Annotated in this window: 51 protein-coding genes and 1 tRNA gene (1 of these 52 only partly in view); 28 read left to right on the top strand and 24 right to left on the bottom strand. The window is 65.0% G+C overall.

All coding sequences use genetic code 11. The annotated features are described in order from the left end of the window. Positions 1-1,566 carry the 5' portion of a DUF3857 domain-containing protein gene (locus tag GVM20_RS13955; RefSeq protein ID WP_166547799.1) on the bottom strand. Its footprint begins 1,245 nt before the window's first position, so only the first 1,566 of its 2,811 coding nucleotides appear in the window; its start codon is at positions 1,564-1,566; the stop codon falls past the left edge of the window. Positions 1,567-1,684: 118 nt separating this feature from the next. Between GVM20_RS13955 and GVM20_RS13950 the strand changes: the two genes are divergently transcribed. Then, positions 1,685-2,647: a bile acid:sodium symporter family protein gene (locus GVM20_RS13950; protein WP_166547798.1), complete on the top strand. Its 963-nt coding sequence runs from the start codon at positions 1,685-1,687 to the stop codon at positions 2,645-2,647. Between the two features lie 91 nt (positions 2,648-2,738). On the opposite strand, the gene GVM20_RS13945 is transcribed toward GVM20_RS13950, so the two are convergent. Genes GVM20_RS13945 through GVM20_RS13935 form a run of 3 tightly spaced genes read right to left on the bottom strand, consistent with a single transcriptional unit; the run spans position 2,739 to position 6,810 of the window. Continuing rightward, complete coding sequence (locus tag GVM20_RS13945) at positions 2,739-4,025, bottom strand: acyl-CoA dehydrogenase family protein (RefSeq protein ID WP_166547797.1); 1,287 nt, start codon at positions 4,023-4,025, stop codon at positions 2,739-2,741. Positions 4,026-4,035: 10 nt separating this feature from the next. Further along, complete coding sequence (locus GVM20_RS13940) at positions 4,036-5,376, bottom strand: phosphotransferase (RefSeq protein ID WP_166547796.1); 1,341 nt, start codon at positions 5,374-5,376, stop codon at positions 4,036-4,038. A gap of 6 nt (positions 5,377-5,382) precedes the next feature. Further along, complete coding sequence (locus GVM20_RS13935) at positions 5,383-6,810, bottom strand: aldehyde dehydrogenase family protein (RefSeq protein ID WP_166547795.1); 1,428 nt, start codon at positions 6,808-6,810, stop codon at positions 5,383-5,385. Positions 6,811-6,993: 183 nt separating this feature from the next. On the opposite strand from GVM20_RS13935, the gene GVM20_RS13930 reads away from it, so the two are divergent. The 5 genes from GVM20_RS13930 (at position 6,994) to hisN (ending at position 10,999) form a co-directional block, all read left to right on the top strand. Further along, positions 6,994-7,698: a glutathione S-transferase family protein gene (locus GVM20_RS13930; RefSeq protein WP_166547794.1), complete on the top strand. Its 705-nt coding sequence runs from the start codon at positions 6,994-6,996 to the stop codon at positions 7,696-7,698. Positions 7,699-7,737: 39 nt separating this feature from the next. Next, positions 7,738-8,604, top strand: coding sequence for an S-methyl-5'-thioadenosine phosphorylase (gene mtnP / locus GVM20_RS13925; RefSeq protein ID WP_166547793.1), 867 nt, complete (start codon positions 7,738-7,740; stop codon positions 8,602-8,604). A 133-nt stretch (positions 8,605-8,737) separates the two neighbouring features. Further along, positions 8,738-9,673, top strand: coding sequence for a ribose-phosphate pyrophosphokinase (locus tag GVM20_RS13920; protein WP_160760035.1), 936 nt, complete (start codon positions 8,738-8,740; stop codon positions 9,671-9,673). A 117-nt stretch (positions 9,674-9,790) separates the two neighbouring features. Next, complete coding sequence (locus tag GVM20_RS13915) at positions 9,791-10,138, top strand: ribose-phosphate pyrophosphokinase (RefSeq protein WP_166547792.1); 348 nt, start codon at positions 9,791-9,793, stop codon at positions 10,136-10,138. A gap of 87 nt (positions 10,139-10,225) precedes the next feature. Continuing rightward, positions 10,226-10,999 carry a histidinol-phosphatase gene (gene hisN, locus GVM20_RS13910; RefSeq protein WP_166547791.1) on the top strand — a complete coding sequence of 258 codons (774 nt, stop codon included), beginning with the start codon at positions 10,226-10,228 and terminating at the stop codon, positions 10,997-10,999. 45 nt (positions 11,000-11,044) lie between these two features. Here hisN and GVM20_RS13905 read toward each other — a convergent pair whose 3' ends face one another. Further along, complete coding sequence (locus GVM20_RS13905) at positions 11,045-11,656, bottom strand: LON peptidase substrate-binding domain-containing protein (protein ID WP_166547790.1); 612 nt, start codon at positions 11,654-11,656, stop codon at positions 11,045-11,047. 11 nt (positions 11,657-11,667) lie between these two features. Next, positions 11,668-12,603, bottom strand: coding sequence for a tetratricopeptide repeat protein (locus GVM20_RS13900; protein WP_166547806.1), 936 nt, complete (start codon positions 12,601-12,603; stop codon positions 11,668-11,670). Positions 12,604-12,857: 254 nt separating this feature from the next. On the opposite strand from GVM20_RS13900, the gene GVM20_RS13895 reads away from it, so the two are divergent. Beyond that, positions 12,858-12,932: transfer RNA gene (locus GVM20_RS13895), tRNA-Gly, on the top strand. 158 nt (positions 12,933-13,090) lie between these two features. On the opposite strand, the gene GVM20_RS13890 is transcribed toward GVM20_RS13895, so the two are convergent. Further along, the gene (locus GVM20_RS13890; protein ID WP_166547789.1) at positions 13,091-14,122 is read right to left on the bottom strand and encodes a CDP-alcohol phosphatidyltransferase family protein; all 1,032 of its coding nucleotides are present in this window, start codon (positions 14,120-14,122) and stop codon (positions 13,091-13,093) included. A gap of 104 nt (positions 14,123-14,226) precedes the next feature. Here GVM20_RS13890 and GVM20_RS13885 point away from each other — a divergent pair, with 104 nt between their 5' ends. Further along, complete coding sequence (locus tag GVM20_RS13885) at positions 14,227-15,108, top strand: CDP-alcohol phosphatidyltransferase family protein (RefSeq protein ID WP_166547788.1); 882 nt, start codon at positions 14,227-14,229, stop codon at positions 15,106-15,108. Here GVM20_RS13885 and GVM20_RS13880 read toward each other — a convergent pair. After that, positions 15,078-15,914 carry a glycosyltransferase family 4 protein gene (locus tag GVM20_RS13880; protein ID WP_166547787.1) on the bottom strand — a complete coding sequence of 279 codons (837 nt, stop codon included), beginning with the start codon at positions 15,912-15,914 and terminating at the stop codon, positions 15,078-15,080. The two genes, GVM20_RS13885 and GVM20_RS13880, sit on opposite strands and share 31 nt — an antisense overlap. 33 nt (positions 15,915-15,947) lie before the next feature. Here GVM20_RS13880 and GVM20_RS13875 point away from each other — a divergent pair, with 33 nt between their 5' ends. The 19 genes from GVM20_RS13875 to GVM20_RS13785 all read left to right on the top strand — a co-directional run bounded on the left by GVM20_RS13875 (position 15,948) and on the right by GVM20_RS13785 (position 40,012). Further along, positions 15,948-16,226, top strand: a complete 279-nt coding sequence (locus GVM20_RS13875) for a hypothetical protein (protein WP_166547786.1) — start codon at positions 15,948-15,950, stop codon at positions 16,224-16,226. A 317-nt stretch (positions 16,227-16,543) separates the two neighbouring features. Then, positions 16,544-17,644: an inositol-3-phosphate synthase gene (locus GVM20_RS13870; RefSeq protein ID WP_166547785.1), complete on the top strand. Its 1,101-nt coding sequence runs from the start codon at positions 16,544-16,546 to the stop codon at positions 17,642-17,644. A gap of 91 nt (positions 17,645-17,735) precedes the next feature. Next, the gene (locus GVM20_RS13865; protein WP_166547784.1) at positions 17,736-18,497 is read left to right on the top strand and encodes a phosphocholine cytidylyltransferase family protein; all 762 of its coding nucleotides are present in this window, start codon (positions 17,736-17,738) and stop codon (positions 18,495-18,497) included. After that, a complete protein-coding gene (locus GVM20_RS13860) occupies positions 18,494-19,747 on the top strand; it encodes a glycosyltransferase (protein WP_166547783.1) in 1,254 nt (417 codons plus the stop codon). Before GVM20_RS13865 ends, GVM20_RS13860 begins: the two co-directional genes overlap by 4 nt. Beyond that, positions 19,744-20,937 carry a KpsE/RkpR family capsule polysaccharide export protein gene (locus GVM20_RS13855; protein WP_234032025.1) on the top strand — a complete coding sequence of 398 codons (1,194 nt, stop codon included), beginning with the start codon at positions 19,744-19,746 and terminating at the stop codon, positions 20,935-20,937. The genes GVM20_RS13860 and GVM20_RS13855 overlap by 4 nt, the downstream gene beginning before the upstream one ends. 2 nt (positions 20,938-20,939) lie before the next feature. Continuing rightward, positions 20,940-21,737, top strand: coding sequence for an ABC transporter permease (locus GVM20_RS13850; RefSeq protein WP_166547782.1), 798 nt, complete (start codon positions 20,940-20,942; stop codon positions 21,735-21,737). Beyond that, complete coding sequence (locus GVM20_RS16555) at positions 21,734-23,149, top strand: ABC transporter ATP-binding protein (protein WP_166547781.1); 1,416 nt, start codon at positions 21,734-21,736, stop codon at positions 23,147-23,149. The genes GVM20_RS13850 and GVM20_RS16555 overlap by 4 nt, the downstream gene beginning before the upstream one ends. Then, on the top strand, positions 23,146-24,027 hold the full coding sequence (locus GVM20_RS13840; protein ID WP_166547780.1) for an FkbM family methyltransferase: 882 nt from the start codon (positions 23,146-23,148) through the stop codon (positions 24,025-24,027). The genes GVM20_RS16555 and GVM20_RS13840 overlap by 4 nt, the downstream gene beginning before the upstream one ends. Then, positions 24,024-24,680: a hypothetical protein gene (locus tag GVM20_RS13835; protein ID WP_166547779.1), complete on the top strand. Its 657-nt coding sequence runs from the start codon at positions 24,024-24,026 to the stop codon at positions 24,678-24,680. Before GVM20_RS13840 ends, GVM20_RS13835 begins: the two co-directional genes overlap by 4 nt. Beyond that, complete coding sequence (locus GVM20_RS13830) at positions 24,647-26,926, top strand: glycosyltransferase (protein ID WP_234032024.1); 2,280 nt, start codon at positions 24,647-24,649, stop codon at positions 26,924-26,926. Before GVM20_RS13835 ends, GVM20_RS13830 begins: the two co-directional genes overlap by 34 nt. After that, positions 26,919-27,305 (top strand): hypothetical protein, encoded by a 387-nt coding sequence (locus GVM20_RS13825; RefSeq protein ID WP_166547777.1) that lies wholly within the window; start codon positions 26,919-26,921, stop codon positions 27,303-27,305. The genes GVM20_RS13830 and GVM20_RS13825 overlap by 8 nt, the downstream gene beginning before the upstream one ends. Before the next feature lie 2 nt (positions 27,306-27,307). Next, complete coding sequence (locus tag GVM20_RS13820; RefSeq protein WP_166547776.1) at positions 27,308-28,183, top strand: FkbM family methyltransferase; 876 nt, start codon at positions 27,308-27,310, stop codon at positions 28,181-28,183. Positions 28,184-28,197: 14 nt separating this feature from the next. Further along, positions 28,198-29,562: a glycosyltransferase family 4 protein gene (locus tag GVM20_RS13815; RefSeq protein ID WP_166547775.1), complete on the top strand. Its 1,365-nt coding sequence runs from the start codon at positions 28,198-28,200 to the stop codon at positions 29,560-29,562. Further along, positions 29,559-30,752 (top strand): polysaccharide biosynthesis/export family protein, encoded by a 1,194-nt coding sequence (locus GVM20_RS13810; RefSeq protein WP_234032023.1) that lies wholly within the window; start codon positions 29,559-29,561, stop codon positions 30,750-30,752. Before GVM20_RS13815 ends, GVM20_RS13810 begins: the two co-directional genes overlap by 4 nt. 438 nt (positions 30,753-31,190) lie before the next feature. Further along, entirely contained in the window at positions 31,191-34,034 is a 2,844-nt protein-coding gene (locus GVM20_RS13805) for a TonB-dependent receptor plug domain-containing protein (RefSeq protein ID WP_166547774.1), read from the top strand. A 79-nt stretch (positions 34,035-34,113) separates the two neighbouring features. Beyond that, positions 34,114-35,565: a putative basic amino acid antiporter YfcC gene (gene yfcC / locus GVM20_RS13800; RefSeq protein WP_166547773.1), complete on the top strand. Its 1,452-nt coding sequence runs from the start codon at positions 34,114-34,116 to the stop codon at positions 35,563-35,565. Beyond that, positions 35,565-36,791, top strand: coding sequence for a cyanophycinase (locus GVM20_RS13795; protein WP_166547772.1), 1,227 nt, complete (start codon positions 35,565-35,567; stop codon positions 36,789-36,791). Before yfcC ends, GVM20_RS13795 begins: the two co-directional genes overlap by 1 nt. After that, entirely contained in the window at positions 36,791-37,675 is an 885-nt protein-coding gene (locus GVM20_RS13790) for an isoaspartyl peptidase/L-asparaginase family protein (protein WP_166547771.1), read from the top strand. Before GVM20_RS13795 ends, GVM20_RS13790 begins: the two co-directional genes overlap by 1 nt. Before the next feature lie 144 nt (positions 37,676-37,819). Further along, positions 37,820-40,012: a TonB-dependent receptor gene (locus tag GVM20_RS13785; protein ID WP_166547770.1), complete on the top strand. Its 2,193-nt coding sequence runs from the start codon at positions 37,820-37,822 to the stop codon at positions 40,010-40,012. A gap of 97 nt (positions 40,013-40,109) precedes the next feature. Here GVM20_RS13785 and GVM20_RS13780 read toward each other — a convergent pair whose 3' ends face one another. From GVM20_RS13780 to putA, 5 genes are all read right to left on the bottom strand, one after another. Next, a complete protein-coding gene (locus GVM20_RS13780; RefSeq protein WP_166547769.1) occupies positions 40,110-41,285 on the bottom strand; it encodes a saccharopine dehydrogenase family protein in 1,176 nt (391 codons plus the stop codon). A 286-nt stretch (positions 41,286-41,571) separates the two neighbouring features. After that, positions 41,572-42,126: a dCTP deaminase gene (dcd, locus tag GVM20_RS13775; RefSeq protein WP_067407156.1), complete on the bottom strand. Its 555-nt coding sequence runs from the start codon at positions 42,124-42,126 to the stop codon at positions 41,572-41,574. Positions 42,127-42,380: 254 nt separating this feature from the next. Next, complete coding sequence (locus tag GVM20_RS13770) at positions 42,381-42,767, bottom strand: hypothetical protein (RefSeq protein ID WP_166547768.1); 387 nt, start codon at positions 42,765-42,767, stop codon at positions 42,381-42,383. 48 nt (positions 42,768-42,815) lie between these two features. Beyond that, positions 42,816-43,520: an endonuclease/exonuclease/phosphatase family protein gene (locus GVM20_RS13765; RefSeq protein WP_166547767.1), complete on the bottom strand. Its 705-nt coding sequence runs from the start codon at positions 43,518-43,520 to the stop codon at positions 42,816-42,818. Next, a complete protein-coding gene (gene putA, locus GVM20_RS13760; RefSeq protein ID WP_166547766.1) occupies positions 43,520-46,648 on the bottom strand; it encodes a bifunctional proline dehydrogenase/L-glutamate gamma-semialdehyde dehydrogenase PutA in 3,129 nt (1,042 codons plus the stop codon). Before putA ends, GVM20_RS13765 begins: the two co-directional genes overlap by 1 nt. A 152-nt stretch (positions 46,649-46,800) precedes the next feature. Between putA and GVM20_RS13755 the strand changes: the two genes are divergently transcribed. Continuing rightward, entirely contained in the window at positions 46,801-47,088 is a 288-nt protein-coding gene (locus GVM20_RS13755) for a YciI family protein (protein ID WP_234032022.1), read from the top strand. Between the two features lie 150 nt (positions 47,089-47,238). Here the strand turns inward: GVM20_RS13755 and GVM20_RS13750 are convergent, their stop codons facing one another. The 11 genes from GVM20_RS13750 to GVM20_RS13700 all read right to left on the bottom strand — a co-directional run. Next, a complete protein-coding gene (locus GVM20_RS13750) occupies positions 47,239-47,715 on the bottom strand; it encodes a hypothetical protein (RefSeq protein WP_166547765.1) in 477 nt (158 codons plus the stop codon). Between the two features lie 79 nt (positions 47,716-47,794). Continuing rightward, positions 47,795-48,754 carry a toxic anion resistance protein gene (locus GVM20_RS13745; protein ID WP_166547764.1) on the bottom strand — a complete coding sequence of 320 codons (960 nt, stop codon included), beginning with the start codon at positions 48,752-48,754 and terminating at the stop codon, positions 47,795-47,797. A 7-nt stretch (positions 48,755-48,761) separates the two neighbouring features. Further along, positions 48,762-49,676 (bottom strand): HpcH/HpaI aldolase/citrate lyase family protein, encoded by a 915-nt coding sequence (locus tag GVM20_RS13740; RefSeq protein WP_166547763.1) that lies wholly within the window; start codon positions 49,674-49,676, stop codon positions 48,762-48,764. After that, positions 49,676-50,776 (bottom strand): cysteine protease StiP family protein, encoded by a 1,101-nt coding sequence (locus GVM20_RS13735; protein ID WP_166547762.1) that lies wholly within the window; start codon positions 50,774-50,776, stop codon positions 49,676-49,678. The genes GVM20_RS13740 and GVM20_RS13735 overlap by 1 nt, the downstream gene beginning before the upstream one ends. Continuing rightward, positions 50,760-51,509 (bottom strand): HAD family hydrolase, encoded by a 750-nt coding sequence (locus GVM20_RS13730; RefSeq protein ID WP_166547761.1) that lies wholly within the window; start codon positions 51,507-51,509, stop codon positions 50,760-50,762. The genes GVM20_RS13735 and GVM20_RS13730 overlap by 17 nt, the downstream gene beginning before the upstream one ends. Then, on the bottom strand, positions 51,506-52,648 hold the full coding sequence (locus tag GVM20_RS13725) for a phosphoribosyltransferase domain-containing protein (RefSeq protein ID WP_166547760.1): 1,143 nt from the start codon (positions 52,646-52,648) through the stop codon (positions 51,506-51,508). Before GVM20_RS13725 ends, GVM20_RS13730 begins: the two co-directional genes overlap by 4 nt. Next, a complete protein-coding gene (locus tag GVM20_RS13720; RefSeq protein WP_166547759.1) occupies positions 52,641-53,792 on the bottom strand; it encodes a S1C family serine protease in 1,152 nt (383 codons plus the stop codon). The genes GVM20_RS13725 and GVM20_RS13720 overlap by 8 nt, the downstream gene beginning before the upstream one ends. Positions 53,793-53,811: 19 nt before the next feature. Further along, the gene (locus tag GVM20_RS13715; RefSeq protein ID WP_166547758.1) at positions 53,812-54,393 is read right to left on the bottom strand and encodes a TerD family protein; all 582 of its coding nucleotides are present in this window, start codon (positions 54,391-54,393) and stop codon (positions 53,812-53,814) included. 67 nt (positions 54,394-54,460) lie between these two features. Continuing rightward, positions 54,461-55,039 carry a TerD family protein gene (locus tag GVM20_RS13710; RefSeq protein WP_166547757.1) on the bottom strand — a complete coding sequence of 193 codons (579 nt, stop codon included), beginning with the start codon at positions 55,037-55,039 and terminating at the stop codon, positions 54,461-54,463. Positions 55,040-55,117: 78 nt separating this feature from the next. After that, positions 55,118-56,170, bottom strand: coding sequence for a DUF475 domain-containing protein (locus GVM20_RS13705; protein ID WP_166547756.1), 1,053 nt, complete (start codon positions 56,168-56,170; stop codon positions 55,118-55,120). Positions 56,171-56,214: 44 nt separating this feature from the next. After that, a partial coding sequence (locus tag GVM20_RS13700) for a TerD family protein (protein ID WP_502706198.1) occupies positions 56,215-56,856 on the bottom strand: 642 nt, incomplete at its 5' end.

Raw genomic sequence — 56,856 nt, 5'->3', positions numbered from 1 at the left:
GCGCCCGGTCAGCACGGCGAGCCCCGCCTCGGCATCATAACGCACCGAATGTTCGACCACCTGCCCATCACCGATCACTTCGGTGATGGCAGAGGCCACCGCGTCCTCGCGCATTTCCTCGCTGCCTTGTGAGGCCATGCTGCGCCAGCCAGCGCCGATGGTGCCGCGATATTCGATCGTCACGTCGAAGGTGGCAGGGACACGCAGGCCCGCGCGCTGATCGACGGTCAGGCGCACCACCCGGTCAGGCGTGGACTGCGCCCGCGTGTCGAGCGCCATCAGTTCCGCGCCCGCATCGCGCAGCGGCAGGCCGTGGAAGAAGCGCGGCACTTCATCCATCGTATCGGCGCGCACCCCGGACGTGGTGCCATCCAGCCAGTAATTCGTGCCGCCGATCACCGCGCGCACGATCACATGGTCGAAATTGCCCGGCATCGGCGATAGGCTCGGCAAGACATCGCCGCCCTGACTGCGGACCAGCACCGGCTCGGCCTCGATCCCCAGTTCGCGCAGCATGGTGAGCAATAGCAGCGTCTTGGCCTTGCAATCGCCGAACCGCTTTTCCCACGTTTCTTCGGGCGCCTGCGGGATGTAATTGCCGCCCGACATGCCGTTCATCAGGTAGCTGATGTCGTCCTGCACCAGCCGCAGCGCCATTGCCGCACGGGTCAGCGGATCATCACTCGCCGCGGCGATCCCGGCGATGCGGCCCGCCAGGTCGCCGCCGGGCGTTACCTTGCCTGCGGTGCCATAATGTTGGGCGTGATTGCGCGAGACGGCGGGCCAATCGGCATAGGTCGACACCTGCATCAGCTCGCCGATGCGGAAGCGCGAGGGCGCGTCTTCGGGCATCTCGTCACCTTCGGGCACCGGCAGGTTCGCCGACCAGACCATGTATCCGCCCTTTGCGACCGGCTCCGCTACCTCGGCTTTGCCCAGCCGCAGGCGGGTGACCGGCAGCGCTTCGGGCCATGACACCGTGACGCGCCCCTGTTCGAGCGGGAAGGGCTTGGCGATGAGCCCGCCCTGCCACTGCACATTGTCGCCCATCGCCTGATCGCTCAGCGTGGTGGAATAGGCGAGCCGCAGCACATCGCCGAGCTTGGCGCCCTGCACCGCCAGCGTCGCGGTGAGCTCGCCATCGACGAGCCGGTTTTCGAGACCGCGTTCGCGCCGCAGCACTTCAAACTGCGCGCCGCCCTTCAACACGTCGATCACTTCGCCGCCGCGGATCAGCTCGACCCGGTGGACGATGAGATCGCCCTTGTCGGGCATCCAGCTAGCCGTCAGCGTGCCGAAGCGGGTCAGCGCTTCGGGGGAATCGAGCGCGACGGCGGTATCGAAATAGGTCGACAGCTTGCCCGTCTCGATCCGGGCCTGCTGATCGAGCAGCATGATGATGGCGTTGGAATTGGCCGGTTTGGGCTCAACCTTGGCGACATCGACCCAGCTTGGCGCAGCGTCATAAAGGACGGTCTCACCGGCCCACACCGGCACGGCCGCGGTCCCGGCCAGCAGCAGACCTGCCAACGGGCGGGCAATTCGATTGGCGAGACGGCGCGACATGAAGGACCCCCATTTAACGAATGAATTGAGAGCCTAGCGCCGGTTTCGGATATTGCTAGAGCAGGAATGGGTGCACCGATCCCCGTCCTGCGCTAACGCAGCGCGCAAAGGGGGGGCCATGCTGCGCACAATCACCAACAATTTCGCCGCGCTGACCGTGCTGGGCGTGGGACTGGCCTGGTTCTTCCCCGCCGGCTTCACCTGGATGACCGACGGGCGGATCACCCTGGCCGGGCAACCGCTGCTCAGCCTTGCGCTCGGCGTGATCATGCTGGCGATGGGCCTGACCCTGACCTTCGATGACTACCGCAAGCTCGCCTCGGCGCCGCGCGCGCTGGTTGCTGGCGTGGTGTTGCAGTTTGCGGTGATGCCGCTGACGGGCTTCGCGGTAGCCCGCGCCCTCGCGCTGGAGCCGGGGCTGGCGGTGGGGCTGATCCTCGTCGCCTGCTGCCCGGGCGGCACGGCGTCCAATGTCGTCACCTATATCGCCCGCGGCCATGTGGCGCTGTCGGTGGCGATGACGATGGCATCGACCCTTGCCGCCGTGGTGCTGACCCCGCTGCTGACTGGCTTGCTCGCGGGGGCCTATGTCGAGATTGACCGCTGGAACCTGCTGATCAGCATGATCACCGTGGTGCTGGTGCCGGTGGTGCTGGGCACCCTGCTCAACCGCCTGTTCCCCCGCGCTGCCGAGCGGGTCAGTGCCGTGCTGCCGCTGGTGGCGATTGTGCTGGTGATCCTGATCGTGGGCGGGATTGTCGGCGGCGCGAAGACACAGATCGCCGAGCATGCAGGCGTGCTGCTGCTGGCGACTTTCCTGCTGCACGCGGTGGGCTTTGCCTTGGGATATGTGCTGGCGCGAATGCTGGGGCTGGACGAGATCGAGGCCCGGACGATCAGCATCGAGGTCGGGATGCAGAATTCCGGGCTTGGCTCAGGGTTGGCGAAAACCCCCGCCTTCGCCGCGCAATTCGCCAGCATCCAGCAGGCCGCCCTCGCGCCCGTGCCAGCGGCGATTTCGGCCGTGTGGCATGTGCTGATCGGGAGCCTGCTCGCCGGGTGGTGGAGAAGAAAAAGCTAGCCGTCGCCCCTGCGCAGGCAGGGGCCCATCCTGCCCGGGCTGTGCAGACCGCTACCCGTGATGGATCCCCGCCTGCGCGGGGATGACGAGGTTAGGCGAATTGGCCCCGCTTTGGCCCCAAATACCCAAACAAATAGGCCCCCACCTTGCGCATCTGGATCTCCTCCGAGCCCTCGGTGATCCGGTAGCGGCGGTGGTGGCGGTAGATGTGCTCGAAGGGCTTGTGTCGCGAATAGCCGATGCCGCCGTGGACCTGCATCGCGCGGTCGGCAGCTTCGCACACCAGCCGGTTCGCCCAGTAATTGCACATCGAGACCTTGTCGCTGATGGTGCGCTCGATCGCCTCGTGGGGCATGTTGTCCATCTCCCACGCGGTCTTGAAGATCAGCAGACGCAGCATTTCCGCCTGCGTTGCCAGTTCGACGAGCGGGAACTGGATGCCCTGATTGCGCGCCAATTCTTCGCCGAAGGGCTTGCGCTCGCGGGCGTACTTCACGCTTTCATCGATGCAATAGAGCGCCGCGCCGCAGCTGCTCGCCGCCTGCCGGATGCGGTTCTGGTGGACGAAGCTCTGCGCCAGCGCGAGGCCGCGGCCTTCGACGCCGAGGATCGCGCTGTCCGGCACCCAGACATTGGTGACGCTGAGGCGCGGGTGATCGGTGGGCATGTTGAAGGTCCACATCCACTCCTCGATCTTGAGGCCCTCGGTGGGGTTGGGGACGAGGAAACAGGTGATCCCGCTCGCATCCCCCGCCTTGCCGGAAGTTCGCGCGAACATCGCGCAGTGGGTGGCGACGTGCATCCCGGTGATCCACATCTTCTCGCCATCGATCCGCCAGCCATCGACCCCGTCACGGGTCTCGCGGACGGCGACTGTCTCCATGTGCGTGGCGTCGGAGCCGTGGTCGGGTTCGGTCAGACCGAAGGCGACCCGCCGCGTGCGCTCGAACCCGCCGAGGATGAATTCCTGCTTCTGTTCCTCGGTCCCCCACTGGTCGAACATGGCGACGAAGGGGAAGTTGCCGACAATGCTATGCTCGTTCTGCAAGTCATTGTGCAGGCCGAGGCCTTGGCGCGCGAAGTGCTCGCGGATCACCGCCATCCACAGGTTGCTGCCGTCCTTGCCGCCATAGCGCTTGGGCGCGGAGAAGCGCCAATGCCCGGCCTTGTCGGCGCGGCGGGTGGCTTCTTTCAGGAGTTCCTCCCACTCGTGCCGGGGCAGCCCGCCCGCCTCGAAGTCCGTGCGCGCATATTCGCGGCGGTGGTCGAAGAAGCGGATGTTGTCATTCTGTTGCTCCAGCGGCTTGATCTCGGCGGCGATGAAGGCGTCGAGCTCGTCGAGATAGGCTTGCAGGTCGGCGGGGATGGCGAAGTCCATGGTGTTCCTCTCAGGTCCATCTTTTGATTGCGGTAGCCAAGCTCGGGTATTTGGGGGAATCCGCCTGAACCTTTTCCAGAACGCGGCTCTTGAGCTGTTGCAGCAGATCAGGCCTTCGCAAACTCGCGATACCCGTCAGGACGTCCTGCGCCAGCGACGTGGCGGTGTAGGGGTAGGGATAAAGCCGCCAGTCGCGCGCCAGAATGCCGAGAGCATTTCGGGCGACGGCGTTCTGAAAGCGATCATGCCCTTCCAGCTTGTCCTTGATCGACACAAGCCACTCGGAGATCGCTTCTGCCAGTTCTGCGCTGTCCGCTTCACCCAGGCGTGACCACTTGCCCGTGCTCGAGTAAACCTTCTTGTCCCGCTCTTCCTCAGGCGCTTCCTCCTCAAGCAGCAGCAACAGGTCGAGTTCCTGCTCGCTTGTTCGCCTTGAGATGACCGCGCGCTCCAGCATCCGGTCCGCGCCCGAACGCCATTGCGCCGCCATCTTGAGGCAGCCGAGTGCCCACCAGACGGTGCGGTAGACAGTCCAAAAGTGGAAGCGGTCGATATCGATCTTGGTGCCGCTCTCCGCCTCATAGGCATCGAAATAGTCGTAAATCCGACCAAGCCCCAGCGCCGGGCGGTCGTAGCGGGCAAAGCGCCACACGGCCATGCAGCCGAACGCCAAGTCTTCGTGAGGGTCGCCGAAATGGGCGATCTCCCAGTCCAGCACGCCGGTGAGGTCCGAGCCTTCGACCAGCAGATTACCCATCCGGTAGTCGCCGTGATTGAGGACAGGTTCGACCTCGGCGGGGCAATTGTCCTCCAGCCACCTGAGGCCAAGCGCGATGATCGGGCGGTTGCCGCCAGCGTCCATGAACTGCTGCTTGAGGTCAGCAATCGCGGCGCGGTAATCCATCACCGGCACGCCATCTGGCACATCGCTTTGCCGCAAGCGGTGGATGCGCGCCAGATCCCGCGCCGCCTGCCGCAGCAGCCTGTCAGGATCGTCGCACGCCAGAATGACCTTGGGATCAGCCGTCCCCGGCAGCGCGCGCATCACGAAGCCCGAGCCTAGCCCGTCCGCTTCCTCCAGAACCGCCACCACTTCCGGAGCCGTCACGTCCTTGGCGCGGGCAGCTTCGATCAAAGCCGCTTCGACCGCGTGCCCGTAAGGCCGCCCCTCCATGAAGGCGAGGCTGGGCGCGCGACGCAGGACGAAGCTCTCATCCCCGCAGGGAAACCGCCAACTCTCCATCACCGCCCCGCCCGTCAGACGCTGCGGCGCCGAAGACAAAGCGCCGAGGCCGACGCGGGCGCATACCCGCGCCAGCCCGGCGCTCAACTCGTCAGCCGAAATGCCCACGCGTCGTTACGCGAGGACAGAGTCCTTCTTCACGGTGATCACCTGCGCATAGGTGAACTCCTTGAGGCCTTCCTTGCCGTACTCGGCGCCGAAGCCCGACTGCTTGTGCCCGCCAAACGGCGCGAAGGGCGAGAGGTGGAGGTATTCGTTGACCCACACCGTGCCGGTTTCGAGCTGCTCGGCGATCTCCACGCCCTTTTCCGGATTGCCGGTCCACACCGCGCCGGCGAGGCCGTATTCCGAGTTGTTGGCGCGCGCGATGACTTCCTCTTCGGTCGAGAACTTCATCAGCGGCATGACCGGGCCGAACTGTTCCTCGGCCACGATCCGCGCGTCTTCGGGCGGGTTGTCGAGGATAGTCAGCGGCACGAAGTAGCCGGTGCCCGACGGGTCGGCATTGCCGCCCAGCAGGAACTTGTAGCCGTTTTCCTTGGCATCCTCGATCAGCTCGAGCACGCGCTCGTACTGCTTCTTGTTCTGGATCGGGCCGACGCCAGTCCCCTGCTCGCTACCGTCACCGACGCGGACGGTCTTGGCATATTCCACGATCGCGGCGGAAAGCTCGTCATAGATATCCTCGTGGATATAGACGCGCTTGGCCGCGACGCAGATCTGGCCGGCGTTGGAGAAGCTCGACCAGAACAGCTGTTCGGCGACCTTCTTGGGATCGGCATCGGGGAGCACGATCGAAGCGTCGTTGCCGCCCAGCTCCAGCGTGATACGCTTGAGGTCGGCGCTGGCGCCTTCCATGATCTTCTTGCCCGTGGCGGTGGAGCCGGTGAAGGTGATCTTGTCGATATCGGGGTGGCTGGTCATCAGCGGGCCGAGGTCATCCTCGCCGGTGATGATGTTAACGACGCCCGGCGGCACCTTGTCCGCGATCAGCTCGGCGATGCGCAACGTTGTCAGCGGGGTGAAGGGCGAGGGCTTCAGCACGATGGTGCAGCCCGAAAGCATGGCGGGCGCGATCTTCTGGATCGCCATCATCACCGGGAAGTTCCACGGCACGATGCCCGCGACCACGCCCACCGGCACGCGGCGAGTGCGGCTGAGGCGGGTGTCGCTGTCCTCGTTGATTTCGTCATCGAGGCTGAGGGTCGACTGCGCCGCGCTCATCCCGGCAGCGCCGTAGATTTCGCCCTTGGCCTGATCGTGCGGCTTGCCCTGTTCGCTGGTCAGCAGGCGATAGAGTTCTTCGGCGTTGGCCTTGATCGCTCCCGAGATTGCCATGATCGCGGCACGGCGTTCCTCGATGGGGGTGTTCTTCCACGTCTTGAACGCGGCGCGTGCGGCGGCGACCGCTTCGTCAAGCTCGGCCTTGCCGCAGGCGGGCACCTGGCCGATTACCTGCTCGGTCGCGGGGTTGACCACATCGAGCCAGCGGTCGGCGGCGACCATCTTGCCGCCGATCAGGTTCTTGTACTGGGTGACCATGATTATTCCTCTCGTCGAATGGGGGAGTCGTCTCTCCCGCTCAGGTTGGCGCGTTGCATAGCAAAACGCAACGCTTGCGTTGGCGGCAGAGCTAGCGCGAAGCCCGGACACGATCACCTGATGATTGCGCTATCGGCACGCGGGCCTATGGAAGCGGCGAGAGATGCCCTGGAGGAGAGCCGCATGAGTGATTCCCGCCCTGATCTGGTGATTTACGGCAGCCCGGTCTCGCCCTTCGTGCGCAAGGTGGCCGGGGTCTGCATCGCCAAGGGCGTGCCTTATGAGGTCGAGGCGATCAATGTCTTCGACCCGCCCCAGTGGTTTCGCGACATCTCGCCGATGAAGCGCATTCCGGTTCTGCGCGACCGTTCGGTGGCGGAGGAGGGCCTCGCAGGCACCATCGCCGATTCCTCTGCGATCTGCGCCTTCATCGAGAAGAAGCACCCTACGCCGGCGCTCTATCCCGATATCCCGATGGCGCTGGGCGAAGCGCTGTTCATTGAGGAATATGCCGACACCGCGCTGGCCATGGCCGGCGGCCTTGGCATCTTCCGCCCGATCTTCTTCGCGGTCAGCAAGGGCGAGGAACCGGGGCTCGACAAGGCGCGAGATGCCTGGGCGAACCAGCTGCCGCCGATCTTCGACGTGCTCGAAGCGCGGCTGGGCGGACGCACGTTCTTTGCGGGCGACGCGCTCTCTATTGCCGATATCACCGTGGCGACGGTGCTGATGCAGGTCGCGCTGGTGGCAGAGACGCCGCTGGATCGCTGGCCCGGCCTTGCCGCGCATTACGCCGCGATGCAGGCCCTGCCGCTGATCGCTGAACCCTATGCGGCGGCGGAAAAGATGATCCGCAGGGCCTTGCCCACCCGCTTCGACCTGACCTAAGTCCCACATCCCAAAGCGATCAGAGAACAGGCAAGCATAATGGCCAGCGAATGGTGCATCGGGATCATCGGCGGATCAGGCCTCTATGCCATCGACGGCATCGAGGACGAGCAGTGGATCGCGATCGACACGCCTTGGGGTGATCCGTCGGACGAAATCCTGTGCGGGACGCTGGCCGGGGTGAAGGTGCGCTTTCTCCCGCGCCATGGCCGTGGCCACCCGATCACGCCGACTGAACTCAATTCGCGCGCCAATATTGATGCGCTGAAGCGGGCGGGCTGCACCGATATCCTCGCGATCAGCGCCGTGGGATCCTTGCGCGAGGAGCTGGAGCCGGGCCGCTTTGCCGTGGTCGAACAATTCATCGACCGCACCGTGCACCGCCCCAGCACCTTCTACACCAGCGGCTTTGTCACCCATGTCTCGATGGCCGATCCGGTCTGCCCGCGCCTGTCGGACATGGCCGCTCATGCAATCAGCGATGCCGGTGGCAAGGTGGCGGTCGGCGCGACCTATCTCGCGATGGAGGGCCCGCAATTCTCTACCCGCGCGGAGAGCCGGATGTACCGCGCCTGGGGCGCCGATGTGATCGGCATGACCGCGATGCCCGAGGCGAAACTCGCGCGCGAGGCTGAGCTGCCCTATGCGCTGGTCGGCATGGTCACTGATTACGATTGCTGGCGCGAGGGCGAGGCGGTCGATGTCGCGCAGGTGGTCGGCCAGATGCAGGCCAACGGCGCGCTTGCCCGCGCGATGGTGGCAAACTTCATCGCCGCTCTGCCGCAAGAGCGCGAACCTTCCCCGATCGATTTCGCCTTGGACGATGCGGTGATTACCGCGCCGGACGAACACGATCCCGCGGTCATGGCCAAACTGGATGCGGTCGCCGGGCGCTTGTTCGGGTAAGCTCGCGCCGCCTATTCCACCATTCGAATCGCAAACGCCCCACCTTACCTGACGAGAACGCCGCAGCGCTGCGTTGCAATTCCATGACGCGGCGCTAGGCGGGGTGCACCACCTGCGCTCGGGGATTCGCATCATGAAAATCATGTCCGGCAATTCGAACCTGCCGCTCGCCCGGGCCATTGCGGCCTATCTCGAAATCCCACTGACCGATGCCAGCGTCCGGCGCTTCTCGGACGAGGAGGTCTTCGTCGAGATTCACGAGAATGTGCGCGGCGAGGACGTGTTCGTCGTTCAGCCGACCAACTTCCCGGCGAACGACAACCTGATGGAATTGCTGATCTGCATCGATGCGCTGCGCCGCGCCTCGGCCAAGCGGATCACCGCGGTGGTGCCCTATTTCGGCTACGCCCGGCAGGACCGCAAACCCGGCCCGCGCACGCCGATTTCGGCCAAACTGGTGGCGAACCTCATCACCGAAGCGGGCGCTGACCGGATGCTGGCGGTGGATTTGCACGCGGGCCAGATCCAGGGCTTCTTCGATATTCCGACCGATAACCTCTATGCCGCGCCGGTCATGGCGGCGGACATTCAGGCGCGTTATGGCGACCAATCTTTGATGGTCGTCTCGCCCGACGTTGGCGGCGTGGTGCGTGCGCGGGCGCTGGCCAAGCGGCTCGACAATGCCCCGCTCGCGATCGTCGACAAGCGCCGTGATCGTCCGGGCGAGAGCGAGGTGATGAACATCATCGGCGACGTCGAAGGGCGGCACTGCATCCTGATCGACGACATCGTCGATTCGGGCGGCACGCTGTGCAACGCGGCCGAAGCGCTGCTGGAAGGCGGGGCCAAGTCGGTCGCGGCCTATATCACCCACGGCGTGCTGTCGGGCGGGGCCGTGGCGCGGATCAACGGGTCGAGCCTCAAGGAGCTGGTGATCACCGATTCGATCCGGCCGACCGAGGCCGCCGAAGCCTCAGACCGCATCCGCATCCTGCCCATCGCTCCGCTGGTGGGTGAGGCGATCCGGCGGATCGCGGATGAGAGTTCGGTGTCGAGCCTGTTTGACTAACGCTCGTCATTGCGAGCGTAGCGAAGCAATCCATGGATCAACCTCTCAGCAAACGGCGATGTCAGTTCATGGATTGCCGCGTCGCCTGCGGCTCCTCGCAATGACGAGTGTGCGGTCATGTTCGACCCCATCGAAGTCCGCGCCCTCCTGATCGAAGCCGCGTGCGCGCGTCAGACCTTCACCTACGGCGGGCTCCTCAACATTCTCGGCCATACCTTCACGCGGCCCTTGATGCGCCAGCTGTGCAAGGTGCTTGACCGCATCGACGAAGACGGACGCGCCAGCGGCGAACCGGGCCTCGCCGTGCTGGTGGTGCGCCAATCGGACGGCCTCCCCGGCCAAGGTTGGTTCGTCAGCCGCACCGGCGTTTACGACGACCTGCCGCTGGAATGGGAGGGGACGGAAGCGCGGGCCTATACGCAGGCTCGACAGGCCGAAGCCTTCGATTATTGGAGCAAGCAATAGCACCCGCCGTTCGTGTCGCGCGCAGTCGAGACACTCCGGCCCCAAGCACCTGCCTCTCGACTTCGCTCGAGGCGAACGGAAGTTTGCATGATGACCGATAAAGACCTCGCCCTCGCCCTGCGCCTCGCCGATTTGGCTGGGGCCGCCATTCGCCCGCTGTTTCGCGGCCAGTGGAGCGAGGAGAAGAAGGCCGACCGCTCCTTCGTCACCGAGGCCGACCGGGCCGCCGAAGCCGCGATGCGCCGCCTCATCGAGGCGGAGTTCCCCCGCGACGGGATCATCGGCGAGGAATACGGCACCCGCAACGAAGGCGCGGGCCGCCAGTGGGTGCTCGATCCGATCGACGGCACCACCAGCTTCATCGCCGGCCGCCCGATCTTCGGCACGCTCATCGCGCTGCTGCAAGATGGCTGGCCGGTGCTCGGCATTATCGACCAGCCGGTTGCGGGCGAACGCTGGGTGGGCCGCATCGGCCAGCCGACGCTCTTCAACGACAAGCCTGTGCAGGCACGCCCCCTCAAGGAACTCGGCGACGCCGTGCTCGCCACCACCAGTCCGCACCTGTTCACCAATGAAGAGGCCGACGCCTTCATGTCGGTCGCCAAGCAGGTGGCGGAAAAGAAGATCGTATTCGGCGGTGACTGCTACAATTACGGCCTCGTGGCGTCAGGCCACGTCGATGTGGTGATCGAGGCCGGGCTGAAGCTCTATGACTACGCCGCGCTCGTCCCGGTGGTCGAAGGTGCAGGTGGGATGATGGCGGACTGGCAGGGCAATCCGCTCGATGCGGGCAGCGACGGTACGGTGATCGCGCTGGGCGATCCGGCGCGGCTGGAAGATGTGCTGGAGGCGATGGGGTAGCACACCCGCTACGTCTGCCTGACCCCGGCCCCAGTGCCCCGCTCGCTATTGCAGCGTCGTGATTTCCTCGCTGCCATCGGTGCGGCCATAGAACTGCATCAGCTGCACCAGCAATTCGCAGCGGTCGGTCAGCGTCTCGGCTTCGAGCAACGCCTGCTTTGATGCCGGATCGAAGGGAGCGATCTGGGAGACGCCGTTGATCAGCGAGCGATCATCCAGCCGCTCGACCGAATCCCAGTCAACCGAATAGCCTTGCATATCGGCAAAGCGCCGCGCCTCGCGCTCGAACCCGCCGCGCTGGGCGTGGGAGAGGGTTTCGTCCTCGTCCTCAGCATAGACCTCGGCTTCGATCTGGCGGAAGGCGGTGGCCACATCCAGCTCGCGCACCAGCCGGAACCGCGCCGTGCCTTCGAGGATGAGGTTGTAGCGCCCGTCGTCCATCGCCTGCACTTCGCCGATCTTGCCGATGCAGCCGACCGAGTAGAGCGGCGCACCCTCCACCGCGCGCTGCGGCTGGATCATCGCGATCTGGCGATCCCGAATCAGCGCATCGCTCACCAGCGCGCGATAGCGCGGCTCGAAGATGTGAAGCGGCAGCTGCATGCCGGGGAACAGCACGGCGCCGGTCAGCGGAAAGATGGAAAGGCGGCGGGTCATGGTGTTTGCGGTCATCCAAACAATACGCGCGACAGGCGGCGGCGGACGCCGACCACCCATTCGTCTTCAAGGCCGGTCGCCTCAAAGATCTTGAGCAGCTTGGCACGCGCCGCGCCTTCGTTCCACTCGCGGTCGGCGGCGATCATGGCGAGCAAGGTATCGGCGGCGTCATCGCGCTGGCCAGCGGCAAAGGCGGCCTCGGCAAAGGCGAACTGCGCGTCCATGTCCTCGGGCGCGGCAGCAGCGGCGGCGCGCAGGGCGGCAAGCTCGATGTCGTCGACCCGGGTGCCGGCGAGTTCCAGCGCGCTGCGGGCAGGCGCGATGGCGGGATCGGTCGCGAGGCGCGGATCAGAATCGATCACCTCCATCACCTGCTTGGCCTGATCGACCTCGCCCAGCTGCACCAGCGCGCGCACCAGACCGGCATGGGCGGGGACATTGTCCTGCGCGAACTCGGTGATCTGCGCGAAGATGCCGGCCGCACGCTGCGGGTCGCCAGCGGCAAGCGCTTCCTCGCCCAGCTTGACGAATTGGGCGATCTCTTCGGGCGAGGGGCCCTGCGGTTCGACCGGCACGCCATCGCCCGCGCCGCCATTGATCGGCAATTGTGCGAGCAATTGGTCAAGCATCGCCTTCAGTTGCGATTCGCTGCGGGCATTGGTCAGATCGGCGATCGGCTGACCCTGGAACATGGCATAGACCGTGGGGATCGACCGCACCTGGAACTGCGCGGCGATGAACTGTTCCTCGTCGACATTCAGTTTGGACAGCACCACGCCCTTGTCAGCATATTCGGCCGCGACCTTTTCGAGCACCGGCGTCAGCGCCTTGCACGGGCCGCACCATTCGGCCCAGAAATCGAGGATGACGAGCTTGGTCTGCGACGGTTCAACCACCGCCTTGCGGAAACGGTCGACCGCCTTCTGTTCGTCGATGCTCAGTCCCATGCTGGCCAAGTTATATGCTCCTGCTGTGTCATTGGACGCCTTTGCGCCATTGGCTCCAATGTGGGGCCTTGCGCCAAGATGTGAAGCGCGGATTTGTGCTGACCGCTATGCCATACGCGATCAAGCCCCAATCGCGCCAAATTTGCGTGGGCCAATGTGCGAATTTAGCGCTTGCAGGTGTGCCAAGGCGCTGCTAATCGCGCCGCCTCTCCGGCAGGAACCGCGCATCTGCGGCTTTCTGTCAGCGCCAGTGAGCGGGCGTAGCTCAGGGGTAGAGCACAACCTTGCCAAGGTTGGGGTCGAGGGTTCGAATCCCTTCGCCCGCTCCATGACATCCAGCATTTCTGCGATTTTTTGCCTTCGGGCGCCGGGCCATCGGTCACCGGCAAGGCGACGCGATTGCCTGTCTCGGGCTGCCCGAGAACCGCCGCGCCCGCCTTCTCCCTTTTCGCTGTGCACCTGATCGCAAGCGCGATCCGCTGATGCGTCATTCCTGATCCGAGGCCTGCGCAGACAGAAGCGATATGATCGCCACCAGCCAAACGATGACGGCCGCAAGAAACACCTTCAACGCGACGTCCAATACCCCAGTCAGCGCCGCGACAAGCAGCGCAAAGCAGTAGAAATCACGGCTCGTGAGGTCTTTGAGCAGCCGTGCGTTAGGACTGCCCGTCTGTTCCTGAATGCGTTTCGCGCCGTCGAAATGGACGATGCCTTCTCGCCGGAAGGCCGAAGCTCCGAGGATGGCAAGGCCGGTGGCCATGACTGCGGCGGCGCCCATACCGACCAGCGCATCCTCGGCCCGCCCCTGCATCCAGAAGTTGCATCCGGCACCGGCCAGGAAGGCGACGTTGGTGAAAGCATCGATGACGCTGTCAAGCGAGGCACCGGCCTTTGAAGAGCGGAAGGTTGCTCGCGCAATCTCCCCATCGATCCCGTCAACAACCGAGGCGATCTGGAACAGCACGGCGCCTGCCACCAACCCGCCCGGCGTGCCCGTCAACAGGCTCGCCAACATCACCAATGCCGTCAACAATGTCAGCAGGGTGGCATGGCCGGGACGAATCCAGCCGAACCGCAGCAACGCTGCCGATGCCGCCTGCGACAGGGGGCGGTTGCAATGGCGCGAGATCATCCCGTCGCCGGGCTTTGCCGTGCTGCGCACAATCGCCGTGGCCGCTTTGCGCAAAGCCATCTTGGGATCAGCTGGTTGGTCCGGAGCCGCCGCCACACCGGCTTGCACGGCGAGGATAGTGGTCGCGTCTGGTAGCGCCTCGCCCGGAAGCAAGGTGGCCTTGGCAGGGGCGGAGAGTTCGACCACGAGGCCGGGTGCCAGACGTGTGATCTCCGCGCGCGTCAACGGGGCAAGCGTGCCCGAATCGCCCAGCACCAGCAGCAGCGGCGTACGGGGCAGCGCCGCGAGATGGGCTTTCGCCAGACGCGCCGCCGCGGGCACCCCGGCCACAAGGCGGTTGGCCGTGCGCGACGACGAGAAGCGATACCCGAGGGGGGATGACATGAAGCCTCGCAGTGCTGCGGAATTGCGCTGATAAACAGCCGCCTATATGCATTGCCGATGCACGCTAGGGCAATGTCGTCCTGCCGCGGATCCGGTGATACGCTATGACCCCTGCTTCCTCGACCCCGGTGACCGCGCCGCCCGCGCGACCGGCGGAGCTTGAGGATTGGCTCAATCGTCAGGTCTATCACCCCCTGTCGTGGCGGCTGGCACGCCGACTTGCATCGACACGGGTGACACCAGACATGGTCTCGGCTGCCGGCGCGGCAACGATCATGTTGGCCGCCGCAAGCTATGGCCTGGTCGCAGCGCCTTGGGGGGTGATGCTGGGGCTCTTGCTCCACATGTCATGGCACGTGCTTGATGGTGCAGACGGTGATCTCGCGCGGCTGAACGGGCGCAGTTCGGCGCATGGCGAGCTGGTGGATGGTATCTGCGATTACGCTGGGCATATCGTGCTCTATGTGACGATGGGGGCGATCGCAGCGAGCCAGATCGGTGGTTGGGGCTGGGCGTTGATGTGGGCGGCGGGTGCCAGCCGTGTGGTGCAGGCCGCGCATTACGAAGGCACGCGGCGGCAATATCAGCTGGCGGTCTACGACACGCCGTGGATGGGGAGCGAGGCCCCTGCCACGGATGCCAAGGGCCGGCGGCATCCCTTCGTCGCCTATTACCTGTGGCTGACCGGCTTGATCGTGCCGCACGGCGCGGCGTTGCGGATGGCAGCGCAAGCGCCCGCGACACGCGCGCCGTTGCGCGAGGCGATGCGGCAGCACGGCCCGGCGCTGCTCGCCCGGATCGGCCTGCTCAGCGCCAATTATCGCACCCTCGCGGTGGGTGCCGCGATGCTGGCGGGCAGGCCGCACTGGTATTTCCTGTTCGAGATCGCGGTTCTGGGCGCCGTCCTTGTCGCCTCCCTCGCCCGGGTGCGGCAGGTGATGGAGACGGTTCTGGTTCAGGCAGGGGCGGCCAACACCTTGCGATAAAGCGCAAGGTTGGCGGCGGCGAAAGCGCGCCAGTCGAGCTCCGCCGCGCGCGCCAGACCAAGCTGACGCAGCTCGGCGGCCAAGGCGGGGTCCTGCGTCACGCGCCGCAGGGCGGCTGCAATTGATGTCGTGTCATAGGGATCGACCAGAAGCGCGGCACCGCCGGCAACCTCGGGCATTGCCGAACAATTGCTGGTTATGACCGGACAACCACAGGCCATCGCCTCGGCAACCGGGTTACCAAAGCCTTCAATGAACGAGGGATGCAGCAACGCCGCAGCCGCGCTGTAGAGCTGTACCAGCGCCGCACGGTCGATCGGCTCCAGCACACAGACCCGGCCATCAAGGCCCAGCGCCCGGACGAGTTCCGCGAATTCCTGCCGCTGTCCGCCGCGCCTTTGCACCAGCACCAGATCAATGTCGGGCGATGACCCACATGCCTGCGCAAACGCCCTCAGCGCCCCTTCATGATTCTTGTAGGGCGCGCCCTGCCCGACAATCAGGACATAGCGCCGTTCGGGCGCGAGGCCCAGCCGCGCCAATGTTTCTGGATCGGTCGAAACCGGGTGGAAGTCATCGGCAACGCCCGAGCGGGTGACAGCCACACGCGCCGCCGATTCCGGCCTGATGCGGACAATCTCAGTCCGGCTCGCTTCGCTGACGGTCGCAATAACCGCAGAGCGGGTGAGCGCCCGGCGGATGCCATGGCCGTAGAAATGTTGCTCGATTCGGCCCCAGAGCGCCGGATTGCACCATTTCGGATGCGTCAGCCACATTGTGTCGTGAATGGTTGTGATCGAAGGCATTGTCAGTCCCCCGGGCAATATATTGGCCGGCGCATGGAACAGGTCGATGCCACGCAAGTCGACAGCAAGAGGCAGGTGAAGCAAGGTCACCGGGCCATTTGCCGGAGCGCGAACAATGACTTCCCGAACATTGGCCGCATTGCTGAGCGGTTCATCGCGCGAAGCGTGCCTCAGGAAGGTGAACTGGAAGTCGGGCGCCAAGGACGGCAAGTGATTTACAAGCGCCGCAACGACTTCGCCGATCCCGCTTGGGCGCGGGCCGAGGTAGCGGCAATCGAGTGCCACGTGGGGGCGCCGAAGAGGAGGGGGTAGTGGCATTGTTACAATGACTTCATCCAATTCGGATTAGCTGAATTTTGGCGCGTTTTACCGCAGTTGCGAAGGGCATGAGACGGCGTGTCACATAGCCTCATTAGGCCTTTTGCGAGCCGTTCGGGCAAAGCCGGAATCTGGCAGATTTCCGGCCTTTTTGTGCGCCGGTTGACGTTCATTTCGGATCATTTCGCAGCCTCAATCCTAACCTCTTTCAGCCGCATTTATACAAGGAAAGGAGACACGACATAAATTCGCGAGGGTTGACAGACGCTTGGCCTCCATAGATGTATTGTGGGCAATTTAAGGATGTATTGATGAATCGCGTACGAGCAGCAATCGTAGGCGTGGGCAACTGTGCTTGTTCACTAATGCAAGGTGGTGCCTATTATCGACGGACATTGTCAAGCAACGGTTTAATTCATCAATCAATCGGTGGCTATCAAGCCAGCGATGTGGATTTTGTTCTTGGGATTGACGTTGATCGACGCAAAGTCGGCAAACTTCTTGTTGATGCAATCTTTGCAAGCCCCAACAATACGCAGATTTTCGAAGCCGATATTGAGCGTACTTCGGCACAGGTCATCATGGGCCGTGTGCTTGACGGGGTGGCTCCGCACATGGAGCAGGCTGGTGAGCGCGGCTTCCAGATTGCTGACCTTCCCGAACCCTCGCAGGACGACATCGTAGCTGCACTGAAGCGTGAACGCGTGGACGTGCTGATCAACTTCCTGCCGGTCGGATCGCAACGGGCGAGCGAATTCTACATGGAATGCGCGCTTGAGGCCGGTGTTGGCGTGGTCAATGCCATCCCGGTGTTCATCGCCAGTGATCCCGCGTGGGAGGCACGTTTCCGCCAGCGCGGTCTGCCGATCGTGGGCGATGACATCAAGGCGCAGGTCGGTGCCACGATCATCCACCGCACGCTGTCGAACCTGTTCTCCACCCGCGGCGTCACGGTCGACCGAACCTACCAACTGAACACCGGTGGCAACACCGACTTTATGAACATGCTGGATCCGGCGCGGCTGGCCGACAAGAAGGTGTCAAAAACCGAAGCGGTGCAGGCCGCACTGGCGCAGCGCCTGGATGATGAGAATATCCGCATCGGTCCGGCCGAATACGTGCCCTGGCAGAAAGACAACAAGATCGCGTTTGTGCGGCTCGAAGGGTCGCAATGGGGCGGCGTCGCGGTCAATCTTGAGCTGCGTCTATCGGTAGAGGATAGTCCCAATTCAGCCGCCTGCGTGATGGATGCGATCCGGTTTTGCAAGCTCGCGCGCGATCGCGGTGAAGGCGGAACCCTGATCGCCGAAAGTGCGTATTACTGCAAACACCCACCGCAACAGTTGGTGGAAGACGTCGCGCTCGGCCTGCTGGATGCGCGCGCAGCGCCGAGGCTGGACGCCGCCGAGTAATGCGGGACCGATACAGCCGCACAACCGATACAGAATTCCCTGTTTGTAAGCTTCCTGGCTTCTCATCCTCTCTAGCCCAAGGCAGCATGTGATGAATGCAGTGATCCTCGCGGCCGGATTTGGCAGCCGGTTGTCCGCAATGCGGACACCCAAGCCGCTTGTCGAAGTCGCTGGCGTCAGCCTGCTGGAATGGTCAGTGCGGCAGATGGCAGTTGTGGGTGTCACGCGGGCGGTGATCGTCACGGGACATCGTGCCGACGAGATTGAGGCGCGTCTGCCCGGAATCGCGCAAGCAACCGGCGTGGCGCTCGAACCATGCCGTATGGCGGACTGGTCGCGTCCGAACGGTCATTCCGTTATCGCCGGTGCAGCAAGGATCAGCGGCAACTACCTGCTCGTGATGGCCGATCACCTGCTCAGTGTGGGCCTGTTGCAGCGCCTTGTCACAGACTTTGACCGCGGCGCCGGTGTTGCTCTGGCGATTGATCGCGGCGTCGATGGGCCGGCCATCGACCCTGCGGATGCCACGTGGGTGCGATGCCGCGCTGACGGCAGCATCGCACAGATCGGCAAACAGCTGATCCGTTATGACGCGGTCGACTGCGGCGCCTTCATTGCCACACCCGATCTCGCCCAAGCCATTGTCGAAGCGATTGCGGAAGGCGCCAGCGGCAGCCTGTCCGATGGGATGCAATGCCTCGCGGATCGCGAATTGGCAGACACGGTCGATGTGACGGGTGAATTGTGGATCGACGTTGACGATCCGGCCATGCTTGCGTTGGCGCAGGTGATGGCGCCCGCCATAGTGGGGCGCGGCGCAGCACAGCCGATTTCGCATCAGGTCGCCGCATGACCACCGCTCAACCTGTGTTGCTGGATTGCACGCGCATGATCGCGCGGTACTGGTCAGGTGCCATGCCGACCGGGATTGACCGCGTTGCTGACGCCTATCGCACGCATTTCGCGGCGCGGGCCCAAGCTGTAATCCAGGTGCGCGGGCGCGCGCGGGTGATGAGCCGGGCGCAGTCGGAACGGCTCTTTGCCCTGCTCGATACGCCCGGCGGCGCATTGCGCCAGCGTTTTGCCTCGCTGGCCAGCGGCTTTGCGGCGCTGATGGACGGCGAAGCACGCGGCGTCGGCACCCCGGCTGGCGCGCTGTATCTCAACGTCACCCACACCGACTTCGACCTTGACCGGCACATTGCCTGGGTACGGTCGGAAAACCTGCGGCCGGTCTATCTGCTGCACGACCTTATCCCGATCGAACATCCGCAGTTCACCACACCCCAAAAGGTCAACCGGCACAACGGGCGCGTCCGCCGCGCCCTTGAGGCGGCAAGCGGCATCATTGCCAATTCGCGCGTCACGGCCAGCGCCATCACCGCCTTTGCGCGCAGCGAAGGGCTGGCCCTGCCGCCGATCCTCGGCGCTCCGCTCGGATCGCCCCGCCTGCCTGAACGACCTGCTCAAGCAGCGATGGAGCGGGCAAGCTTTGTGTGCGTCAGCACCATCGAACAGCGCAAGAACCATATGCTGCTGCTCAACGTGTGGCAGCGTCTGATTGCCCGCTATGGCGAGAATGCGCCGCGGTTGGTGCTGATCGGGCGTTGGGGTGTCGGCTCGCAAGCCGTGCGCCAGCGCTATCTCTCCGATCCCCAGCTGCGCCGTTTCGTCACGATCCACACCGGTTGCACCGATGCCGAGGTGGTTCAGCATCTGAGCGCAGCGCGCGCGCTGTTGGCGCCCTCGCGGGCCGAAGGTTTTGGCCTGCCGGTGGTCGAGGCGCTATCGCTCGGCATTCCCGTTATCGCCAGCGACCTCCCGGTGTTTCGCGAAGTGGGCGGCACCGTTCCGACGTTCCTTGCGCCTGATGCACCGGAAGAGTGGTTGCGCGTGATCAAGGACTTTATGACCGATGGCGCGGAGCGGAGCCGCCAGATGGCCGCCTTGGCGGCATGGTCCGCGCCCGATTGGCGCGACCATTTCGGTCTGGTGGAAGATTGGCTCCAGACCCTGCCCGCGCGCCGCGCCGCGGAGTGTGCCCCGCTTGTCGCAGCCAATGACACTGCGGCGCGTTCGGCATTGGCTCGGGGGCTGGCATGACGCAGATGAAGCCTATTCCCGATCCCGTGCTGACTGAGCCAGACGGAGAGCATGGCGCAACCGGCGCTGATCACGCAGCGCCTGCTCGCCGCAGCTTGCTGTCGCGGCTGAAAGCGATCGATCCGCTGTTCGCAGCGCTGGTGATCCTGCCGACCCTGATCGCCAGCCTCTATTTCGGCGTCTTCGCCAGCGAGGTCTATGTCTCGGAAAGCCGCTTCATCGTGCGCAGCCCGTCGAAACCCAACCTGTCGCCGCTGGGCGTGGTGCTGGGAGGCGGCAGTCTGGTGGGCGCAAGCGAGGAAAGCGAGGCGGTGACCGAGTTCCTGAGCTCGCGTCAGGGCCTCGCGGCCATCAATGCCGACGGTTACGCAACCCGCGCATGGGGCAACCCGTCGATCTTCTGGTTCGACCGGTTCGGCAGGTTCGGCGCGGATACCGGCGAAGACCTGTTCGAATACTACCTCGACAAGGTGTCGGCCGAGGATTCGAGCACGACCATGGTCACGGTGCTATCGGTGCAGTCCTTCGACCCGCAGACCGCGCGGACGATCAACCAGCGGCTACTCGAAAAGTCCGAAGTGCTGGTCAACGAATTGTCCGACCGAGCACGGCGCGACGCCATTTCCTTTGCCGAGGCCGAACTTGCCCGCTCCCGGCGGGAGGCACAGGAGGCAGCCTTGGCGCTCGGGACCTTCCGCGACCGTGAAGGCCTGATCGATCCGGAATTGCAGGCCAGCGCGGGGCTGCAGATGATTTCTAAGCTCCAGGACCAGCTGATCGCGGCCCAGACCCAGCTGCTCCAATTGCAGACCTATACGCCGCGGGCGTCGCAAATCCCATTCCTGCGCACGCAGATCCGCAACCTCGAACGCGAAATTGCGGATCAGACCACGCAATTGGCGGGCGGCAGGGGTTCGCTGTCTTCGGCTTCGGTGCGCTATCAGGAGCTGAAATTGGCGTCCGAATTTGCGGAGAAGCAGCTCGGCATCACGCTATCGGCCTATCAGGAGGCGCAGGCTGAAGCCCGGCGCAAGCAGGCCTATGTCGAGCGGATTTCCAACCCGAGCCTGCCCGACGATTCCGCCTACCCGCGCCGGTTGCGCAACATCCTCGCCACCTTCGTGCTGGGCCTCTTAGCCTGGGGCGTTGCCTCGATGCTGCTGGTCGGTATCCGTGAGCACAAGGATTGAGCATGGCAAGCGCCTCGCAGCCTTCGCTCATTGCCAGCCTCAAGGTCCAGCGCAGGGTTCTCGCCGCCTTGCTCGTGCGCGAGCTGCTGACGCGGTACGGGCGTCACAATATCGGCTTCCTGTGGCTGTTCGTTGAACCGATGATCTTTACCCTCGGCGTGACAGCGCTGTGGACAGCGACCAAATCGGTCCACGGCAGCGACCTGCCGATCGTGGCCTTTGCGCTGACCGGTTATTCCAGCGTGCTGTTGTGGCGCAATATGCCGGGCCGCTGCATCGGCGCGCTGATGGGCAATCTCGCCTTGATGTACCACCGCAACATCCGGGCGCTGGACATCTACGCGGCGCGGATCATCATCGAGTTTGCCGGCGCGACAATCTCGTTCTTCACCTTGTCGCTCATATTCATCCTCGGTGGCTGGATCAGCCCGCCGGAGGATTTCCTGACCGTCGCCGCAGCATGGATCCTGACGGCGTGGTTCGGCGCGGCGCTGGCGATCACGCTGGGCGCACTCAGCCATGAATACGAGTTGGTCGACAAGTTGTGGCACCCGGCATCCTATTTGCTGTTTCCGCTATCGGGCGCGGCCTTTCTGGTTTCGGCTCTGCCGCCCTTGGGCCGCGAAATCGTGCTCTATATCCCGGTGGTTCACGGCGTGGAGATGGTCCGGGACGGCTATTTCGGCACCAAGGTCGAGGCAATCTATGATCCGGGCTATCTGATCACCTGTTCGCTGGTTTTGACGGTCGTCGCCCTGATTGCGACCCGATGGGTTGAAAAGCGGCTGACTCCGCAATGATCACCGTCGACCGCGTTACCAAGGACTATCGCACGCGCACCGGGCCCAAGCGCGTGCTCGACAATGTCAGCTTCACCCTCGTCCAAGGCGAGCGGCTGGGTGTGCTCGGGCGCAACGGGGCGGGCAAATCGACCTTGATCCGGCTGGTGAGCGGGGCCGAGCGTCCGACTTCGGGCCGGATCACGCGGGGAATGTCCGTGTCCTGGCCGCTCGCCTTTGGCGGCGCGTTCCAATCGCAGCTCACCGGCGTGGACAATGTCCGTTTCATCAGCCGGCTCTATGGTCAGGACCCGGACCACAATCTCGCCTTCGTCGAGGAATTCTCCGAGCTCGGGCAATATCTCCGTGAGCCGGTCATGAACTATTCCTCCGGGATGCGCGCGCGGCTCGCCTTCGCGATCTCGATGATTATCGAATTCGACTGCTTCCTGATCGACGAGATCGCAGCCGTCGGCGATGCCCGCTTTCACGAGCGCTGCAATTACGAGCTGTTCGACAAGCGCGGCGACCGTGCGATGATGATCATCTCGCATGATCCGGGCTATCTGCGCGACCATTGCAACCGCTGGGCGCTGCTTGACGCTGGGCAGCTGATCCCATTCGACGATTTCGAGGCAGCGCACGATCATTTCCTCGCGCAGATGCGGGTCGGTGAGAATGTCCGCACAGCCGCCCAGCCCTTCTCGCGGCGGATGGCGGCGATTGATTCGCTGCGCCGTGTCGCGCACGAGGACGAACAATTCATGGCCCTCGTGCGGCAGGCGGATGCCGCGCGCGACCGGCACGACTGGGCAGGCGCCGAAGCTGGCTATGCGGCCGCATTGAGCCTGCATCCCTATGAGCGGAGCTACTGGGTGCAATTGGGTCATGTGACGCGTGAACAAGGGCGACGGGTCAGGGCCGAGATTGCCTACCGCACCGCCTGTGCCTTCGGCGAGCCCGTGCGGCTGCTGGCGCCCTTCATCGCCGCGGTCGAACATCCCGACAGCGCCGGCCCGCCGACCCCCGCCGCCTCGCCAGACAGCGGCGAGACCCGGCAGCAGCCTCCGGGTTACCCCGATCTGGCCGTGCTGGCGGCCTTCGTTGGCGGAAGCGCGCGGCTTTCGGATGATGCGGCGCTCAGCCTGCTGCGCCGACCGGGCGCGCTTGAAGATGTGCTGGCGCGCATGCTGGTGGAGGGTGGCGTGTCGGCCCCGGAGACCCTGCCTGACAGTATCGCCGTTGTACCGGGCGAGGCCCCGCTGCGGCGGGAATGGCTTGAGGATCTCGCCCGACTTGCTGGCGCGCGGCAGGAAGGGCTCGAAGCAGCGCTGTCTCTCGGCGATGCTCCGCTCGCCGCCCTGCGCCGCGCGGGCGGATTGGACGGCTGGGCCTTGCCCGCGAGCCACGCGATGGAGGCCGCAAGCGCATGAGCCAGCTTCGCCCGATCCTGCTGAAACAAAACCGTCCGGACGCCGAGCAGCACTTCACGGCCCGCACTCGTAGCCAGTATCTCGGCAATGGCACGCTGCTGTGTCAGGTGCTGGGCGGACTGAAGCTGTTCGTGATCGGCGATGATGTCGGCTTCTCGCCGCACATGATTTTCGAAGGGTACTGGGAATTCTGGCTCACCCGCCATTTTGCCGAGGTGATCCGGCCCGGCGACACGGTTCTCGATATCGGGGCGAACCTCGGATATTATACCCTGCTCGCCGCCGATCTGGTGGGCGCGGCTGGTCAGGTCGTGGCGATCGAGCCTAACCCTGAAGTCTTCCGCCGCCTCTCCGCCAGCATCGCGGTCAACGGCTTCGCGCAGCGGACCAGCGCCCGCAATGTCGCGCTCGCTGGGCCGGACGAGACCGGGACGCGCGCCTTCTTCGTGCCCACGGGCGAACCCAAGAACGGCCGCTTTGTGGGCGCGCAGGAAAGCGCGGACTATCTCGCGGACCATGGCACCGTCACCGACGTCGAGCTGGGCCAGATCGATCCCGCTGCGTTCGAACGAGTCGACTTCATCAAGATCGACGTCGAGGGCGCCGAACTCGCCGTGCTCGAACACCTGCGGCCGCTCTTGGAGAAATTCCGGCCCAGGGTGGTGTGCGAGGTCAATTTCTGGCGGGGCTATGGCTGGGACGACGTGGTGGCCGCCTTCGGCACCGATAAGCTCAGCTATCTCGACTTTCACAGCACAGTAAAGCCGCTGACACGTGAAATGGCCGAAACCCAACAACCGGGCGAGGACTGGCTGGTGTGCGTGGACTTTGCGCGGGTGCCATGCACCGAAAGGGCCGATCAGGGGGGCGAGGAATGAAGACCAGAAAGGACATGTTTGCCCTAGCGCGGCGCGGTACGGCGCGGGTCGGAGCCGCGACCTCAGTGGCGGGCAGAACATCGTCGCTGTCACGAACAAGCCGTCAAGATTTGCTTGAGTCCTCGCAGAGGGCGGCTCTTGGTGACGCACGCTTTCTTGAGCACGTTGAGCGCGGTGACCGAGCGCGGGACCTGCGAAACTGGTTCGAGGCCGAGGCCGCTTATGCCGCGGCACTTGATCTGTATCCCTATGAGCGCAGTTACTGGACCCAGCTCGGTCACATGGCGAAAGAACAGGAAACCTTCGTCAGGGCCGAAAATGCCTACCGTACCGCCTGTGCGCTGGGAGCGGCGCCGCAGGATGTCGATCCTCACCTCCGATTTGTGATGGCGCGGCAAGGTCTTGAAGAACATCGCTACCCGATCCTCCATTACAAGGCCGGTCCGCAACGGGGGCATGTGCCGGGCCGACCAGATGTACTTGCGTGCGCCCGCCTCTTGTGGGGTGCGTTAGGAATGGATGATGATGATATTGCCCGTTTCTTGCGCGGTTGTGCGTCTCTTGACGAGCTGATGGCGGCGATGATCCGTGATCCGCGATTCGAGCGGGCTAACCGCCCATGGCTCGAACTCGTGCGAGAGGAAGAGCTGTGACTCGTTTTCTTTCGGATGCCCAATCACCGCCTGTTTCGGTGGTGATAAATACGCTCAACCGTGCCGAACTGCTTAATGATGCCATTACCGGCGTGATGCAGCTCGATTATCCACATGTCGAACTGGTTGTGGTTAACGGCCCGTCAACTGATAACTCGGAAGACGTGCTGGCGCGCTGGCAGGGACGGATCAAGCATCTGCGCTGCGATGTGCCCAATCTGTCAGTCTCGCGCAATGTCGGGATCGAAGGCGCGGCGGGCGAGATCGTTGCCTTCCTCGATGACGATGCGGTGCCGCATCCGCACTGGCTGCGCTATCTGGCGCGCAGTTTCGCCGATCCGTCGATCGGCGGAGTGGGCGGTTTCACTGTCGATAATACCGGGGTGCGCTGGCAGGTGCGCAAGACGGTATGTGATCGTTTCGGCAATGCCTTTTTCCCGGCAGATTCCTTTGACGAGAGGGTGCTCAATTGGCCCGGCACCCCGCTCTACCCCAGCCTGCTCGGCACCAATTCCAGCTTCCGCATGGCCGCGCTCCGCGACATCGGCGGGTTCGATCATACCTTCGCCTATCTGCTAGACGAAACTGACGTCTGTCTGCGGTTGGTCGATGGCGGGTGGAACGTTGTCTATGAACCGGCTGCGATGATCTTCCACCAGTTCGCCGCCAGCCACATCCGTTCCAGCACACGCAAAGCCAAAACCCTTTATCCCTCCGTCGTCAGCAAGACCTATTTCATCAACCACCACGGCCGCGCCGATGGCTATGGCAAGGTTGCTCAGGCGCTAGAGACTTACCGCAGCGAACTGCTTCGGTCCAATGCCTGGCTTGAAGAGCATGGCGAGATTTCGACGCACCACCGCCAGGCGCTTGACAGCGATGTCGAGGCCGGGACCGAAGCAGGGATTGAAGCGAGCAGCCGCGCACTGCTCGAACGCAAGACCCGAGGGGACATGGCAGCCAACCCCGCGCCGGATCCGTTCCTTGCGTCCACGATGGCGCGCCCCCTGCGGGTGGTTCTGGTGTCGCAAGGCCTGCCGCCTGACAACGAGGCCGGGATTGCCCGTTGGACGATGCTGCTGGCCGAAGGGCTGCGCGACGCAGGGGTGGCTGTCCACATCATCACCCGCGCCCGCGACCTGCCCAGCCGCCGCTTCCGCGATGGCATCTGGTTCCACCAGATCACCGCTGTAGGCGAAGACGCCGATGCGCTGGCCGCGACCTACCGGGTGCCTCGCAGCGGGGTGGCCGATTGGATGGCAGGCGTGATGCGCGAAATCGACTTCCTCAAGACGTTCGGGGTCGACTTGGTGTCCTTTCCGATCTGGGATCTGGAGGCGCTGCCGGTGCTCGACGATCCCGATGTAGCAAGCGTCCTGAGCCTGCACACCAGCTACAAGCTGGCGCGTCCGTTCAAGCGCGAATGGACCTCCCGCATTATCTACGGCCGCAGTTTTGTCGAACCGATGATCGAAGCCGAGCGGAGTGCGCTTGCCCGCGCGCCGCACATCCTTGCCAACAGTCGCGCGGTGATCGACCAGATCGAAAGCGAATACGGCGTGACGCTGGGCGAGAGGGCGCGGATTGTGCCGCATGGTACGCCCGATATTCTCGATTTGCTCGGCGTCAAGCTGGAGGACAAGTTGGCCCGCCAGCGCAGCGGCGAGCCGCTGCGCGTCCTGTTCGCCGGACGGTTCGAGCCGCGCAAGGGCTATGATTTGGCACTGAAGGTCGCGGCGCATCTTCGAGGCGATGCGCAGGTGCACTTCGATTTCGCCGGAGCAAACCCGGATGCCGCCCTGCTTGACCGCATCAAGGCAGACTTTGGCATCGATCCGGCCCGCGAAGCGGGCATCCGCTTCCATGGAGAGGTTGATCGCTCCGCGCTCGAACAGCTCTATTTCGCTGCCGATATTGTGATGATGCCGAGCCGGTTCGAATCCTTCGGACTTGTTGCGATTGAGGCAATGTCGGCGGCCAACCCTGTGCTCGCACTCGCGACAGGCGGACTGACCGAGGTCATCGAGGATGGCGTCTCGGGCTATTTGTTCGCCAATGAAGATGCCTTTGTGAACGGCGCAGTGCAGCGTCTCCGGGCGCTTGCGGGCGACCGTGCGGCACTCGGGCGGCTCGCAGAATCCAGTCACCGTGCCTTCTCTGCGCGCTTTTCGGACACGATAATGGCTCGCGACGTGGCCGAATATTACCGCAGCATCCTAGCAACTTCAGGAGGCGACGATGATTGATCCCGAATGGCTCGCACAAGCGGCGATGATGGCCGAAACGCCAATATCTGGGCATGAGGCGAACGACCTGGCGCAAGAACTTGGAGACGAGCGCGAGGTCCTGCCGTGGCTGCTCCTAACCCGAAGTGGCTTTTCCGGTTGGCCGGAAGCTCGAGCAGCGCTGGCCGAAGCGGACAAGGCGATTATCCGTCCACGGGCGCTCATGCAGAGCGCCCGCGGCGGGTTGCTGCTGGAACAGAGCGAAGCGTGCAAGGATGCCCAGTTACGCGCCATTGCGGCGAGCCAGGAAGCCGATCGCTGGGCGGTGGACGACACGATCCGCATCCGCCAGCGCGTCTCAAGCCGCGCGCGACCCAATGACTTTATTGGGACCTTTTGAATATGCGCGAAATCGATCAATCCGAGCTTTTGGCGACGCTCGCTTCAATGAACGAACGTCTTGATACGCTGGAGTCAGTTGGCAGAGAAACAAGACAACTCGTGGGGCCATTCGGGGTCCCTTTTCCAGATGGAACGCTGCTGACGCAGACAATCCATGGGTTAAAATATTTCATCGACCCAAAGGATTTAATCATCGCGCCACAGATGGTGATCTATCGGCAGTGGGAAGCCGATATTTCCAATCTTTTCCGATTTTTGTGTCGCCCTGACTCGGTTGTCGTAGATATCGGAGCCAATTTTGGCTATTTTTCAGTACTTGCTGCTAATTTGATCGGCACCGATAACACCGGGCAAGTTATCTCGTTCGAACCTAATCCAACTTTGTGTCAACTTTTTCATCGTAACCGGGAAATTAACTGGTCAATTGCACCAGTAACTCTCCACGAAATGGCGCTAGGCGAAGCTGAAGATAACTTAACCCTTTACGTGCCTGTGGAGCATGGCGCCAATGGCAGCTTATCCCCACCAGCGGGGATGGAATGCATACAGATACCGGTCCCGGTAAAGCCGCTGGACGATGTGCTCCCTCCGGATCTCGCGGTGGATCTCATGAAAATTGATGTGGAGGGCCACGAAGCATCCGTTCTGCGCGGGGCGCGCAACGTCATTGCCCGCAGCACGAACCTGCACCTGATTCTTGAATGGTCACAAAAGCAGATGAAGGCGGCAGGAATCACGCCCGAAGACGTATTGAATTTGCTCGACGGGTTTGTGCCACACCGAATTGTCCTTGGTTCGGGGCCGCTCGATCACCCGGAATCGATCGAGTGGTTGATGGCGCAGGACTACACCGATGTGCTGTTTGTTAGGCGCTGAACCTTGACCTCATCATGACCATCCTCCTCGACGCTTACAACATCGCCCGCTCGCACGGTACGGGGGTAGCCACCTATGGCCGCAACCTTGCGCGGGCGGCTGCGGGGTTGGGGTTTGAGGTCAACCTGATGTTCGGCACCCGCGCGGGCCATTCGCGCAAGCAGCCGCTGCTCAACGAAATCGCTCTGGCGGAGGGTGATGATGGGCAGTCCGAGCCGCGCAAGCGGAGGGCGCTGGCGCTTCCCGGTCAGGTCGCCAAAGCCACCGGCGGCGTCCTCGGCACCCGTCAGGCGCGCGAAGTCTCGCTTTCGGGCGAGGTGATCCTGCCGCCCGCGCTTGGCGTACCGGGTGCGCGGTACTGGCACACGCCGCAGCTCTATGAACTCGCCAACGCCGCGTTTCGGGCCACGGGACGGATGACGCGGGTCGCGCTGCCGGGAACAGACATTGCGCACTGGACCTATCCGCTGCCGGTCAAGACGCCGGGCGCGGCCAATGTCTATACGCTGCACGATCTGGTGCCGCTGCGCCTTCCCTACACCACGGCCGATCACAAGCGGCACTATCTCACCCTGTGCCAGCGGATCGCGCGCGAGGCGGATCACATCCTCACCGTGTCCGAGCATTCGCGCGCCGACATCATCCGCATTCTGGGCGTCGAGGAGGACAGGGTCACCAACCTCTACCAGTCGACCGATATTGCCAAGCTGATGGAAAGCGTATCGCCCGAACAGATCGCACAGGAGGTCGAAGGGCTGCTCGGCGTCGGGATGCGCGAGTACTATCTGTTCTTCGGCGCGCTCGAACCGAAGAAGAACCTCGCCCGGTTGCTCGAAGCGCATTTGATGAGCGGGTCGCGGCACCCCTTGGTGATCGTCGGTGCGCCCGGATGGGGAAGCGAGCGTGACGTCGCCCTGCTCAAGCAGCTGGCCGAGCTGGACACCGAGAAGCGCATCAAGTGGCTTGGCTATCTGCCGCGCCAGACGTTGGCTACGGCGATTGCCGGGGCGCGGGCGGTGATGTTCCCGTCGCTGTATGAAGGGTTCGGGCTTCCGGTGCTGGAGGCGATGTCGCTCGGCACCCCGGTCATTACCAGTGCCACATCCTCTCTGCCCGAAGTGGCGGGAGAGGCGGCTGTGATGGTCGACCCCTATGATGTGCGGTCGATCGCACGGGCGATCAAGGCGATGGACGATGATGACAGCGCCGTCGCAGAGCTGGGGCAACGCGGCCTCGTACAGGCAGAACGTTTCAGCGCAGGCGCCTATCGCGAACGGCTGGGCGAATTTTATGCGCGACTGACCGGCACCGCCTCGCGGCTTCCACACGACGCCCGGCCCGCGCAGCCTGTCCCGCTTACAAAGGCACACTCAGCATGAACCGCCCCATGTCCGCTACCGGAACCGTCGCACGACCCTTGCTGGCGCTGCTGCTCGCCGGATTGGTCGGTGCCTGCACCACACTGGGTGCAGCCGGACCCTCGTCCGGTCAGATTCGCAAGGCCGACGGGGCGGACTATGCCGGGTCGCAGGTCGCGCTGGTCGATCTCGATCCGCTGACCTACAAGCGGATTGCTGCCTTCGAACAGTCGCTTGGCCTGGCGCAGAAATTTGGCGAAGGCGGCGCGGGCGAAGTGCTGATCGGCCCCGGCGATGTGCTCGATATCGCGATGTGGGAAGCACCACCCGCCGTGCTGTTCGGCGGCGGCGGGGTTATCCCTGGGCTCGACGCCGGGGCGCAGAACCGGACTGTCGTCCAGCAAGTGGTCGATGGGACAGGCAAGATCAGCGTACCATTTGCCGGACTGATTGACGCGGCCGGGCAGACGCCTGCCGCAATCGAGCGCGCCATCGTCGCGCGGCTGGCGGGCCGCGCCAATGATCCTCAGGTCAACGTCCGGCTCTCGCTCAACGATTCGCGCAATGTGACTGTGCTGGGCGAGATCGCCGCCAGCCGCCGCGTGCCGCTCGGCCCGCGTGGCGAGCGGCTGCTCGACATCATCGCCAGCGCCGGTGGCCCGCGCGCGCCGGTACACCAGACCACCGTGCAGGTCAGTCGCGGCGGCGCTTCGGCGACGATGGCGCTGGAGGCGATCATTGCCCAGCCGGCACAGAACATTCGCATGCGTCCGGAAGACGTGGTGACGGTCCTGCACCAGCCCTACAGCTTCATTGCGATGGGCGCCGTGGCAACCAGCGCGGAAATCCCCTTCGAGGGGCGAGGCATCTCGCTCGCGCAGGCCTTGGCGCGGGTTGGCGGGTTGCGCGATAACCAGGCCAATATCCGCGGCGTGTTTGTGTTCCGGCTTGAACAGCCAGAGGCGCTGGACCCAGCACAGCGTATGGCGACGCAAGCGCTTGAGGATGGCCGGGTTCCAGTCATCTATCGGCTTGACCTGTCAGACGCCCGCGGGTTTTTCGTGGCGCAGGAATTCCAGATCCGCGATCAGGATGTGGTCTATGTCTCGACGGCACCGGGAGCGGAGCTGCGGGAATTCCTGTCGACTGTGACCAGCCTTGCGTTCTCGGCCATCGCGATCGGCAATGTTGTGACCAATAACGGCAACTGACCCCACGGCCGGACGGCCTGCGATCTTACGCGCGTGGGCGCAAGAACGCGCAGGACATCCCCAATCCGGTGTGTTGCCGTCGCGACACAGCGACCCCTTGCATGAGCCTCCGGCAAGGCCTTCAGATGGCGGAATTGCGCCGATTGCATGGGTACTTGCAAGAATGTTGCACGCCGCAAACTGGCATGACATACTTGTTTGCATGGACGCACGTTTCTTCTGTCCCCTCGGCGGTCAAGTGACCGTTCGCCGGTCGGTGGAGTTTCATCTCACCGACTGGTTCAACGAGTAATTCCCTGCCGCGCGGGATAGGCGCGGATTGATCGCAGCGACTGGCGCCGTGGCGCGCCGCTGCCCTTCACCACAGATCCGGGCTTCATCCCGCTGATTCGCCTCGCGGCCGCGTGCCGCGCCTCAGGGTTTCAGGGGGTTCACCTTATGTCATTTCAAACACCGCTTCACCGCGGCGCGCTGCGCGTCGCCTCCATTCTGCTCGCCGGCGTTGCCACGCCCGCTCTGGGTCAAGCCGAGGCGCAGCCTGCCGATGCCCAAGCCGACGTCACTACCGCCACCGAAGAACAGTCCGCTGAAGAGGGAGAAGCCATCACCGTCACCGGCAGCCGCATTGCCGGCCTGCCCAAGGATGGCCCGGTTCAGACGCTGGCCGTGACGCGCGAGGATATCGTCCAGTCGGGCGCCGGCACCATCATCGAAGTGCTGCAAGACCTGCCCGTCACCAGCGGCGGCGGCCAGACCTTCTCGACCGCGACCGCAGGTGCGCTGTCGTCCGACACGCCGGTCGGCGCTTCGGCGGTATCGCTGCGCGGGCTGGGTGCCTCCTCCACCCTCACGCTCATCAACGGACGCCGCGCCCAGATCAGCGCCTTCGCGCGCGGGCAGGAGAGCTTCATCGATGCCAGCTCCATCCCCTTGGCCGCGATTGAGCGGGTCGAGGTTCTGCCGTCCGGCGCATCGGCGATCTACGGTGCGGATGCCGTCGCCGGGGTCGTCAACTTTGTGCTGCGCGAGGATTTCGAAGGACTGGAGCTGTCCGGCTCCTACGGCAATTCCACCGCCGGGACAGACGAAGGCCGCTTCAACATCTCGGGCGTATTCGGCGCGCAACTGGGTGAGCGCAATTCGGTGATGCTGGTGGTCGATTATTTCCGCCGCAATCCCTTTTTCCTGCGCGACCGGGCGATCAGCCGCAACAGCTTCAGCCCGAGCCAGCAGGGCTTCTTCCCGAGCTTCAATGATCTGTTCCTCCAGACCAATGACCAGACCGAAGGCCCGGGCAACGGCGGCTGCGCGCCCGAGGATTTCGGGGTCGGCAACCTCGGCGAGTTCTGCGAGGTCAACAACAACGCCTTCGTCTCGGCCAATGATCGGCTGGAAACGCTGGGCGGCTTGTTCACCCACCAGTTCCGCATCACCGAGGGCCTGACGTGGTACAACGACGTCATTTACCAGCGCGTCCGCTCGCGCGGGGTCAGCAGCCCGGCCAACTTCAGCCGCGCACCGGTCGATCCCGAAAACCCGTACTGGCCCGCCGCGCTGCAGCAGGACATTATCGACGAAGCCGGAGTGGACGACTTCAGCGAATTTTTCGGCTTCCCGATCTTCGCCTGGGGCAAGGTGCCCGAGCCGCGCGGGGTGGAGGTCGAATCCGACAGCTACCGCATCACCTCCGGTCTCAAGGGCGATCTGACCGGCGATTGGGACTTCGATGTCGCCTTCCTGTTCGGCGGCAATGACCGGGTGCAGCGCGGAACATCCGGGCTTTACCAGTCCGGCACATTCTTCGATCTCAACCTCGGCAATATCTGCACCGACGGCAGCCGGGTGAACCGCTGGACGGTCAACGCGGCCCGGCCGAGCGCGCGCTTTGTCGGCAATACCTGCGAGGACTCCGGCAAATCGACGCTGTGGTACAACCCCTTCGGCGGGCAGACCGAGCAGGAGGACGGCGTGCTCGACCTGCTGGAGACCACCGCCGAACGGCGCGGCAAGTCGCGGCTCTATGCGCTGGATGGCTTCGTCAATGGCACGGTGCTCGAACTGCCAGCCGGCCCGGTCAAGGCCGCGTTCGGCGGTGAATTCCGGCGCGAGACGTTGAGCGATGTGCCATCGGGCCTCGCGGTCGCAACGCCGACCAACCCCGATCCGATCCTCGGCTTTTCGTCCACCAGCGCCAATGCCACGCGCAACAACTGGTCCGTGTTCGGGGAGTTCTACGTGCCCGTAACCGAGACGTTCAACCTGCAACTGGCCGGGCGTTACGACGATTTCCAGGGCTTTGGCGGCGACTTCAATCCCAAGATCGCGGCGCGCTGGCAGCCGGTGGAATGGCTCGCCGTGCGGGGCAATTACTCGACCAGCTTCCGCGCGCCTTCGCTCGCCCAAAGCGGGGCGGGTGTGTTGCTGTCGGCCTACCGCGTCGATTGCCGCGCAACGCCGCAAGCCTGCAACAACAACGCCAACGCCACGGGCCAGGCGCTGTTGTCCGAGGACGTCGGCAACCCCAATCTCGAAGCCGAAAACGCCCGCAGCTTCGGCGGCGGGGTGGTGTTCCAGCCGAGCAATGCGATCGAGCTGCTGGTCGATTACTGGAACATCCGGCACGAGAATCTGGTCGGCATCGACGAGGATGATTTCATCCGCCGCGCGCTGGCGGGCGATTTCCCGGTGGTGGGTTCCGGCCTGCTGCCGACCGGTTCGCCCGGACTGGAAGTGACCAATGGCTTCGTGTCGGATGCGCATTTCCAGATCACCAATCTGGGCTTCCAGAAGACCGACGGGATCGACATCGCCTACACCCACCGCTTCCCCGAAGGCCCGCTCGGGCTGTTCACGCTAACTGCGGATGTCACCCACATCCTCAACTTTGACCGGCAGGCCTCAAGCTCCAGCCCGGTTGAACGGCTGGCGGGGGATTACCTCTTCCCCGACTGGATCGGGGCGGCGCGGCTGCGCTGGCGCAAGGACGAATGGCGCGCGAGCGTCGCCGGGTTCTACACCAGCGGCTACCGCGACGATCCGGCCAACCGGACGCTCGACGCCCTGGGCCTGCCGCGCGGGCAGGACTATTTCGTCGATGATTACATCACCGTCGATTTCACTGTGAGCTACGATTTCGCCGAAGACAGCTTCGTCCAGCTGGCGGTGCGCAACGTGCTTGACGAGGATCCCCCGCTGGTGCTCGGTTCGTCTTCCAATGTCGACCTGTTCAATCACGACCTCATCGGTCGGTTTGCCACGGTCAGCATCGTGAAGCGGTTCTGAGCCACGGTGAGGGTCGCACCACCCGGGCCTTGCGCGTCAATGGCGCGCAGGGTCCGGGGCGGCGCGGCGAGGAGAATGCATGACTGACGATCCTGCGCTGCCCCCAGCGAAACGCTGGCAGATGCCCGATACGCTGCTGATCCTTTTCACGCTGGCGGCGCTGGCGTGGGCGGCGACCTGGCTGTTCACACCGGGGCAGTTCGCGCTGGCGGGCGATCCAGCGCGGATCGTGCCGGGGAGCTTCACGGCCGCCGCCGGGCCAAGCCCCGCGCCGATCATGGGCGGGAAGGAGCGCACCGGCTTCATCAACTTTCTGTTTGCAGGGCTGGTGACCGGGGATCGCAATTCGGCTGCGGTCGGCTTGATGGCCTTCATTATCGTGCTGGGCGGCGTGTTCGGGATGGTGATGAAGACCGGCGCGATCGACGCCGCGCTGCAATCGGCCCTGCCCGGCGGGAAGGCACGTAACGAGACGCTGATCATCGCGCTGTGCATCGCCTTTTCGCTGGCGGGCGCGGTGTTCGGGATGTCGGAGGAAGCGATTGCGTTGACACTGCTGCTTGCGCCTGCCCTGACCCGCGCAGGCTATGACGCGGTGACGGCAGTGCTGGTGTGTTACGGCGCGAGCCAGATCGGCTTTGCGACCAGCTGGATGAACCCCTTCAGCGTGATCGTCGCGCAGAGCATTGCGGGCCTTGCGCCGATGTCGGGGCTGGAGGTGCGCGCGGTGCTGTGGCTGGGCTTCACCCTTGCCGCCGCGCTGTTTGTCGCGCGTCATGCCCGCGCGGTGCGGCTGGGACGGCGGGCGCGGATCGGAACAATGGACGAAGCGGCTGCGGACGCACCGGCGATGGACTTCACGCTTGCGCACAAGCTGGTGCTGCTGACCGTGATCGCCGGGGTCGGCTGGGTCGCTTGGGGCGTTTCGACGCGCGGATATTACCTGCCCGAGATCGCCGCGCAGTTCTTTGCCGTAGGGATCGTCACCGCGCTGATTGCCCATTTCGGCCGAATTGTTGGCGCACGCGTTCATGCGATGGTCGATGCCTTCCGTGACGGCGCGGCGCAATTGCTCCCCGCTGCGCTGGTGGTGGGCGCGGCCAAGGGCATCCTGCTGATCCTCGGCGGCGATGACCCTGCGCAAGCCTCACTGCTCAACACATTGCTGGACAGCCTGAGCAGCCTAACCGCCGCCATGCCCGAGTGGCTGACCGCTTGGGCGATGTTCATGGTGCAGAGCCTCATCAACCTGTTCATCGCTTCTGGATCGGGGCAGGCGAGCGTGACCATGCCGATCATGGCCCCGCTCGCCGACCTGTCGGGCGTGACCCGGCAGACGGCCGTGCTGGCGTTCCAGCTGGGCGACGGGTTCACCGATCTCGTCAATCCGACCTCGGCCGTCCTGATGGCCTGTCTGGCGGCGGCCCGGATCGGGTTTGGCGAATGGCTGGCCTTCATCTGGCGGCCGGTGCTGGGGCTGATGGCCCTGTCGAGCGCGGTGATGATCGCCGCGCATCTGGGAGGATATTGATGCTGGCGCGGTTCATTCTGGCGGGCCTCGCCTTGGTGACGAGCACCGGTGCGGCGCGGGCCGAGGGCGGCACGCTGGTAATCATCGGCGGCGGGCTCGATCCCGCCAATGCCGAGATTTACGCCGCGCTGCTGGATGCCCGACCCGACGGCGCGCCCGGCATCGCGATCATTCCCGCCGCTTCGGGCGAATCCGGCGCCTCCTCGCGCGCTTTTACGGCTGCGTTGCAGCGCCACTGTGCAAAGCCCGAGGACATCGTGACAATCCGCCTCGCGCTGGTCGATGATCCCGGGACGCCCGATGAGGACGAAAGCCGCTGGGCCGGCAACGCGCATGACCCGGCGGAAATCGCGGCGGTCGAGCAGGCGGGCGCAATCTGGTTCCTCGGCGGCGATCAGGCGCGGATCACTGCGGTGCTGCTGGAGAGGGACGGCAGCGACACCCCGATGCTCACCGCAATCCGGCGAAGGCTTGCGGCGGGCGCGGTGGTCGGCGGCACCTCGGCAGGGGCGGCGATCATGAGCGAAGGGATGATCGGACAAGGCGACAGCTTGGGCGCGTTGCTGACCAATGCGGGCGGCGAACCGCTTGAACTGACCCGCGGGCTCGGGTTCCTGAAGGGCGCGCTGGTCGATCAGCATTTCGGTGAGCGCGCGCGGCTTGGTCGGCTGGCTGTGGCGATCACCGACCCGGCCCGGCCGCAGCGCATCGGGCTCGGAATTGACGAGGACACCGCGCTGGTCGTCAACCTCGGCGATGGCCGCGCGCATGTGGCAGGCAGCGGCTATGTCACCCTGCTCGATGCCCGCACTGCGCGGCGGACTCCTGGCCCGCGGATCGGGATCGCAGGGCTGACGCTGGGCCTCGCAGGGGCGGGTGACAGCATCGATCTTGCCAAGCCGGGCGTCACCCCCGCCCCAATCCGCAAGCCCACGGCGGGGCGCGAATACGTCGAACGCCCGCTGCTCGCAGGCGGCGGCATGGCCTATGGCGACCAATCGCTCGCTGTGGTCGTGGGGGAAGGATTGCTGGACAACGCCGCTGCCACTGTGACCGAACGCCACTCCTTCGCAGGCAGTGAGGGCGTCACCTACCGTTTTGCCAAGACCGGCGCGGCGCGCGGGTGGTGGGGCCGCGATGCGCAGGGCCGCGCCCGCTACACGCTCGAAGGCGTCGCCTTCGACATCACGCCGATCACCGTTGCAATCAGGAAGGCCGCCGATTGATGCCGCACCCTCACGTCATCGCATTGCACGGCGGAGCAGGCGTCCACCCCACCCGCGACTATCGCGAGGTCGAGGTGCATCTTGGCGCGCTGGTGCGGGACTGCGAGGCGCTGCTGGCAGACGGAGCGCGCGCAATCGACGTGGTCGAGCACGCGGTCGCGGCGATGGAGGCGAGCGGGCTCTATGTCGCCGGGCGCGGATCTGCCCCCAATGACCGGGGCGAGGTGGAATGCGACGCCGCGATCATGGACGGCGCGCGGATGCGGGCGGGCGGCGTATGTGCGGCGGTGGGCCTCGTCCACCCGATCAGCGCGGCGCGCGCGGTGCTCGAACACACGCCCCATGTGCTGATCGCAGGCGCAGGCGCGCGGCGCTTGGCGGAGGAGCAAGGGCTGGCGCTCGTGACAGACAGCGCCACCCACTACCGACTGCCGGTCGGGGTGGAGGCGGAAGAACTGCTCCAGCTCGATAGCGGTTTGGCGCATGGCACCGTCGGCGCGGTGGCGCTGGACCAGCAGGGGCGGCTCGCCGCGGCGACCTCGACCGGCGGCCTGTTCGGCAAGCGCGCCGGGCGCGTTGGCGATACCCCGATCACCGGCATCGGCAACTGGGCGGACGGCGATATCGCGGCCAGCTGCACCGGGATTGGCGAGGCTTTCATCTACGCAGGCGGCGCGCGCGATATTGCCGCGCGTATCGCCTATGGCGGGGCCAGCCTCGACGACGCCTGCCACGCGATGCTGGCAGAGGTCGCGCGGCAGCGCGGCGATGGCGGCGTGATCGCGGTTGATCGCCGCGGCGGGGTGACGATGGCGTTCAACTCCCCCGGCATGAAACGTGCGGTTGCCGGAGCAGGCCGCCAGCCCTTCGTTGGCATCCGTTAGGACACCGCAGCTCCGTCCAGACCTGTCGCAAAACGGCCGCACTTGGTCGGCCTTCATCGCCCACCCGTCAGATTTTGGCTTGCATTCGTCGTGCTCGACGCTAGGCGCACGATACGTTATCTCATTCTTTCAACGGGAACCCCCATGATCAAGCACAAGACGCAAACCGCGTCCTCCCACCTTGCACTCGCTGCCGTGCTGGGTCTGGCCTTTGTCGCCACGCCCGCGCTTGCGGAGACTGCCGAAGCGGAAGCCGCAGCGCAGCCCGCTAGCGGCGCTCAGGTGGAAGATGACGTCCACAACCGTCAGGCCGACGGGATCGGCACCATTATCGTCAGTGCGCAGGGCCTCAAGGAGCTCGACGTGCTGGCTGGGACCAGCGTCGTCGAAATCCGCGACATCCAGCGTGACGGCGTGACCGGCCAGATCGGCGATCTGCTGACCAAGATCCCGGGCGTCTCTGCCACCAGCTTCGCCCCCGGCTCCTCGCGCCCCGTGCTGCGCGGCCAGCAGGGCGAGCGTGTGCGCGTGCTGGTCGACGGCGTCGGCACCTCGGACGTGTCGAACACCTCGGTCGACCACGCGACCACCATCGACCCGATCACGGTCGAGCGGATCGAAGTGCTGCGCGGCCCCGCAGTGCTGCTCTACGGCAGCCAGGCGATCGGCGGTGCGGTCAATGTGATCGACAAGCGCATCCCGACCCGGATGCCGGATGAAGACTTCCACTTTGACGGTTTTGCCGGGATCGACAGCGCCACCAACCTGCGCACCGGCGCAGGCAGCCTCGATGTGGGCGTGGGCGAAAGCCTCGTGTTCCACGTCGATGGTTCATGGCGCCAGACCGATGACGTCGAGATCGGCGGCTTCCAGGTCGCACCGGCGCTGCGGGCCGATCTGCTCGCCGATGCCAACGAGGAAGAGGCAGAAGGCGAGCTGGAAGAAGCTGCCGAACTGCGTGAAGCCGCCAATCAGCGCGGCACGGTGCCGAACTCGGCGATGGAAAGCTGGACGATCAATGCCGGTCTCGGCGTGATCCTGGGCGAAAGCACCTTCGGCGCATCGCTTGGCTGGTATGACACCACTTACGGCGTCCCCACCCGCCCCGGCGCAGGCCACCATCACGGCGAGGAAGGCGAAGAAGAAGGCGGCGAGGAAGAGGGCGAAGAGCTCGTCACCATCGGCCTCAAGCAGTTCCGCGCCGACTTCAAGGGCGACGTCTTCCTCGGCGACGGCGCGTTTGAACGCCTGAAGCTGCGGGTCGGCTATTCGGACTACACCCACACCGAATTCGAAGGCGCTGAAGTCGGCACGGTGTTCGATTCCACCAGCGTCGAAGCCCGCGCCGAACTGGTGCAGAACACCGGCGGCACCCTGCGCGGATCGAGCGGCATTCAATACCAGCACCGCGATTTCTTCGCGGTCGGGGCTGAGGCCTATATCCCGCCCAACCTGACCGATCAGGTCGCGCTGTTCACGCTTCAGGAATTCGGCACCGGCCCGTTCCAGATCGAAGCCGCAGGCCGCGCCGAATTCACCAAGGTCAAGGCTCAGACCCTCGGCATCGAGCGTGATTTCGATACCTACTCCGGCGCACTCGGCCTCGTTTACGAAGGCATCGAAGGTATCCGCGTCGGCATCAACGGCTCGCGTGCCGAACGTGCGCCGAGCGCGGAGGAACTGTTCTCCGACGGCCCGCATATCGCCACGCAGGCGTTTGAAATCGGCGACGCCAATCTCAGGACCGAAACCGCATGGGGCCTGGAAGCCTATGCCCGCGGCAGCATCGGTGCCGGGACGTTCAACCTGACCGCCTTCAGGCAGTGGTTCGGCAACTATATCTTCCTTGAGGAAACCGGAGAGGAAGAGGACGATCTGCCGGTCTTCCAATACCTCCAGCAGGATGCCGACTTCTTCGGGATCGAAGCCGATCTCAACTATCCGATCGTCGACGGCGAAGGCTTCCGCCTGATCACCGATCTGCGCGCCTCCTATGTCGAGGCGGAACTGGCCGATGGTACCGCTGTCCCGCGCATCCCGCCGCTGAGCCTGCTCGGCGCGCTGGAGGCCCAGACCGGCGCGTTCGACGTGCGCGGCGAAGTGCAATGGTTCGACAAGCAGGACCGCACGACTGCGTTCGAAACGCCAACGGACAGCTTCACTTTGGTCAACGCGCTGATCGCGTGGCGTCCGCTGGCCGACAACCAGAACGTCACCGTGCAGCTAGCCGCCGACAACATCTTCGATGTCAACGGTCGCCGCCATGCCAGCTTCACCAAGGACTTCGTGCCGCTGGTAGGCCGCAACTTCCGTGCGAGCGTGCGCCTGAGCTTCTGACGATTTCAAAGAACGGGTGGGCCCCCGCGCAGGCGGGGGCCTCATTAGGTTTCGCACCAAGTCGACTGGGGTCCCCGCCTGCGCGGGAACCCGCAGCTCAGCTCTCGACCGCGAAGGTCAGTTCGGCGTGCTCTTCCAGCCGCTTCACCAGATCTTCGCCAAGGAAGCTCCCCGGTGTCCCGATCCCGCCCGGCTTGGTGCAGCTGAGCAGTGCAATCCCGGTCTCGGAGAGCATCCGGCTGGTCGAGCCATAGCCCGGATCATACCGGCCCTTGACGCCGAATTGCAGACGCCCGCCATCGGCCATGTCGGCGACGAAGACGACGTCGTAGAAGCCGTTCTCACGCTCTTCCTTGGTCGGACCTTCACCGGGCTTGGGCGGCTTGGAGCCGAACGGGTTCTTCATGAATTCCAGCGCCGCATTGGCCGCCGCCCGGCCCGCATCGCCCGGGCTGGTCAGCATCATCTCGTCATACTTGAAGTCGGTCCCGTAGGGGTGGCCGAGCAGGAAGTTGGTGCGGTGCACGTTCTTGGTGTTGATCGGCGCCATCACGAAAGGTGCGGACCACTTGCCCAGATCGTCCTCGTGGCTGGGGATCATGCCCGACGGCTGATTCGGCCCTTCAAACCCCGGTGTCAGCGCAAAGGGATTGCGCAGCACATTGATCAGCGAGGGGCTTTTCGCCGCCGCTTTCATTGTCGCGCCAAGGCTCGCCGCGGTGCCGCCCGAGAAGGTGCCCTGCATCGCCCGCACCCGGCCACGGATGCGCGGGGCAGGCTTGCCGAACTTCTCCACACAGGCCTTCTGCGTCATCATCACGCCGAGATCGAACGGGATCGAATCGAACCCGGACGAGAAACAGATGCGCGCGCCGCTGGCTTCGGCGGCGGCCTGATGTTCGGCGATCTTCTCGGCCATCCACGCCGGTTCGCCGCACAGATCGGCATAGTCGGTGCCGGTCTTCACGCAGGCTGCGACCAGCTTGTCGCCATAGAGCTGGTACGGGCCGACGGTGGTCAGCACGACCTTGGTGCGCTGGCACATCGCTTCCAGATCGGCGCTGTCATCGGCATTGGCGACCACCAGCGGGGTCGAGGCCGGCGCGCCGATCAGGTCGCGCACCTCCTCCAGCTTGGCGAGGCTGCGGCCTGCCATCGCCCACTTGGGGCCATCGGTGCGGCTACCGTAGTGCTGGGCAAGATATTCCGCCACCAGCCGCCCGGTGTAGCCGGTTGCGCCATAGACGATGATATCGAATTCGCGGGTGCTCATGTGTGGTCTCCCTTGGTTTTGCCCATGCCATGCAATCGGGCCGCGACTGAGTCAAAGGCCATCGCGGCACGTGTTGGGAAGTTGACAAGGATTACACCGTGTCAACTTCCCAACCCGCACATTTGCCTCGCAAATACAGTTACTTCTGCCCAGAATCCCGAGCGGACGGACAATTGTTTTCGGGAGAAAATACATGATCACGGCTCCACGGGGTCAATCCGGGGAGCCTACCGTGATGCCGATGCTGTAGGAAAGCGCGCGCGAATCCGGTTCCGTCGCCGCGGACCTAAAGCCGCGGCAGCGTCACCCCGCGCTGGCCCATATATTTGCCCGCACGGTCCTTGTAGCTCGTCTCGCAGCGCTCATTGCCCTTGAGAAACAGGAATTGGCACGCGCCCTCATTGGCGTAAATCTTGGCGGGCAGCGGCGTGGTGTTGCTGAATTCCAGCGTCACATGCCCTTCCCAGCCCGGCTCCAGCGGCGTGACATTCACGATGATCCCGCAGCGCGCATAGGTCGATTTGCCCAGGCAGATCACCAGCACATCTTCCGGCACGCGGAAATACTCCACCGTGCGGGCCAGCGCGAAAGAATTGGGCGGGATGATGCAGACATCGGTTTCGCGATCGACGAAGCTCTTGGGATCGAACTGCTTGGGATCGACCACCGAGCTGTCGACATTGGTGAAGATCTTGAACTCGGGCGCGACACGGGCGTCATAGCCGTAGGACGACAGCCCATAGGAAATCACCCCGTCGCGCCGCTGGGCCTCGACGAAAGGCTCGATCATGCCATGTTCGAGCGCTTGGGCACGGATCCATTTGTCGGAGAGAATCGCCATGTGTCAGGGATTCCCGATGCGCGGGTGCGGGGCAAGAGTGGGCGCAAACATATCCCCTCTCGCCTTAGCGTCACCGGCGCGGAATTTGGCTAGAGCCCCCGTTTCAGCCAAGCTTCTCTCTCCCCTTATGGGAGAGATACGGAGACTTGGCAGCTTGCTGCCTAGTCGCAGTTGAGAGGGGGTAGGGCCGGAGCTTTGCTCCGGACCCCTCTCCCAACCCTCTCCCGCAAGGGGAGAGGGCTAAGGGCTGCAATTCACTGGCACTTCAGCCGGATCACCTGCCACGCGAGCCGGGTCGGGTTGCCGCCGTTGCGGCGGACCTCTTCGTCGATGCATTGCTGCTGGAAGGTGCGGTTGTCAGGGACGACGCCCCGCGCCATGCGCTCGAAATCGAGCACGTCCTGCAAGTCCTGCGGCGAAAGGTCGCTGGTATAGATGCGGCCCGCATACAGCGCTTCGAGATTGGCGCGGGCGCGGAGCGCGCGCTCGGTTGGGGCGCCGGGCAGGCCATAGGTATCGCCGGGTGACGGTGCGGGCGTTGGCGTCTCGGCCGGCCTCGCGCGCATCTGGGGCTGCTCGGCCTGCGCGCTCGCCGTGATCATCAGCCCTGCAAGCAGCATGGCGCTGGACGACATCTTCATCACCGCTCTCCTCCTGCGGGTATCCCTGCTGTTGTCGCGCAGAACAGATTACCCCACCGTGAACTCGGCCCACACCGGCAGATGGTCCGACGCGGTTGCGGACAGCGCGCTGCGGTGCACGCCGCAATTGCGCATCACCAGCCGGTCGCAATGCATGATCCGGTCGAGCCGTCCGATGGGACGCTGGCTGTGGAAGCTGGGGCCGGGGTCGAGCACGGTGAAGTGCTTGCCGAACTCGCGAAAACATCCGGCATTGGCCCGCCATTCGTTGATGTCGCCCATCAGCACCGTGGGATGGTGCTGGCGGGCGGCCTCACCCAGCGCGGCGATGGCGCGGGCTTGCCGGACGCGCCACAGGCCCGACAGGTCGAGATGCATCCCGAACACGCTGACGCTCGCCCCGCCGAACCCCAAAGTCGCCGTCACCACCCCGCGCGGTTCGAGGCAGGGGATGTGGATGATGTCATGCGCGTCGATGCTGATGTGGCGCTTCACAAGGATCGCATTGCCGTGCCACCCCATCGAATCGTGCTGCACGTCGAGCGGCACGGGGACGTAATCGGTGTGACTGGCAAGCATAAAGGCAGGCAGCACGCTGGTGCGCTTGCCGAACCTGAGGTCCGCCTCCTGCAAGCAGACGATGTCCGCATCGACTTCGCCCAGCACCTTGAGGATGCGCGCGGGATCGCGCTGGCGGTCGGTGCCGATGCCTTTGTGGATGTTGTAGCTGGCGACTTTGATCCGCTGCGCCATTATCCCGCCGCCAGCAGGCTCGCGTTGCCCCCTGCCGCCGTGGTGTCGATGGTCATCACCCGCTCGGTCGCGAAGCGCGCGAGGTAGTGCGGGCCGCCAGCCTTGGGGCCAGTGCCGGACAGGCCCTCACCGCCGAAGGGCTGGCTTTCGACCACCGCGCCGATCTGGTTGCGGTTGACGTAAAAGTTGCCGACACGGGCGTTGGCCTGCACGAAGCGCCGCGTTTCAGCGATGCGGCTGTGGAGACCGAGCGTAAGGCCATAGCCAACGGCGTTGATGTCATCGACGACCTGCGGCAATTCGCCTGCCTTGAAGCGCACGACGTGGAGGATCGGGCCAAAGTTCTCGCGCGCCAGATCGGCGATGCCTGCGATTTCGATGATCGTCGGCGCCACGAAGTGGCCGGTGGCGGGGGTGCCCGTCAGGCGTTCGACCGGCAGGCCGCGCGCCGTGCAATCGGCCACATGGGCTTCGAGCAGCGCCTTGGCCTCGGCATCGATCACCGGGCCGACATCGGTGGCAAGATCAGCCGGATCGCCGACATGCAGCGCCGCGAACCCACCGCGGATCATTGCCAGCATCGGCTCGGCAATGTCGTCCTGAAGGTAGAGCACCCGCAGCGCCGAACAGCGCTGCCCCGCGCTCTGGAAGCTGCTGGCGAGGACATCGCGCACCACCTGCTCGGGCAGCGCGGAGCTGTCGACGATCATCGCGTTCTGCCCGCCGGTCTCGGCGATCAGCGTGGCGATTGGGCCGTCGCGGTTCGCCAGCGCGCGGTTGATCGCGCGCGCGGTGTCGGTCGATCCGGTGAAGGCGACACCCGCGAGGCGCGGATCGGCGGTGATCATCTGGCCGACCGCCCCTGCACCGGGCAGCAATTGCAGCGCCTCGGGCGGGATGCCGGCCTGATGGCACAGCTTGACCGCGAGCGCCGCGATCAGCGGGGTCTGCTCGGCGGGCTTGGCGATCACCGTGTTGCCTGCCGCCAGCGCAGCCGAGGCCATGCCGATGAAAATCGCGAGCGGGAAGTTCCACGGGGAGATCGTGGCGAACACCCCGCGCCCGTGGAGCGCGAGCGAATTCTCCTCGCCGGTCGGCCCCGGCAGGATCGTCGGCGCGCCGAATTGCTGGCGCGCGCCTTGCGCATAATAGCGCAGGAAATCGACCGCCTCGCGCAGTTCGAGCACGGAATCGAGCAGCGTCTTGCCCGCCTCGCGCTGGCACAGGCTGAGGAACTCCGCCGCGTGCGCCTCGAACAGGTCAGCCGCTTCTTCCAGCAGCAGCGCCCGCGCATCGCCGCCCAGCGCGTCCCAGCCGGGCTGGATCGCGGCGGCGCGGGTGAAGGCGGCTTCGACCTCTTCGGCGGTCGCTTCACGGCAGGTGCCGATGACGGCGGCGGGATCATGGGGCTTGGTGATCGGCGCAATCTCGCCCGCGACGGCCGCCGGGAAGGTCGGCTCGGCCTGCCAGTGGACGTTTTCGAGCATTGTCAGCCGCGCCAGCAGCGGCTCACGCACCAGCGGATCGCTGAGATCGATCCCGGCGCTGTTGGCGCGCGCGCCGAAGATGTTCTTCGGCAAGGGGATCGCCGGATTGCGGCGGGGGCTGAGCGCGGCGAGTTCCGCCACCGGATCGCCCACCAGCTCTTCGGCCGGAATATCGGCATCGCCCATGCGGTTCACGAAGCTGGTGTTCGCCCCGTTCTCCAGCAGGCGGCGCACCAGATAGGCGAGCAATTCCTTGTGCCCGCCGACCGGAGCATAGATCCGCACCGGGGTGCGCCGGTTGCCTTCGAGCGCGTGGAGCGCGTCGTAGACTTCCTCGCCCATGCCGTGGAGGCGCTGGAACTCGAAGGCCCGCCCCTCGCTGAGATGCTTGATCGCCGCAATCGTGTACGCATTATGCGTGGCGAAAGCCGGGCGGATTACGTCAGCATGCTCGAACAGCCGCGCCGCGCAGGCGAGATAGCTCACGTCGGTCGCGACCTTGCGGGTGAACACCGGGTAATCGCTGTAGCCGCCCACTTGCGCCAGCTTCACCTCGCTGTCCCAATAGGCGCCCTTCACCAGCCGCACGAACAGCTTACGCCCGTGCCTGCGGGCGAGCTTCCCCGCCCAGTCGCACACGGCCACGCCGCGCTTCTGGTAGGCCTGGATGGCGAGGCCGAAGCCCTCCCACCGGCTGCCATCGGGGCGGCGGAACAGGTCGTCGTCACGGACCAGCTCCTCGATGATGTCGAGGCTCAGCTCCAGCCGCTCGGCCTCCTCGGCGTCGATGGTAAAGTGGATGTCGGCATCGCGCGCGCGCATCGCGAGCGCCTTGATCACCGGAACCATCGCGGCCCGCGCCTCGTCGGCGTGGAAGAAGGTGTATTTGGGATGCAGCGCGGAGAGCTTGACCGAAATGCCCGGCGATCCGGCCACCCCTGCGCCTGCTTCGCGCGCCAAGCGGATCAGTGCCGCTTCATAGGCCTGCCGGTATTTCTCGGCATCGGCAAAGGTCATCGCCGACTCGCCCAGCATATCGAAGCTGTGCGTGATCCCGCGCGCGCGTTCGGGCGCGGCGCGCTTGAGCGCTTCGTCGATATCCCGGCCGAACACGAACTGCCCGCCGAGGATCTTCATGGCTTGGCCAGTCGCGGTGCGGATCACCGGCTCCCCCAGCCGGTTCATCGCGCGCTTCAGCACGGAACCCATCCCGCGCTGGCGGGCGTCGGGCGGATCGAGCACTTCGCCGGTCAGCATCAGCGAGAAGGTCGCAGCATTGACGAAGGTCGAGGAGCTTTCGCCCAGATGCTCGCCCCATTCGATGCTGCCGATCTTGTCGCGGATCAGCGCGTCGGCAGTGGCGGCGTCCGGCACGCGCAGCAGCGCTTCGGCAAGGCACATCAGCGCGATGCCTTCCTCGGTATCGAGGCCGTATTGCTGGAGGAAGGCGTCGATCCCGCTGGCCTTCTTCCCGCGCGCGCCTTCGATCAGGTCAATCGCCAGACCTGCCGCTGCGGCATGAACCCGCGCGGCCGGTGCGGCCTGATCCAGCCGCTCGGCGATGCAGGCCTCTTCCTCTTGCCGGTAGGCACGGCGCAGATCCGTACGGTCGATGCTGGGGGCAGGGGAGTAGTCAGCCATCTGGTTTCACCTGAAACGATTCGCGGGGAGAATGCCCGGCCCTCTGAACGCGCTGAGGCTGCGCTTCAAGCGCGGGTTTTGCAACGCCCCGCTTGCCCGCCGCAGCTTGCGCGGTTAGCCTTGCGCTCGCGACCAACGGGGGCTTTTCGATCATGCGCATGTTCTGCTTCCACTGCCGCGATGGCGAAGACGGCGGCCGCCTGCGCGCAATCCATCGTCCCGCGCATCTCGAATTCGTCCACGCCAATGCCGAGCATTTCGTGATCGTCGGCCCGTTGAAACGCAGCGACGGGCTGATCATCGGCTCATTGCTGATCGTGAAGGCCCCCGACGAAGCCGCCGCACGCGCCATTCTGGCGGACGACCCCTACCTCACCGGCGGGGTGTGGCAGCTGATCCGGGTGGATGAGTTTACCCCGCTGCTGGGCGACTGGGCTTAGCAACAAGACCTCAACGCGAATGCTTTTCACCTCCCCTCCCCATGGGGAGGGGCCGTGGGTGGGGGGTCTACCCTATCGACCGTCGAACACCCATCCCCAACCCCTTCCCTCGAGGGAAGGGGCAATAAGGATCGCCCGACTTGAAAGCACTCACCGAAAAGGGTCGTTGTCGCTGTAACGGCGGCTGATGAAGGCCGCGTTGCTGGAAAAGGCGTCGAGATCGTGCTGCGCCAAGTTGCGGGCGATCTCGTCGATCCGGGCCTGCATGGTGCTCAGGCTTTCCTCAAGGATGAAGCTGGCCGACTTGCCGGTCTTGCGGAAGATTTCGGCACGGTGGGCGCTGGGGATGTCGATGTAGCTTTTGACCAGCTTGGGCAGATGCTCGTCGCGCATCAGTTCGATCTCGGTGCGGCTAACAGCCTGCACCTGCTCGCGGTCCATCATGCCTTCGACTTCGGCGAGGCTGGAGAGGATCGTGCGGATCTTGTCGCGCGCGCCGGTGGGCACGCGCTGGTCGTCATAATCGAACGCAGGTTTGCGGGACGCGGGCGGCGCAGCGGCGGGCGCGGGGTCCGCCCCCGGCTCAGGCGCCGCAAACATCTTCCGGATCGAATCAAACAGGCCCACGAACCGTCACGTCTCCATTGACCGGCGCTTATCCGGCGTGCCGTCCTAACATCACACCCAAGCAAGCGCCACCGGCAGCTTAACGCGCCGGATCCGCAAGCCGCGCGGGGGCGGCGGCACGCTCTGTGTCAAGCCGGTCGAGCGCATCGTAGAGCTTGGCGAAGGCCGACTGCAAGGCTTCGGCGTTGGCATCGCTGGGGGCGGGGCCGTCCTCCTCGATCAGATTGCTGGCCGCCCGGCGCAGGCTGGCAATTCCGTCCAGCACCAGCTCCTGGCTTGCGATCAGCCGCGCCGCTTCAATCGCGGTGCGCAGCACCAGCACCATGGTCGCAGTCGCCTGATCAATGCCTTCGATCAGCCGGGTGTTGGTGGCGCTGACGATCTCGCGCAGGGCGGCGGCCTGCATGGCGAGCGCGCGGGCCTCGGCAATGTCGCGCATCCGGGTCTGGACCGTGTGGAGCGCATCCGATTGCAGCCGCCGCGCCTTCATCGGCTCACGCGCGGCCAGCGCCTCGGCCCGCGCGGTGAGGGTGAGCGCGATTTCCTCGGCGAACAGCGCATGTTCGCTCAAGCGGGCGATCAGCGGCGTCAGTCCGGCCTGCTCGGCCTCCAGCGTGACATTGGCGCGGATCAGCGCATCACGCTCGCGGGTGAGCGCGGCCAGTGCCGCCTCGATTTCGCCCTGCGCCTCGCGGTAGCGGCGGAAATATGCCTTGGGGTCGGGCTTGGCCGGGATCAGACCGAAGCGCTTGGCCCCGCCCGTCAGATTGCCCTGCCGCAGCGGTTCGAGGCTCTGGGCGAGGTTGCGCAGACCCATAATCGCGCGGGCGATCCCCCCGGTCGGCGGCGGCGCGACATGGGCGAGGCTGCCCGCATGGCGCGCGGAAAGCTGCGCGATCTCATCCCGGCCCAACGCCTCAATCGCTTCGAGCTTGTGATCGAACGCCGGGCTCAGCGGCTCGATCAGCAGCAGTTCGGCGACATATTTCATCGCCTGCCCGGCCAGTTCGGCGTGGCGCCGTTTGGGGATCGCGGTCACGACTGCGTCAGGCGACCCGGGTCGGCTGTTCGGACACGCCGGACGCCGCACCGCGCAGCCCGTGAACCGTGGCGCGGTCAAGCACGCCTGCGGCCCAGCGCGCGTGGGTGGTCGGCTCGCACATGCTGCCGCCGTGGCTGAACACCGCCCGCGCTTCCCGGGCGAGGATAGCGCGGGCTTCATCGGCTTCGCTGGCCGAGGGGCGCAGCGCTTCGTGGATGATGCCGATCTGCACCGGATGGATTGCGGTCTTGGTGAGCAGGCCATGCTCCAGATCGCGCGCGACCTCCTCGCGCAGCAGATCGCTTTGCGCATAGTGCTCGAACACCGGAGCGGACAGCGCCATGCCTTCGGGCAGGAACACGCTCGCCATGGTGGCAATCGCGAGGCCAAGCGGCCCGTCATAGGCGGTGCGGGTGCGCGAGCGGCGCACGCCGAGCAGGTTGAGAATGTCGTTCCCGCCGATCCGCACCGCATGGACGCGGCTGCCGAGCGGCTGGAGCGTCCGCGCCATCGCCGTCAGCGCCGCACGGTCGAACGCCTCGGCGCTTTCGATGGTGGGCATGATCCCGTGCTGGGGGTTTTCCAGCCGCGCCAGCCAGTCGGGCAGATTGCTTGTCGTCACCTTGGGCAGGACGAAACCGGCCAGCCGCTCGATCCCCGGCTGGGCCTGCATCCAGGTCAGCATTTCGGGATTGCGCGGGCGGGTATAGGCGATCAGCGCGGGCGGCGCGGTGTCCAGCGCCCTGAGCGTCGCGCGGAACACATCCTGCGCCGCGCCCACTTCGGTCTCGTGCAGCGAATCCTCAAGACAGATCACCACAGACCGCAGATCGGGATTGTCGCCCGCCAGCACCTCGGCCAGGCGCGGGTGCTGCACCGGGATATAGAGCGTCGCGCCAAGCTCAACCGCTTTCGTCATCACACGTCTCCTGCTTTCGCAATCACAGTTACGGCGCGATAGTTGCCGAGTTCCCGCTGATGCACACTTACCCCGGTTTGTGTGGCAAGATGAAGCAAATGAGCAACTTCCGCGTCATCCTTGTCGCGGACGAGCACGGCCTCAGGCACGCGGCGCAGTACGGCACGGGTGGCTTCGGCGATGCCGGGCTTGATGCGGTTGCGATCGCTGACGGCGAATTCGTCCATCAGGCTGGCGATCAGCGTCTCGCAGGCACGGCGGCTCTGGCGGGCCCCTGCGGGAGTCCAGCCGGGGTGGGGTTGGTCCGAAGGCGCAGCAGCCTCGACCGCGGCGATGAAGGCGCGCGATTGGTCGGCTTCGGCGAATTCGGTGAGGTGGCGGCAGGCGTGGTACTCGCCCTCGCCTACCAGCGCATCGCTCAGCACCGAGCGGCTGACTAGTCCTGACACGATCCCGCCGAGGATGCCTGAGGGGATGAGATAGTCCTCCGCCGTCGCCGCAAGGCTGGCGCAGCCCGCCGGGTCGGCCACCACCGCGAGGAAGGGGGCAAAGCCGGTGCTGCCGTCGCCAAGGCTCGCTTCCAGCTCCCCGGTGATTGCGCCCTTGCCGGTCCAGCCATCGACGAACACCGCATCCGCTGTCCCGCGTGCAGCAGCGATGTGGGCGAGCGCGACGCGGTCGATCCCGCGCCCGCGGATGATGCTGACCGAGTAATGCACTGCCTCCACCCCGCGCCGCAGCAAGGCGCGTCGCAGCAGCACGCCGATGGGTGTGCCCGCGCGGGCGAGCGAGATGATGGTGCAGCTTTGCCCAGTTGCGGGCCGCGCAGCGATCGCGTCGGCCAGCGCCGCAACGTCACCCCTGAGCCGCCCACCATTCCTCGCCAAAGCGGCGTGATAGAGATCGAGATAGCGCTGATCCGGCAGGCGTTCTTCCGACAACATCTCGGAATAATGCCGCGCGCCAGACTGGATCAGCGCCTCCTTGGCGCGCACGTCGGTGAGGCCGATGGCTGCGGGCTTCAGCAGGAAGGTCACGTCCTCGGGGGCATAGGAGCCGTGGAACGGGGTCATCGCCAAACCCTCAATCGATCCACTCATGCCCGCGCGCGATATGCTGCCACAACTGCGCCTGGGTCGGGATCATCGCCATGTCGGTGAGATCGAGGAAGCCCGCATCCGACCAGCTATCGCCGATGCCGATGACGGAGCGTTCGGGCGTGTCGCAGCGCACCTGTTCCAGCATATACCGCACCGCCGCCCGCTTGCTCAGCCACGGGGGCAGGAAGGCGAGGTTGTTGCCATTGGCGTGGATGCGCCAGCCTTGGGGAAGACGCGGCTTCAGCGCCTCGGCCACGGCGGTGAGCGCGGGGACATCGCCGTGATTGCTCTTGATGACGCAGTAGAGATCGAGGCCATCTTCGCTGACGATCCAGTGCCGGAACGCCTCGCCATCCAGACCGGCGATGAGTTCGGGATGGAGCGCACCGGGCGTCACAGTGGTCTGCGCCTGCGCTTCGAGGTGGCGGTGCCAGACCGGATCGGGCGAGCCGTCGGCCATCAGGATGCAGCCGCCATTGGCGCAGATCGCCGGGGCCTGCGCAATGTCGACTCGCGACAGCACCTCGCGGCTGCGGGCGGTGACCGGCACGACCTCGCCATGCGCCAGCCACGCCATTAGCCCTTGCTGCGGCGGGGTGGCGTATCCGCTGGGGCTGCCATCGACGAGGCGGCTCATCAGCCGCAGCGTATCATCCGGCCAGTCGCCGCACTTGGGCCGCGTCTGGAACAGGCTGTCGTCAAGGTCGGCCAGAATGAGCGGGCGGATGGTCATGCCTGCGCCCCGTAGCGGCATAGCACCAGTTCCACCATGGCGCTGCTGCCCGCTTCGGCGACCCAGCGCGCCAACTCGTCGGCTTGGGTGCCCGCAATCTCTGCGGCGATGACGATCCGGTCGGGCTGGTGGGCGAGGAGGTTGTAGACATGGCACACCGCGCCCGAGCCATAGGCATCCGCCAGCGTGGTGACGCTCTGCATCGCGTGACCGATCAGCGCAGGCGTGCGGGTGATCGACTGGATGGCGGTGATCGCGCCCTGCGCGGCGAGGTCTTCAGCGATGCGCAGCGCTTCATAGGCGTGCTCGCCGTCGCCCAGCACCAGCACCCGTTCGCCCGGCGTGGCGGTGAGGGGCGCGCGGTCGGCGGCCTCCGGCGCGAGCAGGCCGGTGCGGCTGCGCATTCCCGTGGCCGGCACTGTGCCGTGGCGGTTGGCGGCGGGCGCGAGTGTGGCGGCAGCTTGGCCCGCCCCCGGCGTCCATTCGAGCGTTCCGGCGATCAAGGAATGGGCCGCAGCGGGGCGCGGCATCCGCGTCAGGAACCCGCCCGCGCTCCAATCGGTAAGGCTGGCGCAGTGCACCGCAACGAGTTGCGGCAAGGCAGCGACCAGCGCCTCAGCCGCTTCGACGAAGGTGCTGCCGGTGCTGCATTCATCATCGACGATCACGAGGCTGCGCGCTTCGGCGAGTGCGGGTTCGATCTCCGCGCTCACCTGCACCATGTGCGAGGCGGCGTGGCTGTGGCCTTCCTCGAACCGGGTGAGGACGCGCGCGCCCGCCGCAATCTGGCGGCTGCTCTGGATATAGGCGCTGGCGGAGCCCGGGTGCCGCGCGCGCCATGCGGTCCACACACTTTGCGCAAGGCCCGTCGCAGTCTCCGCCATGCCGCAGAACAGCACCGGCCCCGGCAGGTCGCCCGGAATCTGCGCGGCGAGCGCATCGGCAGCGGCGCGCAAGGCGTGCGGGGGCGTGGGCAAGTGACGCCCGAGCACGCGTGAGACGATCAGGAACCCGCGCTTGGGATTGGCCCTCGCGGCGAAATCGCACAGCGCGGCGACCCGGTCGGGCGCAACCCCGCGCAGCACCAGCCGCCCGGTCGGCAGGTCGACCGTCACGCAATCCTGCACCGGGTCAGGCATGGATGATGATGCTGACCACCGCACTGCGCGCCCGCCCCACGACATTGCGGCGCACATTATCGGTCGCAATCGGGATCGGCGGCAGGTCTGCCCCCGCCGCCGCTGCCATCTCGAACACCATCGCCGCGCGGATGCCGAAATTGACGTTCTCCGAAATCGACCCGCGGTTGCGCATATTGTCATGCGCGAGGCTCGCCGAGGTGATGCCGACGAGATTGCCGAACTCGTCGATGATCGCCCCGCCGGACGAGCCCGAGCCAATCGGCGCACTGAACTGGAAGCGCGAAATGTCCCCGCCCCCGCCCGTCAGACCCGAGACATTGCCGGTCGTGACCTTGAGATCGGCCCCCAGCACGTCGATCAGCGGGAAGCCCGCCGCCATGATATCCTCGCCCAGAAACAACGGCGATCCGATCCTGAGCGGCAGCGGTGCGCCGGCGGTCCGGCAGCGCAGCAGCGCCAGATCGTGCTGCGCATCGACCGCGAGGACCACGCCGGAATCGCGCGCGGGGCCGACCTCGAACCGCTGGCCATCCTCGACCACATGGGCATTGGTGACGATGAGATCGGGTGCAATCAGCACGCCGCTGCCCGAACCGATCAGCTGGCCCGGCACCGGCTTGGGGCGATTATGGCCGCGCCCATCAGGATGCGGGATCGGCCCATTCCCCGGTGGCGGCACATCGGGCACATTGCGGAACGGCACCGTCACCGCGCCGAGATTGCGCGCCCGGACATAGGCGTCGATCCCGAAGGTGAAGCCCTCGTTCGACAGCTTCATCCGCCGCTCGCCATTGCGGGTATAGACCTCGGCGAGGATCACGGCGGCGAGCTGTTCGGTCGGCGGGGGCATCACGTGGGTGGTGCCGTCCACCTCCATGTGGATCGGGTAGGCCGCGTTGGCAAAGCCGCCGTGGCGATCATCCATGACATAGGCGACGATCTCGAAGTCGCCTTCCAGCTCGGCCATGCCATCCATGAACCAGTGCTGCGGATCAATCCGCTCAAAGGCGAGCACCCGCCCGCCGCCGCTCGGACTGATCGCCGCGACCGCGATACGCTGGCCTTCCGGCCCTTGCAGACGGATGCGGCAGTCAGCCTTGGCGCTGACAGCCACGCGCTGGCCGGGCTGGGCAGGTTGCATGGCCGCGTCCCGTCCCGGCTCAGCCGATGTTGACACCCATCGCGCCTGCCAGACCCGCAAGCCCGCTGCGCCAGCCTTCACCGATGGCCTTGACCTTGATGTCGCCTGCATTGCCGCGATAGAGTTCAACGAAGATCATCGCGACATTCATTGAGGCGTCTTCGGACAGGTCGTAGCGGGCAAGCTCCTTGCCATCGGCCACGTTGGTGACGCGCGCAAAGGCGTTCTGGACCGAACCGAAATTCTGCCCGTTGATCTCGCCATCATGGATCGTGACCGCAATCACCACCTTCTTGGCATCGGGCGAGAGCTTGCTGAAGTCGATGCGGATCGTCTCGTCATCGCCTTCGCCGTCACCGGTGCGGTTGTCGCCGCTGTAGACCACGGCGCCATCGGGCGAGGTCTTGTTGTTGTAGAAGACGAAATGCGCGTCCGAGAGCACCTTGTCATTGGCGCCGATCACGAAGGCCGAGGCATCGAGATCAAACGCCGCGCCATCGGTGCGCCGCACGTCCCAGCCGAGCCCGACCACGACCGCATTCAGCCCCGGAGCTTCCTTCGACAGCGAGACATTGCCGCCCTTGCTGAGCGAAACCGCCATATTCTGTGCTTCCCTGTGTTAACTGGCGCGCGGCACGGACACCTGCCGGACCCGCGCGCCCAAGCCTTTAGCCGACATTGACACCGAAATGGCCCGCGAGCGGACCGAGCCCGCCCTTGAAACCCTGGCCAACCGCGCGGAATTTCCATTCCCCCCCGTGGCGATAGACTTCGCCGAGGATCATCGCGGTTTCGACCGAAGCGTCTTCCGACAGATCATAGCGCACGACTTCGTTGTTGTTGCTGGCATCGACCAGACGGATGAAGGCGTTGGAGACCTGGCCGAAGGTCTGGCCGTTCTCGTCGCCGTTGTAGATCGTCACCACGACAGCGACCTTGTCGACATCGGCGGGCATCTTCGAAAGGGTGATCTCGATCTGCTCGTCATCGCCGTCACCTTCGCCGGTGCGGTTGTCGCCCTGATGGATGACCGCGCCGCCGGCGACATTCTTGTTGTTGTAGAAGCAGAAGTCGGTGTCGCTCCGCACCTTGCCGCCCGCCGCGCACAGGAAGGCCGACGCATCGAGGTCGAAATCCTTACCGTCGGTCGCACGCACGTCCCAGCCGAGGCCGACCATGATGCGGTCAAGCCCGGGAGCTTCCTTCGACAGGCTGACATTGCCACCCTTTGACAGTGAGATAGCCATAATCCGTCTTCCTTTCCCAAGTCCGGCGGCGACCGGGACTGCCCCGGTCGCAACCCACAATGCATGTTGCGCCGCCGATCAGGCCAGCGCGTCTTCAGGCTCCCCGTCCGGGTTGGCCTTGTTCCACCGCACCGACGACCAGAACGCGAGGCCGATCAGCACCGCGCCGATCAGGCCGGTGACGACTTCGGGGATGTGCGCGAAGGTGTTGATGTACATGATCACCGCCAGCGCCATGATCGCATAGAAGGCGCCGTGTTCGAGATAGCGATATTCCGACATCGTCCCCTTCTTGACGAGGAAAATCGTCATCGACCGCACGAACATCGCACCGATCCCCAGACCGATGGCGATGATGATGAGGTTGTTGGTGAGCGCGAAGGCCCCGATCACCCCGTCGAACGAGAAGCTGGCATCCAGGACTTCGAGGTAGAGAAACGCACCAAAGCCCGCCTTGGCGACATCGCCGGTGGTCGGCGTGGGCGGTTCGAGCAGGTGGTTGATGATCTCCACGCCGAGATAGGTCAGCAGACCGGCAATCGCGGCGATGATGAAGGTCAGCGCGTCAGCATCGGCGAGCATGGTCGACGTCGCCCAAGTGCCCGCCAGCACCAGCCCGATGGCAATCGCCTCGATATCGGCGACCTTGGCCAGCGGGCGCTCGATCGCGTCGATCCAGTTCACTTCCTTGTCGGAATCGAAGAAGTACTTGAGGCCCACCATCCCGAGGAACGCGCCGCCAAAGCCCATCAGGCCAATATGCGCTTCGCTGACGATGCGCTGATATTCGGTCGGTTCATTCAGAGCGAGCTTCATCGCCTCAATCGGGCCGAGCGAGGCCGCGACCATCACGATCACCAGCGGGAACACGATCCGCATCCCGAAGACCGCAATCGCGATCCCCCAGGTCAGAAAGCGCTGCTGCCAGACCGGGTCCATGTCCTTGAGCACCGAGGCGTTGACCGCGGCATTATCGAAGGACAGCGACACTTCCAGCACCGCGAGCACCGCGCAAATCCACACGATCCCCAGCATGCCATCAATCGTGCCGGTCAGCGCCCAGCCGTACCAGCCGCCAAGGACAAGGCCGAACAGGGTAAACAGCAGCGAACCGCCGAAGTGTTTGAACATCGAAAAATCTTCCTTCTGGCCGTGTGATACGGCAGTCTTGTTGCTCAGTCCTTACTGCCGCGCGTCCATTGAAGATAGACGCCGATATCCTCGGCAAAGGGTTTCTGGCTGGAATAGAACCGCATCAACCGGCTCATCTTGAGCTCCCCGCCGACATTGTCGATCGTCGCGATCCCGCACAACCGCTCACGGCTGCCGGTTTCGTCCATCCGTACCTCGATTTCAGGCTGGCCCGGAATGTTGAGCCGGACGACCCCATCGGTCTCGGCCCAGTTGGGCGCACCCTCATAGATCAGCGCGAACACGCCGATGCGGCGGATATAGTCGAAATACTGGCCGTTGACGCGGATCGTCTCGCCTGCGGCAACCGCGCCGGTACGATCATCGCCTGACAGTTCGATGAAGGGCGGCTGGTTATACGCGCCAAAGCTGCGGCCCAGCGCCTGGATGCAGCCTGCGCCCATGCCATCGGCCAGTTCGAAGATCACGCCGAGATCAAGGTCGAGCTGCTGCGATCCGCCGAAGAAGCCCTTCTTCTGGGTCCGCGCGGTCCAATTGAGGTTGAGCACGATCTCGCCGAAGCTGTTGCCCTGCTTCTTCAGACTGACCGAGGAATTGCCCTTGTCGAGGCTGATCTTCTTCAGGCTGATCGGGCATTTCGGCGGCGAGGTGGACGAGCCTGCACC

The sequence above is a fragment of the Porphyrobacter sp. SLTP genome (assembly GCF_009905735.1).
Taxonomy (GTDB): domain Bacteria; phylum Pseudomonadota; class Alphaproteobacteria; order Sphingomonadales; family Sphingomonadaceae; genus Erythrobacter.
The sequence above is the reverse complement of the archived record's forward strand: the minus strand, read 5'-3'. Positions and strand labels throughout refer to the sequence as shown.

What these genes read in the sequence shown, in the direction of transcription:
- GVM20_RS13950 (WP_166547798.1), top strand. Translation starts at nt 1,685, where the DNA reads ATGCTGCGCACAATCACCAACAATTTCGCCGCGCTGACCGTGCTGGGC.
- GVM20_RS13945 (WP_166547797.1), bottom strand. Translation starts at nt 4,025, where the DNA reads ATGGACTTCGCCATCCCCGCCGACCTGCAAGCCTATCTCGACGAGCTC.
- GVM20_RS13935 (WP_166547795.1), bottom strand. Translation starts at nt 6,810, where the DNA reads ATGGTCACCCAGTACAAGAACCTGATCGGCGGCAAGATGGTCGCCGCC.
- GVM20_RS13930 (WP_166547794.1), top strand. Translation starts at nt 6,994, where the DNA reads ATGAGTGATTCCCGCCCTGATCTGGTGATTTACGGCAGCCCGGTCTCG.
- mtnP (WP_166547793.1), top strand. Translation starts at nt 7,738, where the DNA reads ATGGCCAGCGAATGGTGCATCGGGATCATCGGCGGATCAGGCCTCTAT.
- GVM20_RS13920 (WP_160760035.1), top strand. Translation starts at nt 8,738, where the DNA reads ATGAAAATCATGTCCGGCAATTCGAACCTGCCGCTCGCCCGGGCCATT.
- GVM20_RS13915 (WP_166547792.1), top strand. Translation starts at nt 9,791, where the DNA reads ATGTTCGACCCCATCGAAGTCCGCGCCCTCCTGATCGAAGCCGCGTGC.
- hisN (WP_166547791.1), top strand. Translation starts at nt 10,226, where the DNA reads ATGATGACCGATAAAGACCTCGCCCTCGCCCTGCGCCTCGCCGATTTG.
- GVM20_RS13905 (WP_166547790.1), bottom strand. Translation starts at nt 11,656, where the DNA reads ATGACCCGCCGCCTTTCCATCTTTCCGCTGACCGGCGCCGTGCTGTTC.
- GVM20_RS13900 (WP_166547806.1), bottom strand. Translation starts at nt 12,603, where the DNA reads ATGGGACTGAGCATCGACGAACAGAAGGCGGTCGACCGTTTCCGCAAG.
- GVM20_RS13890 (WP_166547789.1), bottom strand. Translation starts at nt 14,122, where the DNA reads ATGTCATCCCCCCTCGGGTATCGCTTCTCGTCGTCGCGCACGGCCAAC.
- GVM20_RS13885 (WP_166547788.1), top strand. Translation starts at nt 14,227, where the DNA reads ATGACCCCTGCTTCCTCGACCCCGGTGACCGCGCCGCCCGCGCGACCG.
- GVM20_RS13880 (WP_166547787.1), bottom strand. Translation starts at nt 15,914, where the DNA reads ATGCCTTCGATCACAACCATTCACGACACAATGTGGCTGACGCATCCG.
- GVM20_RS13875 (WP_166547786.1), top strand. Translation starts at nt 15,948, where the DNA reads ATGGAACAGGTCGATGCCACGCAAGTCGACAGCAAGAGGCAGGTGAAG.
- GVM20_RS13870 (WP_166547785.1), top strand. Translation starts at nt 16,544, where the DNA reads ATGAATCGCGTACGAGCAGCAATCGTAGGCGTGGGCAACTGTGCTTGT.
- GVM20_RS13865 (WP_166547784.1), top strand. Translation starts at nt 17,736, where the DNA reads ATGAATGCAGTGATCCTCGCGGCCGGATTTGGCAGCCGGTTGTCCGCA.
- GVM20_RS13860 (WP_166547783.1), top strand. Translation starts at nt 18,494, where the DNA reads ATGACCACCGCTCAACCTGTGTTGCTGGATTGCACGCGCATGATCGCG.
- GVM20_RS13855 (WP_234032025.1), top strand. Translation starts at nt 19,744, where the DNA reads ATGACGCAGATGAAGCCTATTCCCGATCCCGTGCTGACTGAGCCAGAC.
- GVM20_RS13850 (WP_166547782.1), top strand. Translation starts at nt 20,940, where the DNA reads ATGGCAAGCGCCTCGCAGCCTTCGCTCATTGCCAGCCTCAAGGTCCAG.
- GVM20_RS16555 (WP_166547781.1), top strand. Translation starts at nt 21,734, where the DNA reads ATGATCACCGTCGACCGCGTTACCAAGGACTATCGCACGCGCACCGGG.
- GVM20_RS13840 (WP_166547780.1), top strand. Translation starts at nt 23,146, where the DNA reads ATGAGCCAGCTTCGCCCGATCCTGCTGAAACAAAACCGTCCGGACGCC.
- GVM20_RS13835 (WP_166547779.1), top strand. Translation starts at nt 24,024, where the DNA reads ATGAAGACCAGAAAGGACATGTTTGCCCTAGCGCGGCGCGGTACGGCG.
- GVM20_RS13830 (WP_234032024.1), top strand. Translation starts at nt 24,647, where the DNA reads ATGGCTCGAACTCGTGCGAGAGGAAGAGCTGTGACTCGTTTTCTTTCG.
- GVM20_RS13825 (WP_166547777.1), top strand. Translation starts at nt 26,919, where the DNA reads ATGATTGATCCCGAATGGCTCGCACAAGCGGCGATGATGGCCGAAACG.
- GVM20_RS13820 (WP_166547776.1), top strand. Translation starts at nt 27,308, where the DNA reads ATGCGCGAAATCGATCAATCCGAGCTTTTGGCGACGCTCGCTTCAATG.
- GVM20_RS13815 (WP_166547775.1), top strand. Translation starts at nt 28,198, where the DNA reads ATGACCATCCTCCTCGACGCTTACAACATCGCCCGCTCGCACGGTACG.
- GVM20_RS13810 (WP_234032023.1), top strand. Translation starts at nt 29,559, where the DNA reads ATGAACCGCCCCATGTCCGCTACCGGAACCGTCGCACGACCCTTGCTG.
- GVM20_RS13805 (WP_166547774.1), top strand. Translation starts at nt 31,191, where the DNA reads ATGTCATTTCAAACACCGCTTCACCGCGGCGCGCTGCGCGTCGCCTCC.
- yfcC (WP_166547773.1), top strand. Translation starts at nt 34,114, where the DNA reads ATGACTGACGATCCTGCGCTGCCCCCAGCGAAACGCTGGCAGATGCCC.
- GVM20_RS13795 (WP_166547772.1), top strand. Translation starts at nt 35,565, where the DNA reads ATGCTGGCGCGGTTCATTCTGGCGGGCCTCGCCTTGGTGACGAGCACC.
- GVM20_RS13790 (WP_166547771.1), top strand. Translation starts at nt 36,791, where the DNA reads ATGCCGCACCCTCACGTCATCGCATTGCACGGCGGAGCAGGCGTCCAC.
- GVM20_RS13785 (WP_166547770.1), top strand. Translation starts at nt 37,820, where the DNA reads ATGATCAAGCACAAGACGCAAACCGCGTCCTCCCACCTTGCACTCGCT.
- GVM20_RS13780 (WP_166547769.1), bottom strand. Translation starts at nt 41,285, where the DNA reads ATGAGCACCCGCGAATTCGATATCATCGTCTATGGCGCAACCGGCTAC.
- dcd (WP_067407156.1), bottom strand. Translation starts at nt 42,126, where the DNA reads ATGGCGATTCTCTCCGACAAATGGATCCGTGCCCAAGCGCTCGAACAT.
- GVM20_RS13770 (WP_166547768.1), bottom strand. Translation starts at nt 42,767, where the DNA reads ATGAAGATGTCGTCCAGCGCCATGCTGCTTGCAGGGCTGATGATCACG.
- GVM20_RS13765 (WP_166547767.1), bottom strand. Translation starts at nt 43,520, where the DNA reads ATGGCGCAGCGGATCAAAGTCGCCAGCTACAACATCCACAAAGGCATC.
- putA (WP_166547766.1), bottom strand. Translation starts at nt 46,648, where the DNA reads ATGGCTGACTACTCCCCTGCCCCCAGCATCGACCGTACGGATCTGCGC.
- GVM20_RS13755 (WP_234032022.1), top strand. Translation starts at nt 46,801, where the DNA reads ATGCGCATGTTCTGCTTCCACTGCCGCGATGGCGAAGACGGCGGCCGC.
- GVM20_RS13740 (WP_166547763.1), bottom strand. Translation starts at nt 49,676, where the DNA reads ATGACGAAAGCGGTTGAGCTTGGCGCGACGCTCTATATCCCGGTGCAG.
- GVM20_RS13735 (WP_166547762.1), bottom strand. Translation starts at nt 50,776, where the DNA reads ATGAGTGGATCGATTGAGGGTTTGGCGATGACCCCGTTCCACGGCTCC.
- GVM20_RS13730 (WP_166547761.1), bottom strand. Translation starts at nt 51,509, where the DNA reads ATGACCATCCGCCCGCTCATTCTGGCCGACCTTGACGACAGCCTGTTC.
- GVM20_RS13725 (WP_166547760.1), bottom strand. Translation starts at nt 52,648, where the DNA reads ATGCCTGACCCGGTGCAGGATTGCGTGACGGTCGACCTGCCGACCGGG.
- GVM20_RS13720 (WP_166547759.1), bottom strand. Translation starts at nt 53,792, where the DNA reads ATGCAACCTGCCCAGCCCGGCCAGCGCGTGGCTGTCAGCGCCAAGGCT.
- GVM20_RS13715 (WP_166547758.1), bottom strand. Translation starts at nt 54,393, where the DNA reads ATGGCGGTTTCGCTCAGCAAGGGCGGCAATGTCTCGCTGTCGAAGGAA.
- GVM20_RS13710 (WP_166547757.1), bottom strand. Translation starts at nt 55,039, where the DNA reads ATGGCTATCTCACTGTCAAAGGGTGGCAATGTCAGCCTGTCGAAGGAA.
- GVM20_RS13705 (WP_166547756.1), bottom strand. Translation starts at nt 56,170, where the DNA reads ATGTTCAAACACTTCGGCGGTTCGCTGCTGTTTACCCTGTTCGGCCTT.